Source organism: Sorangium sp. So ce131 (assembly GCF_051519095.1).
Taxonomy (GTDB): Bacteria; Myxococcota_A; Polyangia; order Polyangiales; family Polyangiaceae; genus Sorangium.
Genome location: NZ_CP150455.1, coordinates 3,280,936 through 3,337,716 on the forward strand (window position 1 = coordinate 3,280,936; position 56,781 = coordinate 3,337,716).

54 protein-coding genes and 2 pseudogenes (2 of these 56 cut by a window edge) are annotated in these 56,781 nt (G+C 71.9%); 31 read left to right on the plus strand and 25 right to left on the minus strand.

Features of this window, described 5'->3' with window-relative positions; all coding sequences use genetic code 11:
- The 4 genes from WMF43_RS12165 to WMF43_RS12180 form a co-directional block, all read right to left on the minus strand.
- Window positions 1–21, minus strand: the start of a protein-coding gene (locus WMF43_RS12165) for a hypothetical protein (RefSeq protein WP_437679954.1). Its footprint begins 495 nt before the window's first position; 21 of the gene's 516 nt are visible here — the first part of the coding sequence; its start codon is at window positions 19–21; its stop codon lies off the left edge, out of view.
- Between the two features lie 17 nt (window positions 22–38).
- Window positions 39–590, minus strand: coding sequence for a hypothetical protein (locus WMF43_RS12170; RefSeq protein WP_437679955.1), 552 nt, complete (start codon window positions 588–590; stop codon window positions 39–41).
- Entirely contained in the window at window positions 587–1,018 is a 432-nt protein-coding gene (locus tag WMF43_RS12175) for a hypothetical protein (RefSeq protein WP_437679957.1), read from the minus strand. The genes WMF43_RS12170 and WMF43_RS12175 overlap by 4 nt, the downstream gene beginning before the upstream one ends.
- A 103-nt stretch (window positions 1,019–1,121) precedes the next feature.
- On the minus strand, window positions 1,122–1,430 hold the full coding sequence (locus WMF43_RS12180; protein WP_437679958.1) for a hypothetical protein: 309 nt from the start codon (window positions 1,428–1,430) through the stop codon (window positions 1,122–1,124).
- A gap of 250 nt (window positions 1,431–1,680) precedes the next feature.
- Between WMF43_RS12180 and WMF43_RS12185 the strand changes: the two genes are divergently transcribed.
- The 6 genes and pseudogenes from WMF43_RS12185 to WMF43_RS12210 all read left to right on the plus strand — a co-directional run bounded on the left by WMF43_RS12185 (window position 1,681) and on the right by WMF43_RS12210 (window position 6,354).
- Entirely contained in the window at window positions 1,681–1,965 is a 285-nt protein-coding gene (locus WMF43_RS12185) for a helix-turn-helix transcriptional regulator (protein ID WP_437679960.1), read from the plus strand.
- Window positions 1,962–2,549, plus strand: coding sequence for a hypothetical protein (locus WMF43_RS12190; RefSeq protein WP_437679962.1), 588 nt, complete (start codon window positions 1,962–1,964; stop codon window positions 2,547–2,549). Before WMF43_RS12185 ends, WMF43_RS12190 begins: the two co-directional genes overlap by 4 nt.
- Window positions 2,539–5,025: a ParB/RepB/Spo0J family partition protein gene (locus tag WMF43_RS12195; RefSeq protein WP_437679964.1), complete on the plus strand. Its 2,487-nt coding sequence runs from the start codon at window positions 2,539–2,541 to the stop codon at window positions 5,023–5,025. The genes WMF43_RS12190 and WMF43_RS12195 overlap by 11 nt, the downstream gene beginning before the upstream one ends.
- A complete protein-coding gene (locus WMF43_RS12200) occupies window positions 5,001–5,339 on the plus strand; it encodes a hypothetical protein (RefSeq protein ID WP_437679966.1) in 339 nt (112 codons plus the stop codon). The genes WMF43_RS12195 and WMF43_RS12200 overlap by 25 nt, the downstream gene beginning before the upstream one ends.
- A gap of 196 nt (window positions 5,340–5,535) precedes the next feature.
- Window positions 5,536–5,661 (plus strand): annotated as a pseudogene (locus WMF43_RS12205) (helix-turn-helix domain-containing protein); the annotation flags it as partial.
- 327 nt (window positions 5,662–5,988) lie between these two features.
- Entirely contained in the window at window positions 5,989–6,354 is a 366-nt protein-coding gene (locus WMF43_RS12210) for a hypothetical protein (protein WP_437684286.1), read from the plus strand.
- A 355-nt stretch (window positions 6,355–6,709) separates the two neighbouring features.
- Here the strand turns inward: WMF43_RS12210 and WMF43_RS12215 are convergent, their stop codons facing one another.
- Window positions 6,710–7,129 carry a hypothetical protein gene (locus tag WMF43_RS12215; RefSeq protein ID WP_437679967.1) on the minus strand — a complete coding sequence of 140 codons (420 nt, stop codon included), beginning with the start codon at window positions 7,127–7,129 and terminating at the stop codon, window positions 6,710–6,712.
- Between the two features lie 435 nt (window positions 7,130–7,564).
- Between WMF43_RS12215 and WMF43_RS12220 the strand changes: the two genes are divergently transcribed.
- The 17 genes from WMF43_RS12220 to WMF43_RS12300 all read left to right on the plus strand — a co-directional run bounded on the left by WMF43_RS12220 (window position 7,565) and on the right by WMF43_RS12300 (window position 22,040).
- Window positions 7,565–8,059 carry a hypothetical protein gene (locus WMF43_RS12220; protein WP_437679969.1) on the plus strand — a complete coding sequence of 165 codons (495 nt, stop codon included), beginning with the start codon at window positions 7,565–7,567 and terminating at the stop codon, window positions 8,057–8,059.
- 93 nt (window positions 8,060–8,152) lie between these two features.
- Entirely contained in the window at window positions 8,153–9,010 is an 858-nt protein-coding gene (locus tag WMF43_RS12225) for a hypothetical protein (RefSeq protein WP_437679971.1), read from the plus strand.
- 13 nt (window positions 9,011–9,023) lie between these two features.
- Window positions 9,024–9,485: a hypothetical protein gene (locus WMF43_RS12230; RefSeq protein WP_437679972.1), complete on the plus strand. Its 462-nt coding sequence runs from the start codon at window positions 9,024–9,026 to the stop codon at window positions 9,483–9,485.
- A gap of 1 nt (window position 9,486) precedes the next feature.
- Entirely contained in the window at window positions 9,487–10,896 is a 1,410-nt protein-coding gene (locus tag WMF43_RS12235) for a hypothetical protein (RefSeq protein WP_437679974.1), read from the plus strand.
- 10 nt (window positions 10,897–10,906) lie between these two features.
- Window positions 10,907–11,506, plus strand: coding sequence for a hypothetical protein (locus WMF43_RS12240; protein ID WP_437679975.1), 600 nt, complete (start codon window positions 10,907–10,909; stop codon window positions 11,504–11,506).
- Window positions 11,503–12,186 (plus strand): hypothetical protein, encoded by a 684-nt coding sequence (locus tag WMF43_RS12245; RefSeq protein WP_437679976.1) that lies wholly within the window; start codon window positions 11,503–11,505, stop codon window positions 12,184–12,186. Before WMF43_RS12240 ends, WMF43_RS12245 begins: the two co-directional genes overlap by 4 nt.
- The gene (locus WMF43_RS12250) at window positions 12,183–12,758 is read left to right on the plus strand and encodes a hypothetical protein (protein ID WP_437679977.1); all 576 of its coding nucleotides are present in this window, start codon (window positions 12,183–12,185) and stop codon (window positions 12,756–12,758) included. Before WMF43_RS12245 ends, WMF43_RS12250 begins: the two co-directional genes overlap by 4 nt.
- An 11-nt stretch (window positions 12,759–12,769) precedes the next feature.
- Window positions 12,770–13,555, plus strand: coding sequence for a hypothetical protein (locus WMF43_RS12255; protein ID WP_437679979.1), 786 nt, complete (start codon window positions 12,770–12,772; stop codon window positions 13,553–13,555).
- Window positions 13,552–14,220, plus strand: coding sequence for a hypothetical protein (locus tag WMF43_RS12260; RefSeq protein ID WP_437679981.1), 669 nt, complete (start codon window positions 13,552–13,554; stop codon window positions 14,218–14,220). Before WMF43_RS12255 ends, WMF43_RS12260 begins: the two co-directional genes overlap by 4 nt.
- Window positions 14,221–14,223: 3 nt before the next feature.
- Window positions 14,224–16,245 carry an SGNH/GDSL hydrolase family protein gene (locus WMF43_RS12265; RefSeq protein ID WP_437679982.1) on the plus strand — a complete coding sequence of 674 codons (2,022 nt, stop codon included), beginning with the start codon at window positions 14,224–14,226 and terminating at the stop codon, window positions 16,243–16,245.
- Window positions 16,242–16,919 (plus strand): hypothetical protein, encoded by a 678-nt coding sequence (locus WMF43_RS12270; protein ID WP_437679984.1) that lies wholly within the window; start codon window positions 16,242–16,244, stop codon window positions 16,917–16,919. Before WMF43_RS12265 ends, WMF43_RS12270 begins: the two co-directional genes overlap by 4 nt.
- The gene (locus WMF43_RS12275) at window positions 16,909–17,100 is read left to right on the plus strand and encodes a hypothetical protein (protein ID WP_437679986.1); all 192 of its coding nucleotides are present in this window, start codon (window positions 16,909–16,911) and stop codon (window positions 17,098–17,100) included. The genes WMF43_RS12270 and WMF43_RS12275 overlap by 11 nt, the downstream gene beginning before the upstream one ends.
- 12 nt (window positions 17,101–17,112) lie before the next feature.
- On the plus strand, window positions 17,113–17,319 hold the full coding sequence (locus WMF43_RS12280) for a hypothetical protein (protein WP_437679988.1): 207 nt from the start codon (window positions 17,113–17,115) through the stop codon (window positions 17,317–17,319).
- 19 nt (window positions 17,320–17,338) lie between these two features.
- On the plus strand, window positions 17,339–17,794 hold the full coding sequence (locus tag WMF43_RS12285; protein ID WP_437679989.1) for a hypothetical protein: 456 nt from the start codon (window positions 17,339–17,341) through the stop codon (window positions 17,792–17,794).
- Window positions 17,795–18,183: 389 nt separating this feature from the next.
- Window positions 18,184–18,522 carry a hypothetical protein gene (locus tag WMF43_RS12290; RefSeq protein ID WP_437679991.1) on the plus strand — a complete coding sequence of 113 codons (339 nt, stop codon included), beginning with the start codon at window positions 18,184–18,186 and terminating at the stop codon, window positions 18,520–18,522.
- A gap of 146 nt (window positions 18,523–18,668) precedes the next feature.
- Window positions 18,669–18,884 carry a hypothetical protein gene (locus tag WMF43_RS12295; protein WP_437679993.1) on the plus strand — a complete coding sequence of 72 codons (216 nt, stop codon included), beginning with the start codon at window positions 18,669–18,671 and terminating at the stop codon, window positions 18,882–18,884.
- Window positions 18,885–19,856: 972 nt separating this feature from the next.
- Window positions 19,857–22,040: a protein kinase domain-containing protein gene (locus WMF43_RS12300; RefSeq protein WP_437679995.1), complete on the plus strand. Its 2,184-nt coding sequence runs from the start codon at window positions 19,857–19,859 to the stop codon at window positions 22,038–22,040.
- Window positions 22,041–22,239: 199 nt separating this feature from the next.
- Here WMF43_RS12300 and WMF43_RS12305 read toward each other — a convergent pair whose 3' ends face one another.
- Window positions 22,240–22,977: a class I SAM-dependent methyltransferase gene (locus WMF43_RS12305; RefSeq protein ID WP_437679996.1), complete on the minus strand. Its 738-nt coding sequence runs from the start codon at window positions 22,975–22,977 to the stop codon at window positions 22,240–22,242.
- A gap of 229 nt (window positions 22,978–23,206) precedes the next feature.
- Complete coding sequence (locus WMF43_RS12310; protein ID WP_437679998.1) at window positions 23,207–24,049, minus strand: PfkB family carbohydrate kinase; 843 nt, start codon at window positions 24,047–24,049, stop codon at window positions 23,207–23,209.
- A 197-nt stretch (window positions 24,050–24,246) separates the two neighbouring features.
- Here WMF43_RS12310 and WMF43_RS12315 point away from each other — a divergent pair, with 197 nt between their 5' ends.
- The 3 genes from WMF43_RS12315 to WMF43_RS12325 all read left to right on the plus strand — a co-directional run bounded on the left by WMF43_RS12315 (window position 24,247) and on the right by WMF43_RS12325 (window position 28,572).
- Complete coding sequence (locus WMF43_RS12315) at window positions 24,247–25,665, plus strand: sugar porter family MFS transporter (protein WP_437680000.1); 1,419 nt, start codon at window positions 24,247–24,249, stop codon at window positions 25,663–25,665.
- Between the two features lie 203 nt (window positions 25,666–25,868).
- Window positions 25,869–27,761 (plus strand): glycosyl hydrolase, encoded by a 1,893-nt coding sequence (locus WMF43_RS12320; RefSeq protein WP_437680001.1) that lies wholly within the window; start codon window positions 25,869–25,871, stop codon window positions 27,759–27,761.
- A 256-nt stretch (window positions 27,762–28,017) separates the two neighbouring features.
- Complete coding sequence (locus tag WMF43_RS12325) at window positions 28,018–28,572, plus strand: hypothetical protein (RefSeq protein WP_437680003.1); 555 nt, start codon at window positions 28,018–28,020, stop codon at window positions 28,570–28,572.
- Between the two features lie 97 nt (window positions 28,573–28,669).
- On the opposite strand, the gene WMF43_RS12330 is transcribed toward WMF43_RS12325, so the two are convergent.
- From WMF43_RS12330 to WMF43_RS12380, 11 genes are all read right to left on the minus strand, one after another.
- Window positions 28,670–29,089, minus strand: coding sequence for a peptidase inhibitor family I36 protein (locus tag WMF43_RS12330; protein ID WP_437680005.1), 420 nt, complete (start codon window positions 29,087–29,089; stop codon window positions 28,670–28,672).
- Between the two features lie 320 nt (window positions 29,090–29,409).
- Window positions 29,410–31,371 (minus strand): RiPP maturation radical SAM C-methyltransferase, encoded by a 1,962-nt coding sequence (locus tag WMF43_RS12335; protein WP_437680007.1) that lies wholly within the window; start codon window positions 31,369–31,371, stop codon window positions 29,410–29,412.
- A gap of 58 nt (window positions 31,372–31,429) precedes the next feature.
- On the minus strand, window positions 31,430–32,341 hold the full coding sequence (locus WMF43_RS12340) for an aKG-HExxH-type peptide beta-hydroxylase (protein WP_437680008.1): 912 nt from the start codon (window positions 32,339–32,341) through the stop codon (window positions 31,430–31,432).
- A 67-nt stretch (window positions 32,342–32,408) separates the two neighbouring features.
- The gene (locus tag WMF43_RS12345; RefSeq protein WP_437680010.1) at window positions 32,409–33,326 is read right to left on the minus strand and encodes an aKG-HExxH-type peptide beta-hydroxylase; all 918 of its coding nucleotides are present in this window, start codon (window positions 33,324–33,326) and stop codon (window positions 32,409–32,411) included.
- Window positions 33,327–33,373: 47 nt separating this feature from the next.
- Window positions 33,374–34,741, minus strand: a complete 1,368-nt coding sequence (locus tag WMF43_RS12350; protein ID WP_437680012.1) for a hypothetical protein — start codon at window positions 34,739–34,741, stop codon at window positions 33,374–33,376.
- Entirely contained in the window at window positions 34,675–35,619 is a 945-nt protein-coding gene (locus WMF43_RS12355) for a methyltransferase domain-containing protein (protein WP_437680014.1), read from the minus strand. The genes WMF43_RS12350 and WMF43_RS12355 overlap by 67 nt, the downstream gene beginning before the upstream one ends.
- A gap of 262 nt (window positions 35,620–35,881) precedes the next feature.
- The gene (locus WMF43_RS12360) at window positions 35,882–36,820 is read right to left on the minus strand and encodes a class I SAM-dependent methyltransferase (protein ID WP_437680016.1); all 939 of its coding nucleotides are present in this window, start codon (window positions 36,818–36,820) and stop codon (window positions 35,882–35,884) included.
- A 158-nt stretch (window positions 36,821–36,978) separates the two neighbouring features.
- On the minus strand, window positions 36,979–38,907 hold the full coding sequence (locus WMF43_RS12365) for a S41 family peptidase (RefSeq protein WP_437680017.1): 1,929 nt from the start codon (window positions 38,905–38,907) through the stop codon (window positions 36,979–36,981).
- Between the two features lie 8 nt (window positions 38,908–38,915).
- Window positions 38,916–39,740, minus strand: a complete 825-nt coding sequence (locus WMF43_RS12370; protein WP_437680019.1) for an alpha/beta fold hydrolase — start codon at window positions 39,738–39,740, stop codon at window positions 38,916–38,918.
- A gap of 193 nt (window positions 39,741–39,933) precedes the next feature.
- Window positions 39,934–41,031 (minus strand): hypothetical protein, encoded by a 1,098-nt coding sequence (locus tag WMF43_RS12375; RefSeq protein WP_437680021.1) that lies wholly within the window; start codon window positions 41,029–41,031, stop codon window positions 39,934–39,936.
- Window positions 41,032–41,173: 142 nt separating this feature from the next.
- Window positions 41,174–42,679 carry a lysyl oxidase family protein gene (locus WMF43_RS12380; RefSeq protein ID WP_437680023.1) on the minus strand — a complete coding sequence of 502 codons (1,506 nt, stop codon included), beginning with the start codon at window positions 42,677–42,679 and terminating at the stop codon, window positions 41,174–41,176.
- 359 nt (window positions 42,680–43,038) lie between these two features.
- On the opposite strand from WMF43_RS12380, the gene WMF43_RS12385 reads away from it, so the two are divergent.
- On the plus strand, window positions 43,039–43,515 hold the full coding sequence (locus WMF43_RS12385) for a helix-turn-helix domain-containing protein (RefSeq protein ID WP_437680024.1): 477 nt from the start codon (window positions 43,039–43,041) through the stop codon (window positions 43,513–43,515).
- A complete protein-coding gene (locus tag WMF43_RS12390) occupies window positions 43,512–46,112 on the plus strand; it encodes a VIT domain-containing protein (RefSeq protein ID WP_437680026.1) in 2,601 nt (866 codons plus the stop codon). Before WMF43_RS12385 ends, WMF43_RS12390 begins: the two co-directional genes overlap by 4 nt.
- A gap of 188 nt (window positions 46,113–46,300) precedes the next feature.
- Here the strand turns inward: WMF43_RS12390 and WMF43_RS12395 are convergent, their stop codons facing one another.
- From WMF43_RS12395 to WMF43_RS12410, 4 genes are all read right to left on the minus strand, one after another.
- Complete coding sequence (locus WMF43_RS12395) at window positions 46,301–47,386, minus strand: OmpA/MotB family protein (RefSeq protein ID WP_437680028.1); 1,086 nt, start codon at window positions 47,384–47,386, stop codon at window positions 46,301–46,303.
- Between the two features lie 114 nt (window positions 47,387–47,500).
- Window positions 47,501–48,619 (minus strand): NAD(P)/FAD-dependent oxidoreductase, encoded by a 1,119-nt coding sequence (locus WMF43_RS12400; protein ID WP_437680030.1) that lies wholly within the window; start codon window positions 48,617–48,619, stop codon window positions 47,501–47,503.
- The gene (locus WMF43_RS12405; RefSeq protein WP_437680032.1) at window positions 48,616–49,212 is read right to left on the minus strand and encodes an isoprenylcysteine carboxyl methyltransferase family protein; all 597 of its coding nucleotides are present in this window, start codon (window positions 49,210–49,212) and stop codon (window positions 48,616–48,618) included. Before WMF43_RS12405 ends, WMF43_RS12400 begins: the two co-directional genes overlap by 4 nt.
- On the minus strand, window positions 49,206–50,354 hold the full coding sequence (locus WMF43_RS12410; protein WP_437680034.1) for a type III polyketide synthase: 1,149 nt from the start codon (window positions 50,352–50,354) through the stop codon (window positions 49,206–49,208). The genes WMF43_RS12405 and WMF43_RS12410 overlap by 7 nt, the downstream gene beginning before the upstream one ends.
- Window positions 50,355–50,710: 356 nt before the next feature.
- On the opposite strand from WMF43_RS12410, the gene WMF43_RS12415 reads away from it, so the two are divergent.
- Both WMF43_RS12415 and WMF43_RS12420 read left to right on the plus strand, forming a co-directional pair.
- The gene (locus tag WMF43_RS12415) at window positions 50,711–51,082 is read left to right on the plus strand and encodes a DMT family transporter (RefSeq protein WP_437680035.1); all 372 of its coding nucleotides are present in this window, start codon (window positions 50,711–50,713) and stop codon (window positions 51,080–51,082) included.
- Window positions 51,083–51,470: 388 nt separating this feature from the next.
- On the plus strand, window positions 51,471–52,895 hold the full coding sequence (locus WMF43_RS12420; protein WP_437680037.1) for a proteinase inhibitor: 1,425 nt from the start codon (window positions 51,471–51,473) through the stop codon (window positions 52,893–52,895).
- 45 nt (window positions 52,896–52,940) lie between these two features.
- On the opposite strand, the gene WMF43_RS12425 is transcribed toward WMF43_RS12420, so the two are convergent.
- The gene (locus WMF43_RS12425) at window positions 52,941–53,846 is read right to left on the minus strand and encodes a LysR family transcriptional regulator (protein ID WP_437680039.1); all 906 of its coding nucleotides are present in this window, start codon (window positions 53,844–53,846) and stop codon (window positions 52,941–52,943) included.
- A 145-nt stretch (window positions 53,847–53,991) separates the two neighbouring features.
- Here WMF43_RS12425 and WMF43_RS12430 point away from each other — a divergent pair.
- A pseudogene (locus WMF43_RS12430) lies at window positions 53,992–54,414 on the plus strand (NAD(P)H-dependent oxidoreductase); the annotation flags it as partial.
- 469 nt (window positions 54,415–54,883) lie between these two features.
- Here WMF43_RS12430 and istB read toward each other — a convergent pair.
- The gene (istB, locus tag WMF43_RS12435; RefSeq protein WP_437671251.1) at window positions 54,884–55,672 is read right to left on the minus strand and encodes an IS21-like element helper ATPase IstB; all 789 of its coding nucleotides are present in this window, start codon (window positions 55,670–55,672) and stop codon (window positions 54,884–54,886) included.
- Window positions 55,669–56,781: the 3' portion of an IS21 family transposase gene (istA, locus tag WMF43_RS12440; protein ID WP_437668776.1), read on the minus strand. 375 nt of this gene lie beyond the right edge of the window; the window shows 1,113 of its 1,488 coding nt (coding positions 376–1,488); its start codon lies off the right edge, out of view — the gene reads right to left on this strand; the stop codon is at window positions 55,669–55,671. The genes istB and istA overlap by 4 nt, the downstream gene beginning before the upstream one ends.

Genomic DNA, 56,781 nt, shown 5'->3' on the forward strand with positions numbered 1-56,781 from the left:
GGTGAGCACGTCGGACAGCATTCCTTCCTCCTCGCCGGTCAGGCCGGCAGCGACAGCAAGACCAACCCCGAGGCCTCCGCGTCGGGAGGCCCGATCTCTTCCGGCGGCGGCGCGGGCTCCGTCGCGGGGTGCGCCTCGTCTTCCGCAGGCGGCGTAGGCGCGAGCTCTCCGCGCGCGATCGCGCGCCCAGCCACCCCCTCGTCGGCGAGGCGCCGTCGGAGCTCGTGCGCGAGCAGCTCCCCGAGCTGTGCCCACTCCGCCGCGCTGAGCTCCTCGCTCCAGGGCGCGACGTCGCCGCCGGCGCGCAGCTCCGTCACGTCGAGGCACGCCTCCACCCGCCGCCACCCGCGACGCCAGACGAGCAACGAGGCCTTCGCGTACGGCGGCGGTGGCCACTCGCCCTCGTCGCCGCGTCGACGCCCGCAGGCCAGCAGCCCGACCAGGTCGGCCCACTCCGCCGCGCTGAGGTCCTCACGCCACGCCCCGACGTCTCCCCAGCGCTGGAGCTCCGTCAGGTCACACGCGACCCCGAGAGGGCACCAGCGTCCGTCGCGACGGACGTCGAGGATGCAGGCCAGCGCGGAGATCACGGCGACTCCCCGCGCAGCAGGTAGCTCGCCACCTGCGACCACTCGTCCTGCCGCACCGGTCCGACGACGCCCTCGAGCTCGGCACGGATGGCCGCGACCGCGGCGGTACGGGCGTGGTCCGGCAGCGCGCTCACGGAGCGCAACGGGAGCGCGCAGCGGAAGCGCGCGCCGCGCTCCGCGCTCGTGCGCTCCAGCAGGTCGAGAGCGAGGAGCAGCACGTCCTCGAGGCGCTGCGCGACCTCGAACTCCGCCAGCGCCGCGACCGCCAGCGCCTGCTCGGCCGACGGCTCGACGTCGACGGCGCACGTCTTGCGGCGCTCGAGAGCGGCGTCGGCCGCCGCTTCGAGGCGTCCAAGCCACGCCGCGAGCCACTTCGCCGTGGCGATCGCCTCGGTCAGGTTTCGCGGTGCAGCTAGCTCGACTTCCACTCGCCCAATTATCGCTATAGTGATTGAAGAGTCAACGGCCGTTTTACACTTTTGCGATTGAAACGAGCGCGACCGTTCGCCGGGTCGCGTCTGTAGGACGCTGTCAGGAGCCCGGGACCTTGCGGCGGACGCCCGTGTTCTTCGGGGTCGCCTCTTCGGGCGAGTCCAGCAGCTCTCGCTCCCGCAGCTTCATGCGGTTCGCCCACCACAGCGTCGAACGCGCCGCCACCGCGTCGGTCACCTCCTCCTCGAGGACGCTGTTGATGGCGGCGTCGTGCACGCCGTCCTCCCGGGCGAGCTCGGCCGCGGCCGCCCGGCGGCGCTGGGGATCACCGGGCAGCTCCCGCGTCCGCCCCACGATGGCGTCGATCGGCTGCTGCGAGTAGCGCGCGACGTGCTCGAGCAGCTTCATTCCCGCCCCGCGAGTGCCCCCCAAGAACTCGTGGAGTAGCGACTGAGACAAGCCCAACCGCCGCGCAGCAGCCGTGACGTTCCCCTTGAAGTCGCGCTCCACGAGGTCGCGCACGAAGCGCCGAGCGGCTTCGTTGCGCTCGGGCTCCAGAGCTTTGTTGCGCATCTCCTCGCACACTACGCGCCGAGGGCACCACTATCGCGAAGCTGAGCTTGACCTCCACGATCACTATCGCTATAGCGTTTGATGCGTGACGAAGGAACCTCCGGAAGCCGCTGAGCGACGCGCTCCTGAGCTGCTCTACGAGTGGCGGCTCCGGGCTGGCTTAACGCAGGCGGACGCCGGCAACCGCGTCGACGTGGCTCAGTCGACGTGGTCAGACTGGGAGGCTGGGCGGAAGTCGCCGGGGGTCGCTCAGGCAGTGGCCCTCGAGCGGCTCACCGAGGGGCACGTGCCCGTTGCGACGTGGCCAGCTCGCCCGCGGCGGAGATCCCGAAGAGCGGGCGCCGCGGCGAAGCGGGGGCGCGATCGGTGAGCGCTGCGCGCCCAACGCGGAAGAAGCGCTGGAGCGAGGAGGCGCGCTGCCTCGCGTACGCGCTCGCGAAGCACGCGGCCACCAACGCAAGCTTCTGGAGCTACCTGGCGGCGGAGTCGCTGGCACGTGTCCAGGAGACGCCCCACGTCGCCCTCGCCGCGTGCGAGGTGAGCTCGGGGTGGTGGGAGGACTACCGGCGCTACAAGGCGCTGGCGAACGAGTGGGACGCGCTCGCCGTGGCGGTGAACGGGCTGCTCGCTGACCGAGGGGCTCCGCCTGGAGCCGAGGACGTCGACGTGTTTGCGCTCTGGCGGGAGCTCCAGGAGCGCTCGTCGGCGCGGCGCGCGGAGCAGATGGAGGCCGCGCGTGGCGCGGAGAACGTGTCCGGCAGCTCGGAGGGCGGCCAGGCGCCGCCGCAGCCCGGTCCCGAGGAGAGGAGCCGGCAGGCCTGCGAGCCGGCGGGCGCTGCGCGCGGGCCGCGCGGCGCCTCAGGGCCCCCGGATGAACAACGGCCCGGGGGTGCAGCACCACCGCCCGGGCCTGAGGTCACACCCTTGGACAGGAGCGACGCTGATGACGACTAGCATCGTTTCCGCGGCGGAGGCACTGGCAGAGCCTTCCGACCGCCAGATTTTCAACTTGCCGTGCGCGCGCATCCGGCCGTCGCCCACGCAGCCGCGCACCGTAGGGCGCGACGGCGCGGACCTGGTCGACTCGATCCGAGAGCGCGGCGTCCTCGAGCCGATCTGCGTGCGGACGCTCGAGGGCGGGTGGTTCGAGCTCGTCTACGGCGAGCGGCGCTGGCGCGCTTCGATGGCCGCCGGGCGCGACACCGTGCCCGGCGAGATCCGGGACGACCTGAGAAACGACGAGGTCGTGTACGATCAGAACATCGAGAACGCGAAGCGGCTGGACGTGGGGCCGCTCGACGAGGCGCGCTCGTACGCGCTGTTGCGTACGCGGTTCGGCCTCGCGTCCGACGTGATCGCGCGGCGCGTGCACAAGAGCGAGCGCCACGTCCTCCAACGGCTGCAGCTCCTGCGGTTGCCGTCCCCGGCGCAGGAGGCGCTCACGGAGGGCAAGCTCCACCTCACCCCGGCGCTCGCGATCGCGGGCCTGGAGAGCGAGGCGGACAGGCTCGCGGCGTTCGCGTTCGTGCTGCCCGAGGGCGCGGACGAGAGCCCGTACCCGCCGCGCGCCGCGCGGCGCGCGGTGGAGACGCGCTTCCACCTCCGGCTCAGCGAGGTGCAGTGGAACCGCGACGACGCCACGCTTCTGCCCGACGCCGGCAGCTGCACGCGCTGCCCCAAGCGGTCGGGGAACCAGATCGCTCTCTGGGCTGAGGGCGACGAGGCAGATCGGTGCACGGACCGGACGTGTTTCGAGGCGAAGGGCGCGGCCCACTGGCAACGCGAAAGGGCGGCGGCGGAGCAGCGCGGCCAGGAGGTCCTCGAGGGCGCCGCTGCGAAGGAGCTGTACCCCTACGGCCACTGGCTGAGCGGGAAGGCGTCGCGCCGCTACGTCGAGCTCGACGAGCCCTGCCACGAGCTCGCCCTGGGCGAGCTCGATCAGCAGGCCGCGGCGCCGGGCGGCGGTGACCTGATCGACGACCTGGAGGAGCTCGGCCGAGGTGCGGCGCAGGGCCCGGCGCCGACGTGGCGCGCGGTGCTGGGCGACAACGCGCCGGCGACGACGGTGGTCCGCGACGCCGTGGGGAAGGTCCACCACCTCGTCGATCGCCAGGCCGCGCTCGCGCGGCTCCGGGGGCCGAAGGAGGTCCCGGCGAGCTCGCCACCGACCCCACCACCGCCAGAGCCACCGCAGGCGCCGGCGCAAAGGCGCGGAGGCGCCGAGACGGAGATCTGGCGGTCCGCGGACCGTAAGGCCTGGCTGGCGGCGCTCGCCGCGTTCGCTGACGCTGCCGCGCGCGGGCGCGCGGGAGCTGCCTTCTGGCGCTTCTGCGCCGCGCTGCTCTTGAAGATCCTCGACCCGCCGGACCTAGACGTCGTGTGCGAACGGCGCGGGCTCCCCGTGTCGGGGGCCGTGGGGCAGGAGCGCCAAGAGGCGATGGCGGCGGCGCTGCTCGGGGACGTCGGCGCGATGACGGAGGGAGCGGCGCGCGGCCTCGCCGTCGAGCTGCTCGCCCTTGGGCACTGGACCGCGGGGAGCGCGGGGTTGCGCGACCCGGAGTCACCGGCGCGCGACATCGCGCGGTTCTACAACGTCGACCTCGAGCAGCTGCAAGAGGCCGCGCTGCAAGAGGCCCAGGCGGAGGCAACGGCCACCGCGGCCCCGCGTCGGCGCAAGCGGAAGCGCGCGCAGGACCACGTCGAGGCGCCGCCGGCCGACCCGTCGCCACCGCGCGCGTGTGCTGGCGGGTGCTGCGGCGCCGCCGCCCTGGCCAGGGAGCTGCCGGGCTGCGAGGTGTGCGGCTGCCGCGCCGAGCCGGGGACGTGCTCCGTCTGCGCCGACGTCGTCGACGTCGTCTTGGAGGTCGTCTCCAGCGCGGAGTACCCGATAGAGGGCGAGGTGCTCGCCACCGTTGAGCACCTGGGTGCCGACCCCCGGATCGCCGCGCTCGCTCTGCCGGTGCTCGTTGCACGGCAGCGGCTGCGGCTGGGCGGCGACGGCCGTTACGAGCTCGTGCGGAGCTCGTCGGCCTGCGCCAACGGCTGCTGCACCTCCGCTGCTGTCGCCGTGCCCGCCGGAGAGGCCTGCGAGCTGTGCGGCTGCTGGGACGAGCCGGAGCGGTGCGACACCTGCGCCAGCTTCGTCGAGATCGTGGTGGGGCTGCTCTCGCACGCGCGGCTCGACCCCGAGGAGCTCGCGGTGCAAGCCGTGGGGGAGGGCGCGACCTCGGAGTGGCTGGCGCGCGCGCTCCCGGTGCTCGTCGCGCGGCGTGAGGTGCGCGCCGCCGCCGACGGGCGGTACGAGCTCGTGCAGCCTCCGTTGCTCGACACGCGCGCCCCGACGAGGACGGAGTCTGGTCTGCCCTGCGCTCGGCTGATCGCGGGCCTGGAGGGCGAGGCCGATCGGTGCGCGCTCGCGGGGTCGCCGTGACGGGCGCGCTGGAGCCGCGGCGGCCGCTGGCCGACGACCTTGGCCCTCGCGAGGCGATCCTCGCGCTGGCCAAGGGGGCCGCGAACCCCGACGAGGAAGAGCTGCTCACGGCGTGGGCCGACAAGGTCGAGGCGGATCCGGCGGTGGTGTCGTGCGCCGCGGCGGTCTCCGGCTTGTACTGGCACGCGCAGGGACCGGACTACGCGGAGCGCGAGCAGCGGTGTCGCGACGCTGCCCTGATCGCGCAGGTCGCGGCCGACGCCCACCGCGTGCAGCGCGCTCTCCTCGCGCGAGGAGCGATCGGGTGCGGGTGAGGGCGGAGTGAGCGCGAACACGGCAGCTCTGAGGCGCCGGATCGTGGCGGGCGCGCTCGCTGTCACGGCAGCGGCGGCGCCTGCGCCGGTCGGTCGCTGGGAGTTCGAGCGCGCGCTGGATCGCTGTCCGACCGTGCCCGGCTGGACGGCTCAAGCCGAGGTCCTTACCGCGCTGACCTTCACGCAGCGCTCGCTGGTGCGCGCCGTCGCGAGCTTCGCCGACTCCCGCACGGGCAGTTGCTTTCCCGGCTTCGATCGGGTGGCCGAGAGAGCCGGGTGCTCCAGGACGACCGTCATTCGTTCCGTCGCCGTCCTGGAGGCGCTCGGGTTCCTACAGGTCACCCGCCACTCCCAGGAGCACCGCTCCAACGTCTACCAGCTGGCGGTTCCAGCTTGGCTTGGGGCCGTCGGAGCCACCGGGGGCGTCCAGCCACCACCGCGCCTGGAGCCGCCGGCGGCGCCCGCTCCCGCCCCGTCGCCGCCCGCGCCGAGGCCGGCCGTTGCTCAACCGCCGCCCGCCCCGTCGCCGCCCCCGACGACCGTACCGGGCCTTCGGGCCGCCGCCAGCAGCGCCCCTGCGGCTCCTCCGCCGGCCACCTCGGCACAGGACCGCAGCAAAGTCCCGCCTGCCGTCGCGGTACACCGCACGTTGGTCGAGCTCGAGGCCGAGCTCGGGCCGATTTCGTCTCAGGAGCTCGCCGGCGACCTGTGGAAGGTCGGCCAGCGGTACAGGAAGCCGCTCGCCGCCGTGTTGGCGGCCCTGCACGAGGGCGCGGAGCTCCTCGGGCCCCAGCGCCGCGTCCGCGTGGTGCCCCCGGAGGAGGTCGTCGACCGTCTGCTGCGGTACGTGCGGAAGGTCGACGCGTCGGCGACGCCGCCAGCAAAGGCGGTTGAGCCGCCCCCTGCTGCGGAGGGGGCAACGCCGCGGGCCACCTACTCTCAGGAGGACCACGTCGCCCACGCTCGGCGGGCGCTGGACTTCGTGCGACGCCTGCCTGGCGCCGACACGAGCTAGCGCCGCCCGGGCTGCGGCGGGGACGGCAACGCAGAGGGGGGACCAAGGCCGACGTGCGCCCGCACGCCGGCCTTTCGCGCTCAACGCGGTGAGGTCTCTCACACCCGGCCGCCGCAGCGTGCCACTTTGGCGACCCGCGCCCGCCCGGACGTCCAAATCCCACGGCCGGAGGGTAGCCCGAGGACTCTGGAGCTCCGCGCAGGAGCCCCCGGCTCTCACGCCAGTGGCCCGAGGCCCACAGTTCAGTGGCCCGCCGCCCCGCTAACACTCAGGAAGTTCCAAGGTCAGCGAGAGCGGCCAGCCGCTCACACGCGCCCGGTTGTGGTCTCCTCTCAGGAAGAGTTCGCCCGGCGCCCTACGCGGCCGCCGTGGCCTGCTGAAGCAGCGGCCGCGGCGGGGCCGCCGCCACTACGGAGATCGCTGCGAGCTCGCTTTGCGCCGGCACGGCGCTGTCGCTGCCACCCCGTCGGCGGCGGCGCCGCGTCGACCCGCCGCCCGACAAGCGCGCCGCCTCGAGGACCTGCGCGAGCTCGCCGCGCACCGCGCCGAGGGCGATGAACTGGCGCGCGCCCAGGTGCATCGCGGCGAGGCGCGCGTTGGGCAGGAGGGCCTTCCACGCACGGGCGAGGTTGTCCGCTCCCACCTTGTGGTTCGACCCGCACACACAGTGCTCCGGAAAAAGGGTGTCGAGCTGACCCGCTGTGAGCTTGCTGATGGCCTCACCGCGCGTCGCCGCCGTGCCGTCGAAGCAGGCGGCCACGGCCTCCATCGACAACGCAGTGCGACCTTTGACGCACGGCCGGCGGGACGACCAGAAGAACCCGTCCCGGCAGACAACGTGCGGGTCGGACGGGGCTTCACCAGGAAACGAGCGACACGGCATACGCGACCTCAACAAGCATAGTACCAGAGCCCACGCAACTCTCACTGATTTTCGCGCGCGAGCTCTCACCGGTGAGGCCGCGGAGCGGTGAGAGGTGAGTTTGTTTCCAGTCGGATCCGCTCTGGCGGTGGCGGTGCCGGCGTGGCTATTTCGGGAGGCGAGCGACGGCGCGAGGTCGACAGGGACGACGCGGCGCCCGTCAAGCGATCTCGCGCCGTCGCCACGACGGCGCGCAGCCGTTCATTACAACGTCACCAGGGGAGCGCTATGCCGGGATCAACGGCTCTCACGCGTGGTTCTACTTCGATCGTCCGCTCTGGCGGCGGCGTGGGCCGGGGCCTCGCCCGCGCGGCGCGCGGGCTGGCCACCGCCGGGGGCGCGTTCCGGAGCAAGGTGAAGAACGCCGGCGCGCTGCTCCGGCAGAACACGGCGCTGCGCTCCGCGTTGGTGAGCGCGGACCCGCAGACGATCCCGAAGGTGATGGCGCAGGCCGCCCCCAGCATCGGTACGGCGCTGGTGCTCAGCGCGGCCGACGCGTCGGAGACCGGCCAGGCGATCGAGGACGTGATCAAGGTCTCTCCGAGCGCGGCCGCGCTCGCCCTGACGCTCGGCGGCGCCATGCTGGTCCGGCGCGGTCGCTTCCGGCGAGGCCTCATCAAGACGGCGGTCGGGGCGGCGCACGCCCTGGCGTGCCGCGTCGGCTCCCGGGTTCCCGCCGCGGTGACCGCGGCGCTCCACGAGGCACCGAAGACGAGCGGCGTCGAGAGCCACGACCACGAACACCAACACGAGCACGGCGCGCCGCAAGACGGCGGGACCTGAGCTCGACAGCGTCGATCGGACTCCTGGGTTCACGCGCGCCCCGTCGGCGCGAGAGGGTTACGTGCGCCCGCTGGGCGAGAAGGGGTTAAACAAGTGAACGAGAAGCACAGTGTCGAGGTCGGGGCCGTCGTCCAGCTGGGGGCGGCGTTCGATGAGGTCGCGGAGTTGCTCGCGGGCGTCGGCGTGGGCGCCATCCCCAAAAGCAAGTCCGCGCTGTCGAACCTGCTGAAGAAGGTCAACGCGGCCCAGACGAAGATCCAAGCGGTGGAGCGGAGGGCCACGGCCAACCCGCAGCTGCGGTTCGCGCTCCCGGCGATCAAGGTGGCGAAGCAGGGCACGAGCGCGCTCGCAGCGGCGATGAACGCGTCGACGGCGCTGCGGGTGCGGCAGACGGCCGACTACCTCCGCCAGCCGACGCACGTGATCCCGGTCTGCATCGACGCGCTGGCGACCGCCACCGAGTCGGCGCTCATCACCATCTCCGCGCCGCACTCCGGCCAGAGCTGGAGGCTGGTCGGGATCGGCGTCACGAACACCGCGACGGGAGGCGTGAGCCCCCTGCGCTTCACCAGCTTCAAGATGGCCGGCGTCGAGCACGTCGTCACCAGCAACGTGGCCTTCGCTTCCGGCGCTCCCACGTCGCCGGGTATCGACATCAGCGTCTTCAACTACCAGAACTTCGCTCACGCTTCGCTGCCGGAGTTCCGTTACCGCCCCTGGGCAATGAAGAATGGCGCGCTCCGCTCGGACGCGAAGATCGAGTTCAAGATCTACAACCCGCACACCGCGGGGCAGAGCGGCAACCTCTCGTTCTTCGTCCAGAGCAACCCGTGCGGGGACGACAGCCAGTACTCGACCGACCGCGGCGGCTTCCTGGAGTTCAACTCGACGCAGCACAAGAGCTTCCTCAAGAGCCTCATGAACGGCTCCCTGTTCAAGCGGGTCGCCTGAGAGGGGGGGCGCCGTGCTCGTCGAGGTCGACACGAGCCTCCGAGGCGTCTGTGAGCTGCTCGCCGCGCTCTGCAGGCTGAACCTGCTGGACGCGCGGCGCGACGAGCGGATCGCCGCGGAGCTCGTGCGCCGGTGCACGGCCGCCCCCGGCGAGGGGTTCCGGTACCGGCTGGACCGGGGGTCTGACGTGTGGAGCACGTTCGCAGTGCTGCTCCAGCGCACCGCCCCGGGGAAGCCGGTCATCTCCGATTGCGAGGACCAGACCGCGGCGTACGGCGCGGCGATTCTCCTGCTGGAACCCAGGGCCGAGGTCGAGGCGGCCATCACACAGCCTCGACCCGGGCAGATGGCGCACGCCTATCTGTTCGTGCAGGGCGAGGTGTGGGACCCGAGCGTGCACAACGGCATGAAGGCCCCCCCCGACCACTTCTATTCGAGCGGTGAGACGGTGAGGGTGCCAGTCGCTACGAGGTGAGGTGACCGTGCTCGGTAAGATCTTGGCTGGCCCGCTGGGCAAAGTGGTGCTGGGTGGCCTCGTGACGGGGGTGGCGGGCGCGATCGCGGAGCCGCTCGTGCAGCGCGGTCGCCGGTTCGTCGGGGAGCTCGGCGGCTTCTCGGGAGGGGGAGTCGGGCGCGTGTCGCCGCGGACGCTCAGCGACGCCAGCCGCGTCGCCGAGGCGGTCGCCAAGGGGGCGGCGCAGGGCGCTCTGGCCCTCGTGGCGCCGGCGGCGGCGCTGGCGACGCACGCGGTGAAGGCGAGGCCCGCTCCCGCCGCGCCGCCGGAGGAGCAGAAGGCGTGCGCGTGCCAGACCGGCGGCGCGAAGACAGGTGGCTGCGCGTGCCAGACCGGCGGCGCGGAGACCGGTTGGTTCGGCGACGAGGCGAGGCGGCAGCGGGATCAGGGCCGGCGAGAGAAGCACCTCGCGCAGCTGCGCGAGAAGAACGCGAAGAAGCAGGCCGACCGCGCCCGCGAAGAGGCGAAGCAGGCGAAAGCCGAAGCGGCCGCGCTGAAGGACGCTGAGGCGCGCCGGCTCGCTGACCAGCGCCTGAAGGACATGGAAGCTCGCATCCGCGCGAGCGCGAAGCGTGCGGAGGGGAGCCTGCGCCGAGAGCTGGCGAAGCGCGCGGAGACGACGGAGGCGCTGCGACGTCGGCTCGATGAGGTCAGCGCGGAGCAGGTCAAGAAGGTCGCGACGGAGCCGCCGGAGTGGCTCAACACAGTGCTCGAGAAGATCAGCCAGAAGGAGGGCGCGAGCCCGGGCGCGGCCGCGGTGATGCCCGCGGCGCCGCCGCCGTTCTGGTACGCGCCGCCCTACCCGTCGCCCTACGCGCCGCCGCCCGCGTCGCCGTACCCGTGGCCGTCTCCGCAGGCTGCCGCCCCGGTCCAGCAGGCCGCGGCCGACGACGAGGAGATCGACCCGATGGCGCTCGCGGACCTGTTCGCCGCCGACGCGATGGCCGGCATCGACGAGGACGTGGAGGAGCTCTCGCGCGGCGGGACCGGAGGTGCCGCCTCGGAGGAAGAGCTGGACGAGTTCGCAACCGACGCCACCGGCGAGTACGAGGGCGACGACGACGAGGAGGACCTCGCCGGCGAGTACGAGGGCGACGACGACGAGGAGGACCTCGCCGGCGAGTACGAGGGCGACGACGACGAGGAGGACCTCGCCGGCGAGTACGAGGGCGACGACGACGAGGAGGACCTCGCCGGCGAGTACGAGGGCGACGACGACGAGGAGGACCTCGCCGGCGAGTACGAGGGCGACGACGACGAGGAGGACCTCGCCGGCGAGTACGAGGGCGACGACGACGAGGAGGACCTCGCCGGCGAGTACGAGGGCGACGACGACGTGGGCGGCGCGCCTGGGTGCGCCTGCAATCTGTGAGGGAGGCGCCGTGCGAGCCTTCATCCGCTTTTGCAGCGCGCTCGCGGGCCTCGAGCCGCCGGTTCAGGTCGGCTTCCGCTCGGTCCACCCGGAGGCCGGCGGCTGGAACCCGTTCGGGCCCAGCGACGACGCTGAGCGTCGGTACGCGGAGCTGCTGAGCGCCTGGGCGGAGCTCGAGCAAGCCGGAGTGCCGGACCGCTACCCGCACCTGCGTCGCCAGAGGGAGTTCTGGGTCGACTTCAAGGCCCGTTGGGAGGCCGGCGATCCGGACGTCACGCAGCTGACCGCCGCGGAGGCCGACGCGCGCACCGCGCGGGCGTACGTGCGGGAGCACCGGCCCGACGACCCGCGCTTCGCGCAAGCGCGCGACCCTCGCGGGGGCGACATCGAGGACGCCAGAGCCTCGCTGCGCGCCGCGGCCGCCGTCGACCGCGGGGCGAAGAACGCGCGGGACTTCGCAGCGGACGCGGCGAGAGCGGGCTGGGAAGCGATCCCCTGGTGGGTGAAGGCCGGGACCGCCGCCGCCGTGGTCGGCGCCGGCTACGTCGCAAGCCGCGTCGGCTCAGCCTACCTCGACCTCTACACGGGGCGACGGAGGGTCTACCGGTGAACCGAGTGATTTCGATCGGTGTGGTCCGAAAGCGCGCCCGCAAGGCCGTGGACACCCTGCGCGTCGCCAACCTCGATCCGGACGAGTTCACCCGGTTCTCGTGGGCCCCCGGGGCTAGTGAGCCGCTGCGCGAGATCTCCGAGGACGAGTTTTTCCAGGAGGACGCCCCCGCGGGCGTCTACACGTTCGAGCTCCTCGACGAGGAGGGGAATGCGCGAGAGAAGATTTCAGGCGCCAAGCTCGAGCTGCGCGCGGAGGATGCTGAGCAGCGGCCGCATTCGCTGGCTGACGTCGCGCGCTCGGCGAGCATCCTCGTCAACAACGCCGCGGCGGAAGCCGAGAGAGCCGCTCGGCGGCTGAAAGACGAGGAAGAGCGCGTCGACAAACTGCGGGAGCTGCTCGGGCTGAAGGACGACCGGATTCGAGAGCTCGAGTCGGAGAACGCGGAGCAGGCGCGGCGTATCGAAGAGCTGGAGTCGGACGACGACCTGGGCGAGCTCGGCGAGGTCCTGCGGGAGGTCCTCGTCCAGTGGCTCGGCGAAGCGCCGACCGACCAGCACGCGCAGGCGCTCGAGGTGGTCCTCGAGGTGATCCGCCGGTCCGCGGACGTCCAGCGCGCCCTCCAGCTCGCCGGAGCGGGCGAGTCGCTCAGGCTCCTCGGGATCGGGGGGCCGTCGTGATCCGCGGGTGGACGTCGGCGACGGTCTCGGACGTCGGGATCACGGTGTGCCGAGGGGACCTCGTCACGCCCAGGATCTCCGGGATCGTCGGAGAGGACGAGAAGGTCGAGGCCCGCCCCGTCCACGTGCGTTACGAGCCGCACGAGGGGGGCGGGTCCGCGCCGGCCCACAACGTCGGCGGCGAGACGGACCCGAACAACGACCCCGTCTACTACGAGCTCGACCTGGCGCCCTTCTGGTGCCCCTTCCCGGGCGCGGTGCGGCTCGCCGGTGGCGGCGGGCAGGCGCAGTACACCGTCCGTTTCGAGCGGGTCCGCTGCGTGCCCGAGTCGCGAGCCGGTGAGCACACCATGACCTTGCGCGACGTCGACGCGGCCGTGGCCCTGCCGCGCGGGACGTGGGCAGTCCAGGCACTGGCCGAGTCCGACGCCACCTTTCGGTTCGCCGGGGAGCAGGCGCACCTTGCGTTGCCTGCGGGGCTCGTGGTGCCGCTCGGAGGGCTGTCCCTGGGCACCGTGGAGGCCACGAGCCTCTCGATCCGGATGCTGATCTGCCACCTGAGGATCGGGTGAACCCGCTCAGCGTGGCCGTGCTCGCGCTGGCCGGCGGTGGCGCGTTCGCGCTCTGGCGCCGGCGCGCGCTGTTCAGCGCGCGCAGCGAGCGCGCGCGCCAGATCGCGCGCACGACGCCGGCGCCACCGCTCCCTCCCGGCTGGGAGGGCTGGGCCGGCGCGCGCCCCGAGCCGGGCGGGTGGCCCCAGGACACGATCCTCGCGCTCCCGGGCCTGGAGCGCCTCACCCCCTCCGCCAGGGCCGCCCTCGTGGATCTCTGCGCCGAGCTCCGGATCCCCGTCGACTCGATGGCGGTGGTCATAAGCCGGGAGTCCGGGTTCCGGGCCGACGCCCTCAACCCGCTGCCGGCAGCGGGGCTGATCCAGCTCACCACGGGAGCCCGGCTCCCGGGGTTCGACTCCGAGACCCGTATTCGCGAGATCACGACGTGGAGCGCTGAGCGTCAGGTGCGCTGGGTTGTCGGCCCGTTCTACCGGCGCCTGGCGCGCCGTGCAGCGGGCGCCAACCCGGCGGAGCTGTACATGCTCAACTTCCTTCCCGGCGACGCCGGGAAGCCCTTGGACTTCCGGCTGGGTGACCGTGAGTCGGAGGAGTCTTTTCGTCGGAAGGTCTACGAGTGGAACAGCGGTTTCGACAAGTCGCAGCCGAAGCGCGGCTACTTCACTGTCGCTGATGTCCACCAGGCGGTGCGCCGCAGCGCCGCAGGCGCCGGCGGGAAGCGCATGACCCTGGACGGCACCGTGATCACCATTTCTCGTTCCGCGGTCCCGGAGACCAGACAGGAGAGCGTAGCATGAGCCTGAGCGCGATTACCATTGACGTGCCGACCTCGGCTGGGGGCACCGGCGCCGCCGCGGACGCCTCCGAGCTCGGCCAGGCGCGGGAGTTCGTGATCACCGGCGGAGCGGAGGGACACACCGTGCTCCTCCAGGGCAGCAACGACGGCGTGAACTGGGCGGACCTGGGCCGCTACCGTGTGAGCTCCGGCGCAGCCGGCACGAAGTACCAGGTCAACGACGGCTCACCCTACTACCGCGCGAAGCGGGAGACCGGCTCCACGGCAATCGTCTTCTCCGTGAGCGCCGCCGAGCTGGCCGCGAGCTCCAACGCGTCGGGCAGCTCCAGCGTGTCGGGCAGCGTCGCCACGAGCGACGCGACGCCCACCGCTGTCGCGAGCTACACGCCGTCGCAGGACGGCTCCTACGGCCTGACGGGGATGTTGATCGGGCGGAGAGTCTCCGACGGCGCGACCTTCGTCCAGCACTTCGTTGCGGCCGCAAAGCGAGTGGGCGGCACCGTTACCGCAGTCGGCGCCACCACGTCGGCCTCGCCCGCGGACAGCAGCTTCAGCCCGGCGGGCGTGACCCTGGCCGTCTCCGGCGGCGCCGTGCTGGTCCGCGCGACGGGCGTCGCCGCAACGTCAATCCAGTGGCAACTCCACGCCACCGTCGGGAGGGCCTAGCACGTGCCGAACAAGGCTCTCTACCCGGTGCCCCTGTCCGATCACGCCGCCAGCGGGGCGGGGGTCGTCCTCGCCTGGTTGGGCGACAGCAACGGCGTGGGCTACCCAGCCTCTCAGGAGGCAGCGACGGGCTCTCGCGTCGTCGTCCAACGCGCCCTGATCGCGCACGGCATCCCATTTCGGATGGTGGGCCGGGGTTTCGGCGCGCTGAACGGCACCGGCCAGCAGTGGGGGCGGTACCCGCTCACCGAGGACCTCCACGACAGCCCCGCGACCGGGCTGTGGGACTGGAGACACAACTGCTACACGGGCCGCCGCCTGGTGAAGACGACGACCGTTACGGGCGTGAACACCTCGACCGGGACCATCACCGCGCCAGGGCACACGCTCCTGGTCGGCGACCCGTTCTACCTGACATCGACCGGCGCAACACCCACCTACGCCGTCGCGCAACAGCTCGTGTACGCGGCGACGGTGAACGGCAACGACATCCAGCCGGCGCAGTACGAGGGGGGGTCGGCGATCGGTGTCCTGACCGCCGGGTCCGGGACCATCACGCTGTGCGAGGGCCTCGCGGACATGCTCCCGGCCATCGTCGCGTCGTGGGACGCGACCCCAACGGACGTCATCGTCATGGGTGGAACGAACGACGTCATCGCCTTGATTGACGCCGGGTCGAGCGAGGCTGACGCGCTCGCTGCGTGCAAGACGCGAGAGCTCACGTACGAAGCTCTCTTGGACAACTACTGTCCTGGCGCGAGGAAGTACAGGTGGTCGGTCATGCCCGTGACGTCGGGCGTCACCAACCAGGCCGCGAAGGAGAGCGTTCGATCCCAGCTGAACACGTGGCTCGCCAGCGAGGCCGTTCCCGCGCGCGGCGGCCTGTGGACCTTCGTCCACGCGACCGCACGGATCGGCGCGCCCCAGATGCAGGGTGACGGGCTGCACCCTTACCGAGCCGGCTACCAGCTGATGGGTCAGGACGGCGCGCGTCCGATCATCACAGCGGTGGGTCAGGGGCCCGTGGACGAGCGTTTTCCTCAGCCGTTCGTGCGCCGCCAGCCACAGGCGTGTGTGGAGCTGCGCGCACCGACTGACCGCATCGCCTTCCCAGCTCAGCCCGGGCTCAACCCCGGTGCCAACGCGTTCTTTCTGCGCGTTGACTTCATGCCGTTCGAGGTATCCTCGGGCACGAGGGTAATAGCGCAGCTCGAGAGCCCGTACAGCAACGGCATGCTCCTCGCGGCGCGCAACTCGAACGTCGTCTTGTACTGGAAGAGCGCGTCGCCGTGCATCCCGGTGTCGAACTTCACTCCGGGGCTCCAGCGCTTCAGGCACTCGCGACTCTTCCTCTTTTGCGATCCCGCTGGGCACGCGGCGGTCTTCGCGAACGGCCAGTTGCTTCAGCGCGTCCAGACCACAGCGGCTGCGATTACATCTTCTGCCGGGCTCTACCTCGGCGGTGTCGGCGGTCTGGACTGCGCCCCCGGGCTATATCAGAGCCTCATCTTCGGCCACGGGGCCGGCCTCACGATCGAGGCCGCGGCGCGCATGGCGTGGAGGGACTACGTACTTGGTGAGGACCCGACTGGAACCACGGCCAAGTTCGATGTCTCGGAGGGCACGGGTACCGCCATCGGCGGGAAGGTGGTCGGCTCCACGGCGGCCACGCTGACCGTTTCTACGGGTGGCTGGGTCGCCGGCGGTCGATACAAGCGGCCGTGGGATGAGGGCTACGTGCGCCCCGCGATGGACCAGCAGCTGCGGACCATCACCGGGGCGTACCAAGTGGCCCGTGACGAGTACGTGAAGTACTCCGCCGGCTCGTACAACCTGATCCTCCCGGACGCCCAGGGGAACACCGGCGCTCGGGTGATCCTGGCGGAGGTGGGGAACAGCAGCACTCCGACCACGATTCTTGCGAAGGGCGGTGAGACGGTCGAAGGCGGTGCGTCTCTGGTCGTCAGCACCCCGCTCGCGCGGACGCGGCTCATTTGCGACGGTCTCAACTGGAGCACCTGGTGACGCGTCCCGCTGCCGTGCCTGACCTGTGGTTCCCGGCCGCGATCGCGGCGGCGGGCGCGCTCTGGTGGTGGTTCCGGCGGCCGGTGGCGCTGCCACGCCCCGGCCTCTCACTGCGACAAGAGGCGGTGAGCCTCGTCCGCCGGTTCGTGCCGTCCGACACGGGAGACGCGGCGTTCGAAGAGATCGCCAAAGACTACGGCGGCAAGGGCACGACGTGCGGGTACATCTGTCACTGGCTGCTTTGGCGGATCGGCTGTCGAGACGCGACGGTCGTAAACCGCAACGAGCCAGGCGACGGGCTCACGTACCGGCCCGCGCGGAACATCAGCATGCTTCGATGGAACACCTATTTTCGAGTCGCGAGCCGCGACGCGCGGCCTGAGCCGGGCGACATCTACCTGGTCAGCGACGGCCCGCCGCCGACGGAGCACGTGGGCGTGGTCTTGGACGTCGCCGGCGACGTGTGGACGACCGCCGACGCCGGCCAGCCGAATGTGCGCGGCGAGCAGTGCGCGCGCCTCGTCAAGCGGCGGCTGCGCGCGGACGGGGCGCTCGAGCGCCTCGACGGTGCCTCGCCGCCGCGACGTCTCCAAGGCTGGCTCGACCTCGAGCGCGTCCCGCGCTCCGCGCCCGCTCGGCTCGACGGTCCACGGGAGGTGCACCATGTCTCGTGAACCGGTCGACGACCCCGAGGATCTGCCCGCCGAGGACGGCGCGCCCGCGTCGCCAGCGCCGGCGGCCACGCCACCGGCGCCGGCGCGTCCGCCGCCCGAGGTGCCGGACATGGTGATCCTCGTGACGAGCCCGGCGCGCCGGCTCGGCTCGGCGCTGCACTGGACTCCGTTGGTCATCTAGCGAGGACGACGAATGAAGCGAAGAACGGTGCTAGGGGCGAAGCGGCTGGTGGATCTCGCTCAACAAGAGGGCTTGTTGCGGGGCCGAGAGGCGCGCGCGGTGTCGCGCCTGGCCGAGGTGGCAGCGCGCGCGGTCGCGCTGGACGTCTACCTCCTGGCGGTCGCCAACGGCCGCGCGCAGCTGAAGGACGCGGCGATCCGGGTGCTCGTCAGGGACTAGCCGGAAAAGGGAGAGCGCGATGGATGAGAGAGAGTCGGTTTTCTGCGAGACGGTGCGACTCGTGCTCGAGACGGTGGGCCGGTGCGTCGACGTCGACGAGGTCACACGGTGGTCGGCTGACGAGCGCCGAGAAGCGTTCGACTGGGCGTTGGAGCTGCGCCCGGTCCCGATCTTCCCGGTCCCCATGAACGAGCCGGCGCGAGTCCGCGCCCTGGACCGCAACGCCCTGGTGCAGGTCGAGTGCGTGGTGGAGATCCTGCGGGACTGCGTTCCAAGGGTCCGGGCCGTGCACCCTGACGCCGGCGAGTGCCTGGAGGCGTTCCTGGAGGGCGCTCGGGAAGGCCTGGCGGCGTTCAGGTTCTGGGCGGCGCTGTTCCGGCAGCCGCGAGCCGCCGCGGTGGGCCGGAGCTGCTGTGAGCGGCGCCCCTGCGGCGTCGAGGCCTCGGCGGCCGCGCCGGCGTCGAGGCCCGCGTGAGGCGCGAGGGCCCGGCGGACTGGGTGCGCGTTATTCCCGTAGACCGACGAGGGCCGCGCGCGTCAGCTGGGTGGACGGTGCGCGAGGCCTGGATGTTCGGGGGCGGGATCGTCGCAGGGTCGGTCGTCGCCGCGGTAACCCGCGCGGTGGTGACGGCCTACCGCGCCCGGTCGGGCGCCTCGGCGACCCGAGCCCGCGCCGATCGCGTGGACGTACCGCCGACGCCCGCCAGGGCGCCGGCAGCGTCGCCGGCGTGTTGCAAAGGGGGCCGGTGAGGCTCCCGACGAACGCGGTCCGCGCGCTCGCCGGTGGCGCGCTGCTGGCGAGCTGCGTGATCCCCGACAAGGACCGGAGACAGCGGCGCGCCGCCGCTGTGTAGGAGGAAGACCATGAACGTCGAACTAGCCACGTTGATCGTGCTGTCATTCGGGGGCGACCCGGGGAGCTGGACCTACGAGTGCTTCGCGCGCGCGGCCGCGCTCTTCGCCGAGACGATGACGGCGGACGAGGTTCGCGCCGCGATCGCCGCGTACGCCGGCTTGGGCGTCGAGCAGCTCGCCGGCGCCCCCGGCAGCGCGGAGCGGTACGCGCTCGAGCGAGCGGAGGCCCACCTGCAGGAGACGATGACCCTCGACCAGGTGGTCCTCACGCTCGCCGACTACGCCGGCATCCCGCTCGAGTTCGCGGCCGCCGAGATCGCGCGGCTCAGCGCCCCGCCCGAAGGCTGAGCCGCACCAGCGCTCGCCGAACCGCCCCTCCCCACAACTAGCCCGCCGGGCGCCGGCCTGGACGTCCAGTACCTCGCCCAGGAGCCGGGAACGCCTGCTACGCTGCGCCCGTGCCGACGCGACGAGTCCCCCCGGATGCAGTTTGGTTGGGGCGTGCCCTCGGGCTAGACCTCACAGACCCTCTTATCGCAGCGTGCTTCTTCGACGGCGTGCGCGCCGCCGACGAGTTCGCCGCGGAAGAGGAGGAGCGCGCCGCGGCGCGCAGCGAGCCACCGGGCTGCGCGATCGTGCAGAACGAGCGCCCCCTGTTGAGCGGCGCGTTGCTCTCCGAGCGAGGGGAGAAACCACGGTACCTGCCGTGATCAGCGCGCCGTAGCTCGCCCGCGAGCGCCACCACGTCGACGGACCTCAAGCGGCACCCTCGTCGGCCGGCTCGCCACCCGCGGCGGTGTCGAGCGCCCGCCCGGCGCGCACGAGCTCGGCGAGCGCGTCCTCTACGACGCGCCACGCCCCCGGCCCGCCTGCAGCCACGGCCCGGAGAGCCTCGACGCCCCGCCGGGACAGGCCCACGATCGTCCCACGCAAGGCGCTAACGTCCGGAGACTCTTGCGGTTGCGCAGGCCTTCCTAAACCGTTGGTCGGACGTTCGAGTCGTCTCGGGGGCGCCAAGGATCTCGCGGAGGTGAGACCAGCCAGGAACCGCTGGTCGCCGCCGTGGCGAAAGCCCGCTGCGCTTCGTGGTGCTCTCGCGTCGGCGAGCCGCGCGCCGAAAGTCCTCGGGATTTTTGAACGCTGCATCGCGCCGGCAAGCGCGGCCCCAGGCTCGCTTTGTAGAGCCTCCGCCCAGAGCCCGCGTCCGCTTGGCAGCCGTCTCGCCCTGGCCGACCGGGGCGCGCCGTGATGCGCGCGAGGGAGCCGGCCGTTGTCGACCCTCCCGCGTACCGATGAACACCAACATCCGGTCAAGTTGCCGCGTCGAGCGCGTAGGCGCGGTAACCAGTGCCTACCTGCCGAGCTGAACCGCCGCACGCACGACTCGCCGCGGCCATGCTGGTTGCCCACCCCCGGCTCTGTGAGCGAGCCACCCACCGACCCGTTCGCGCAGCCTGGTGATGTGCGCGAAACCTGGGTCGACGGCCTGACTCATGGCCGCTCCAAGCGCGCCGAGACCGTTCCGGACAGTTACGGAGACAGCGCCATGGCGCGGGCGGTTCGAACCCTACGAGGGCTCGGTAGACATGCCTGCATGGTCGTGGCACGAGAGCGGGAGCGAGCGCCCTATACATCCATTCAGATCCCCACTATACTCTTCCCCGATTCTAACATTGAGCACCATGCCAGCACCTCTCAATGTATTTTACTCGTATTCATCGGAAGACTCCGCGCTCTTCCGAAGGCTAGAATCCCACATCATCGGCCTGGAGCGCGAGGGGCTGATCCGAGGCTGGCACGCCGGCCTCGTCGGGGCGGGTGAAGATGGGAGGGCTGCTGCTGCCGAGCACCTCGACAACGCGGACATCATCCTGCTCCTGGTCACCGCCGAGTATCTTGCCAGCCGTGCTTGTGCGCGCGAGGCAGAACGCGCCCTCGAGCGAAGACGGGCCGCTGGCGCTCGCGTCGTGCCAGTCCTCGTCCGCGCGTGTGATTGGTCTGGAGCGCCGTTCCGGGCGCTGAGCCCCCTGCCGAGCAATCAGGTGCCCGTCACCAGCTGGAGCAACCCGGACGAGGCATGGACCGACGTGGCGCGCGGCTTGCGCACGCTCCTCTCGCGCGCCATCCCGACCGAACCCGAGCCGAATTATCCGGACGCTCACACGCGTGTGCTCAGCGAGCAGATCGCACGCGTACGTGCCCGGAAAGCCGCCCTCCGGGAACACGGCGCCGATACGAGCGCCTTGGATCGTGAGATAGCCGACCTTCGCCGCCAGCTCAGGGAGGGAGGGCTTCGTGAGGGCGACACCCTGGGCGACGAACGCTACCTGCTCCTGAACAGGCTGGGTCATGGGGGGTTCGCGGTCGTATGGAACGCCTACGATCGCGTGCGTAAGGAGCGGGTCGCGATCAAGGTGCTGCACAGCCACCTCGCCGGCGATACGCTGCGCCGGGAGCGCTTCTTTCGCGGCGCACAGAAGATGGCGGAGCTCGTGCACAAGAGCATCGTGCGCGTGATTGAGACGCGCGGCGAGGAGGGCGGGCATCACTACTTCGTGATGGAGCTCGTCGAAGGAGAGGACCTTCGGCAAGCCGTGCTCAAGCAGGCGCTTGGCCGCGAGGCCATCATCCCCATCGTCCTCCAGGTTGCAGATGCGCTCGGCCACGCTCACGCGAAGGGAATGATTCATCGAGATGTGAAGCCGGCGAACATACTGATCGGTAAGACGGGTATCCCGAAGCTGACCGATTTTGATCTGGTGGCTGACGCGGACACCACCGGCGGTACCAGGACGGGAGTGCTCGGGAGCGTGATCTATACGGCGCCGGAAGTCCTGGAGAAACCCCAAGACGCCGATCCGAGGTCCGACGTCTATAGCCTGGCCGTGACGGCCGCGTTCGCGCTCCATGGCGGCGATCTGCCTCTCACGGCGGTGGCCCGCGTCGGACGGTATATAGATAAGATGGACTGCGATGAGCCGATCAAGCGCGTGCTGAAGATCGCGGCCGCATTGGACAAGAATGAGCGGTACAAGGACGCGGCGTCATTGTACAGAGCCCTCAAGCAGGCCATGGAGCCTGCTGCGGCGCAAGGAGGCGTTTCGCGGCCCTGCGGACCTCACGCGACGATCAACACCACGCGGAGCGTGGACGCCGGTCGCACCAGCGGAGAAGATGCGCTCGCAGGATGGGCTGGAGTGTACGAGTATATCGAAGGAATGCCGGCTTTCGTATGGTGCCATAGCGTCGAGATAGCGTGCTCTCAGGGGGGCGATTACATCGCTCGTGTCGAGGAGTCTGGTTATCAGAGCTGTGCTCGATTTGTCGGCGCTGTGCGGCTCATCGGACCGGATCGTGTGCGGATCGAGTTCGTGGGTTATGGGGAGGGCAGCATCAGTCATCCCACCCTGGAGCGCGGAGCGTCGCTTCTGGAGCTCGAACGTGATGCGGATGGGTCGGTCGACTTCATATGGGGTGCTCTTAAGCCCAGCATCCCTCCACCCCTCTCTTATGTCGGTTCCCCGTCAAGTGACTTTCTTGCGGACCGGGAGATCGGAAGGCGACTTCGCTACCTGCTCGAAGATGACTACGAGCGGCTCGTCGATTGCGACCACTTCGTCGAGCCGATAGGCAGGGATGGCCCATGGCTCGTCCTCGGGGGCCAATGTCATCACCGGGCCGGAGAACGTCGATATTACGCCCTCTACGACATGAAGAGCGACAAGATGCACCTGCTCCTCTATGATGGGACTGAACACCGAATTGACGTCTGGAGCGAGAGCTGGTGCACGCTCCCGTCTCAGCTCTCGGTTCACCTGGAAAACATCAATGTCGAGTCGAAGCTGCCGGTGAACTGGCACCGTTGACGCTGCCGCTCGTGCGTAAGACACGCGCGCTGAGCTCCGGCTCGGGCGCGACGTGGTGCCGCGCTGCGACGATGTTCTGCCCTAGTCGACAAGCTGGGCATCGACTCGTTGACGCCCTCCACGTCCTGCGCGTCGGACGCGGGCCGCCACGACGGCCACCCGCGCGAGCCGACCGGGGCTGGCGTCTTCTGCCTCAGCGCTACTTCTGGCACTCGATCAGGATGACCGGCGGGTGCTCGATCAGGTCGATCCAGAACTCCTTGCCATCCCTCGCCTCGATCTCGGGCGGCACGACCAGGCCGTGCCACGTCACGGCGCGGAACCCGGCGGCCTTGAGCGCCCGCTCGTACGTCCCCTGAAAGAAGGTGCGGAACGTGATCTCAACCCACGACCGCTCGTCGCTCCGCAGCTCGAGGCTGACCGGATCGCCGTCGCCCACCGGCAGGGACGCCTTGAAACCGATGCCGTATTTGCGATACCTCCCGACGTGGGAGGCCCACTTGCCGCAGCTCTCGTTGATCGTGACGAAGCGCTGGCCAGGTTTGAGGTTCTCGTAGATGACCTGACACATCCTCACGAGCTCGTCCCACGACTCGGCGTAGTTCAGGAGGAAGACGGCGGTCACCAGATCGAACTCGCCGAGCTTTCCAAGCTGCTTCACGTCGCTGCAGACGTACTCGATCCCGAGCGGTCGCCGCGCCTCCTGGTCGCGGGCCAGGCGGATCATCTCTTCCGAGATGTCCACCCCCACGGTGCGCCCCGCGCCGAGCTGCTTCAGCTTCCGAGTATTGAAGCCCTCTCCGCACGCGAGGTCGAGGACAGACATCCCGTCCAGGGCGCCGAGCCGGCAGAGCAGCGTGTGCTCGAACACGTCGAATATCGCGAGTCGCTTGGCCCTCTGGTAGTCTTCAGCAATGGCATCGTATTGGGTCGACATCGAAGGTCCTTGAAGAGCTTGAAGGTGAAGAGCGCCGCATGCGCTGCATTGTCGCGCCGCGCGCCGGCATCTTACGCGCTGTCGCGGCATGAAGCCACGGCCGTAACAGCCCTCTCAGCTGCGCGATCCGCACGCGTCACGGTGCTGGCGGGGATCAAAGACCGACGAAATCGTTCAGGCGGGACGAACGCGCAACTCCAACCCCCGACCGGTCACGCCATTCCCGCGCTCAGGGAGCGATGAGCGCCGTCTGTGTCTCGCTGGGATCGATCCCACGCAGCACCGCCGCCCCGTATGGCCCTGCGCGCCGGCACCCTTCCTCGACCGAGAGCCCGTGGGCCAGAAAGAAGGTGAGCGCCCCGGCGAAGCTGTCGCCGGCGCCGTAGTCGCCGACCACCCTGTCGGGCGCCGGCGGCGCATCGATCTGCGCGGCGCCTTCTCGCCGGAAGACGCGGACAGGCCGCGGCCCATCGGTGAGCACCAGCGCTCCAGGGCGGGGATCATACGTGTCCAGCGCCGCGTTCTCGCGCGGATCTGCGACGCTCCCGAGGATCACGTCCGGCGCCACCGCCGCGGCCCGGAGCGCCGCGCTGCGGCGGGCCGTGACCACGAGCCGGCGCGCGGCGCGCGCGAGGCGCAGGCTCTCGGGGTCGGCGCCGGTGAAGTACACGGCGTCGCAATCGGCGAGGATCGACCACGGCAGCGGATCCGTCGCCGCCGGCTGGAGCGGGCTCTCGGTGACGACAATCGTGCGGCGGCCCTCCGCGTCGACGAAGATCACGACGCGCGGATGATCCACGGCGCGCACCGCGGCGTGGACGTGCACGCGCCCCGGCGCGACCCGGATGCGCGCCTCGACGGCCCGCGCCGCCTCGTCGCGCCCGAGCGCCGTGAACAGGTGGATCTCGGCGTCGCTCCGGCAGAGCTGCGCGAAGGCGAGGCCGCCGCCCCCGCCCGCCAGGAAGCGCGCCTCGCGCAGGTGGAGGATGTCTCCGGGTCGCGGGATGCCCTCGACCCGTCCGAGCGTCACGTGCTCGACGTGGCCGACGACGGCGATGCGCGGCGCTGCCATGCCGCGCGACATACCACGGCCGGGCCTCGCCGGGCGCGTGCCCGCCGGGCGCGTGCCCCAGCCGAGCGCGTGCCCGCCGGGCGCATGCCCTCCGAGCGCGTGCCCCAGCCAGGCGCGTGCCCCAGCCGGGCGCGCCCTGCCGGGGACGCCGATGAGGCGCCCGCCGGCCCCGGCATGCTTCGTGGTTGGCCGAACGCATGGGAGAGCCCGCCGTGCACCCGGGAGACGGCCCCGGCGAGAAGCACACACCCACCACCCGGGTCGCGCTGCTCGCGTCCGTCGCCGCGCTCGGCGGCTTCCTGTTCGGGTTCGACACCGCCGTGATCAACGGCGCCGTCGGCGCGCTGGAGAAGGTGTTCACGGCGCACGCGGCCGCGGTCGGCCTCGCCGTGTCCTCGGCGCTGCTCGGCGCGGCCGCCGGCGCGGTGATCGCCGGCAGGCTGGCCGACCGCTTCGGCCGGACGCGGACCATGCTGGCGACCGCGCTGCTCTTCGTCGGCAGCGCGGCCGGCTCGGGGGCGGCGATGTCGCCCTGGGGCTTCAGCGCGTGGCGGGCGCTCGGCGGCGTCGCCATCGGCGCGGCCAGCGTCGTCGCCCCGGCGTACATCGCCGAGATCGCGCCGGCTCACCTGCGCGGCCGCCTCGGCTCGCTCCAGCAGCTCGCGATCGTCGTCGGCATCTTCGTCGCCCTGCTCGGCGACTACGCCATCGCGAGCGCCGCGGGCTCGGCGGCGAGCCCGTTCTGGCTCGGCGCGAGCGCGTGGCGCTGGATGTTCTGGAGCGCGATCCCGCCGGCGTTGCTCTACGGGATCGGCGCGCTCCTGATCCCCGAATCCCCGCGCTACCTCGCGGCGAAGGGGCGCATGGACGAGGCGCTCGCCGTGCTCCGCGGCCTGCTCGGCGCCGGGGCCGCCCGCGCGAAGCTCCGCGACGTCCAGCGGACGCTCTCGTCCGAGCGCCGCCCCAGGCTCGCGGACCTGCGCGGCCGCCATGGAGTGTTGCCCATCGTCTGGATCGGCGTCGGCCTCTCGGCGTTCCAGCAGCTCGTCGGCATCAACGTCATCTTCTATTACTCGAGCGTCCTCTGGCAGGCGGTCGGGTTCTCCGAGCGGAGCTCCCTCGCCATCACGGTGATCACCGGCGTCACGAACATCGCGACCACCCTCGTCGCCATCGCGACCGTCGACCGCGTCGGGCGCAGGCCGCTGCTCCTCGCGGGCTCCGTCGGCATGACGCTCACGCTCGGCGCCATGACGGCCGTGTTCGGCACGGCGGGCGTCGACGCCGCGGGCAACCCCGTCCTGAGGGGCGCCGCCGGCACGGCTGCGCTGCTCGCGGCGAACCTCTATGTCTTCTGCTTCGGGGCCTCCTGGGGGCCGGTGACGTGGGTGCTGCTCGGCGAGATGTTCAACAACCGCATCCGCGCCCTCGCCCTCTCGATCGCGGCCGCCGCGCAGTGGCTGGCGAACTTCCTCGTGAGCGCGACGTTCCCCGCGCTGAAGCAGGCCGGCCTCGGCGTCGCCTACGGGCTCTACACCGCCGCCGCCGCGGCCTCGCTGGCGTTCGTCGTGGCCTTCATCCCCGAGACGAAGGGCAAGGAGCTCGAGGACATGTGATGTGCCCCGGCGCGGCGCGAGGCGGGGATCCCCCGAGCGCCCCGCCCGCTCGCGCGCGGGATGGCTGGCATCTCGCCTTTTTACTTGGCTATTGACACTGAACCGATTAAGCTGTTCACTTGGTTCTGTTCCTTGCACGTCCACAGGGCCGGGGCCCTGGCGATGATTCCCTGCCGGCCCGGACCCGCCGCAGGAAAGAACCTATGAAGTCTATCCAGCTCACTTCGCGCTTCTATGCCGCATTGATCATGTGCTTGGCCGCCGCGTGCGGCGGCTCCTCGGACGATGACCGCCCGCAGGGCGAAGACACGCCGCCGGGAGACACGCCGCCCGGGGACACGCCGCCGGGAGACACGCCGCCGGGAGACACGCCGCCGGGGGATGAGGATCCGCCGCCGCAGGATGAGGATCCGCCGCCGGCCACGCCGAGGACCGAGCTGCTCGACGATCTCCGCAACGCGTCGAAGGCCGGCAAATTCCGGTTCGGGCAGGAGAACGGCATCCTCTGGGGGATGTACGATCCGGACACGATGAAGCTCGTGGGTACGGACTCCTGGTTCTGGAGCTTCGCGTCCCCGGCCAGCAATGGCGACCGGCCCTGGACGTCGGACGCCGCGGCCGTCGTGGGGAAGAACCCCGGGCTGCTCGGCCTCTCCCTCGACGCGATGGTCTTCGACCCGGTCCCCTGGAATCGCCGGGCGATCTTCGCGAAGTCGGCGGTCTATACCCTGGAGCAGCCGGGCGGCATCGTGACCATGGACTGGCACACGCCCTCGTGCGACTACGACATCACCCGCTCCGATTTCGCGGCCGACATCGCGACGCCGCTCGCGACCGTGTCGGTCGACGGCGTCGACGTCCCGATCCACGCCGCGGGCGGCGGCAATCCGTTCTATGCCGAGGCGGGCTACTCGCGCCCCATCGGCTCCCGCGCGGACATCCCGGAGGGCCTGACGTGCATCTGCAAGATTGCGAATGATCTGCCGATCGAGAACGGGACGCACGCCGGGCTCTCGGCGCGCACCTGGCTCGTGGCCCACGCGAAATACGTCGCCCAGTTCTTCCGCGAGAACGGGCTCGCCGGCAAGCCGATCATCCTGAGGCCGTTCCACGAGCACACCGGCGGCTGGTTCTGGTGGGGGCAGCCCTACTGGAACTGCGAGGGCTTGCTCGGCGGCCAGCCGGCCGTCACCGGGCCCGACGCGTACCGCGCCGCGTACCGCACCTTCGCCGAGACCATCCGGAAAGAACCGGGGATGGAGAACATCCTCTTCGCGTACTCGACCGACAAGCTGCGGCCGCTGACCGACAGGACGGTATCGGCCGCCGAGAAGAAGATCAGGGATCCGGAAGGGTTCGCCCGCGACCTGCTCCGCGCCCGCCTCGTCGAGGAGCTCTCCGCGATCGACGCGGCGTACGAGAGCCCGCCCGCCAAGGCCATCCTCGACCACAACGGCGCGCCGCCGTCCAGCCTGCTCGAGGCGTATTACCTCGAGGCGTATCCCGGCGACGATCTGATCGACCTCGTCGGCGTCGATCTCTATTATCCGGTCGAGCGCGCGGCGACATCGACCGATCTCGAGGACATGAAGTCGTTCGCCGGCGCCGTCGCGGCGGTCGCCGAGGCCCACGACAAGGTCCACGCGCTCACGGAGACGGGCACCTACCGGATGAACCTCCTCCACCGGGTGGGCCAGTGGACGTCGGGCGGCTCGCTCGCGCTGTACCCGGCGGCCTACGTGAGCGAGTGGCACGACAAGCTGCTCGATCAGCGCCTGAAGACGGAGTTCCTGTCGAACTACGGCCTCGGCTCGGCCTCCGCCGTCGCGCTCTCCGCCGCCGAGGTCACGAGCATGTTCCCGACCGCGGGGCAGGGCAAGGTCACGGAGGACTGGTACAACGAGCACCTCCTCGAGATCGCGAAGAGCAGCGGCGTCTCGTACGTGTTGACGTGGCAGACCTACTTCCACGGCGAGGGCGCCGACGCCAAGCCCTCCTACTACTACGTTCCGTTCCCGGGCCACCCCGAGGAAGAGAACTTCCGCCGCTTCGCGGAGGACACCGCGGTCTGCTTCGACGGCACCACCTGCGAGTAGGCGCCGCATCGACGGCGGCGCGCGCCCCGCGCTGGCGGATCTGGCGGCGCGCGTGGCGGCCGCCAGATCCCGGGACCCGGAGAGGGGCACGAGATCCGGCAAAAAAGCCGTCGGCACGCCGCTCGCAAAGAGTGCCTGCGACACGCCGCGAGGTCCGACCTCGCGCTGCCCTCGCCGTTGCGGGGCAGCGCGAAGGCCCGGGAGCGGCGTGATACCTCGAGCCGACGCCGCGCGTCGCGCTCGGATGGAGGCACCCATGTTGGTTCATCGCTCCCTGTCCATGTTTCTTCCCTTCCTCGCGCTCGCCTGCTCCGCCGCGCACGGCGCCGCCGAGCCGCTCCCGGAGAGCGCCGCTCCGCAGCAGGACGGCGCGGGGGCTCCGGCCGGCTCGACCGGCGCGACGAGCTTCATCGACGCCGGGTCGTACTTCACGAGCGCGGCCGAGATCGACGCCTGGTACGGGCTGCTTCGCGTCCTCGACGACGACTTCGACGCCGTGTGCGGCGACACCTTCTGCGAAGGCGATTACAGCAACTACACGCCGCTGCGATTCCGTTGCTCCGTCGAGGAGCACACCGGGACGATAGGCAGCTGCGTGTGGGTCCTCGCCGCGAGCAGCGAGGAGATCCTGCCTTCCACGGGAGAGGTGGAGGTGGACGGCAGGATCTTCCTCTGCGAGATGCCCGTCGCCCCGGGGACGGCCGCGGCCGACCTCGTGGAGGCGCTCTCGGCGCCGCTGGATCGGGCGATCGACGCCGCGCTCCCCGGAACCGACCTGTCGCTGTACGACGGCCTGGCCGAGTGCCTCTGACAGCCCGCCGGCGTCGGCCGGCGTGACCGCGCACCGCCCCTCCCGGGCGCGTCAGGCGATGGCCGCGATGCCCATCGCCTGACGCCCCCTCATGGCGTCAGAAGACGTAGACGCTCTTGGGGACGAACGGCAGCGGGCTCAGGCCGCTCTCCCCGAAGACGGGATACGGGTAGCCGATGCAGTTCTCGTTCTGGAAAATCGCGGCGGCGGCGCCGTTGGTGTTGTAGGCGGAGTGGGCCCTTCCCTCCCAGCCGTGCTCCGGAAGGTTGACGCACGTGCCCACCTGCGGGTTCAGCGCCCGGACGTTGAAGATCTCCCCGCCGTAGCCCTCCTCCTCGAAGAGGCAGAGGACGCCGTCGAACGGGCAGGGAACGGGATCCTCCTCCTGCGCCGAGGCCACCTCGGGGAGCAGCAGGCCTGCCCCCGCGAGGAGGCCGACGCCCACCAGGGCGCGCAGGCCCAGGGAGCGGGACGGAGCGAAGCGACGGAGGTTCCGAACGTGATCGAGCCAGTGCATGTGTATTCCTCCTCCTGCCCACCCATGGGCAGGTACTGCGGAGGCACCAAGCACCGGGGGCCACGCACGCATTCCCGGCCTCGGCTGTTGTTTACAAAACGTGACATAAACAGCACGAAGGCTCGCGTGTCCCTGGAAATCTCTCATCCTCCCGGATGGCGGCCTCATCGATATGCACCCTCTCTGCAAGGACTCATCACGTGGACCGGAAGGGGCGGCGTGGTGGGCCTCTGTAGGCGCACCCGCCTCACCAGCCGCACGAAAACCCGCAGGGGGAAGCGCAACACATCATGATTCGAGGATGTCAAGAGCGGATGGTCTCAGGCGCGCCAGGCGGCGGCCGCCTCGTCCGTCGAGCAGAGCGGATGGCTGCGCAGGAGCTCGCGGGCGCGCTCGTGTTTGATGCGGCGGAACGGGGGCTCGTCGGGGTCGGGCAACACGTAGTCTCGCCAGCGCAGCGCGACGGTGACGGTGTGCTCCCCTTCGCGGAACACCAGGCCGAGGGCGTCGAGCAGGGCGAGCTCCGCGTCCAGAGCGGCCTTGTCGCAGGGCGACGAGGCGCTCGACACCCGCCTCAGGAGCGCCGCTCCGGTGCGCGGCTCGGCGCACGCCGCCAGGATCGCGAACGAGAGCGGCGAGAGCGTGTAGGCGCAGGGCGGGCCCGACCCGCGGTGATCGACGCAGAGCGCCCCGTCCGGGTGGTCGGCGTAGAAGACGAAGCTGTCCTGGTAACGAGCGCGCCACGTCTTCAGCGCAGCGACGATCGCCCGGACGTCCTCAGGCGGGCGAACGTGGTCGCGGTACTCGAAGGAGAAGTAGTACGCGAGGCGCGAGACGGCCTCTCGAGGGAGCGGGTAGATGTAGTCGTGCGCCGGCGTCGGCCGCAAGCCCGTGAGCCCGTACTCCTCCGGCCGCTGGAAGTGGGGGCTGAACCGGTTGATCTGGAGCGGGGTCAGGCAGGAAGGCGGCTGGAGGTGGGCGAGGCGCGGGAAGAGCGCCATCGTCGCCTCGAGATCCTCCTCCGTCTCCTCCGGGAAGCCGGAGATCAGGAGCCAGAAGGGGCTCACGCCGTACGTCTCGAGGGACGCGAGGAGCGAGATGTTCTGCGCCGCGGTGACGCCCTTGTCCATCCGGGCGAGGGTGCGGCTGCTCAGGCTCTCGATGCCGGGCTGCACGGTGCGGACACCGGCGCTCCGCAAGCGCTGGATCTGCGCGGGCCGCGTGTTCGCCTTCATCTCGTAGAAGATGCTCAGCCGCTCCGGCCGGCGCGCGAGCCCCGGCATCACCTCGTCGAAGTACCGGGTGTCGAGGATGTTGTCCATCGCGGCCATCTCCAGGCCGGGGTGCGCCGCGGCGAGGGCGTCTATCTCCTCGATCGCGCGCGCGGCCGACTTGCTCCGGTAGGCCATGAGGTCGGGGTTCAGCCCGCAGAAGACGCAGTGGTGCTTCTGACCCCACCAGCAGCCGCGCGAGGTCTCGAAGGGTACGATCGGCCTCGGCGCCCCCCGCGGGAGGCTCGTGTACTGGGCGAAGAACCCGTCGAAGTCCGGGTGAGGCAGCGCGTCCATCGCGTGGACGCGCGGCGCCTCGGCCGGCGGTCCGGAGAGCATGCGGCGCGCGGCGGCCGGGGTGAAGACGCCGGGGACGCGGGAGATGTCGCGCCCCTCGAGCAGGCGGCCGATGAGGTCGACGATGATCTCGTCGGCCTCGCCGCTCACGACGGCGTCGAGGAACGGGAAGCTCCGCGCCGTCTCGAAGCCCGTCTCCCCTTCGCAGTTGGCGCCGCCGAGGAGCAGGCGCAGCTCGGGGCGCTCGCGCCGCAGCCGCCGGGCCAGCGCGAGCGACGGGACGTGCTGCTGGAACAGGCTCGTGAACCCGACGACGGCGGGGCCGAGGTCGAGGATGCGGCGCGCGGCGCCGGCGAGGAAGTCGGCCGCGGCGCGCCGCGCGCAGAGCGCCGCCTCCACGAGCCGGGGCTTGCCCTGAGGCGCGAGCTGGTCGCGGACGAACTCGGCGTCCTTCAGGCTGTCGCCGAAGAGCTCGGCGCTGAACACCCACTCGCCGGGCATCACGCCGGGACCGCCGTCCTCGCTGAGGAGCTGATAGGCCTCGACGCCGAGGAGCTGCGCGAAGTCGAGGTGCAGGTGGAGCGTCCGGGCCGGGATGCCGGCGCGGCGCAGCTGCGCCTGGAGGAGGGCGAGGCCTAGCGAGGGGAACTGGAGGATGCCGAACGGCATGCCGACGAAGACGACCGTGGGAGCGCTCTCTTGCGTGATGGGCATGGTGGCCTCCAGCTCTCTCCGCCGGCGCCTCCGCCGGCCGCGCAACCGCGTCACCCGATCACGAGGCCATCGCCTGGGCCTCCGCCCGGGCGGCCCGCGCGTACGCCTCGAGGGCGCCGAGGCGCTCCTCGGCCGCGTCGAGCAGGAGGCGGCCTCGCGGCGTGAACAGGGTCTCCCACGCGGGGATCGCCCGGATGGACTCGAGGGTATCCCGGCTGCTCGACCAGAGCGACAGGCTCGGCGGATGAAACCGGGGCGCCGCCGGCTCGCCCGTCCAGCCGCGGCGCAGCGAGAGGACCTCGATCGAGACGAGCAGGCTGTCGAACACGCACGGCACCGGGCGCGGCACCTTGCGGATCGCGGAGACCGCCGCCGATACCGGGGCGCTTGCGCGCGGCGTGGTGTGCCCGTGGAGGCGATCGTCGAGGAAGATCACGTGGTGCGTCATCTCGTGGACGAGGAACTCGACCATGTCGCCTACGGTCGCCGTCTCCGGCGTGTTCACCCAGACGACGCCGATGGCGCGGGCGGTGGAGCCCCCGAGGTTGCGCGGGACGTTCACGCAGACGTAGCGGTGGACGGTGAGGTCGAGCAGCCGGCCCCAGTCCGGCTCCACGGCGTACAGGCCGGCTCGGCCGCGCTCGATCTGGCGGTGCCTGAGCGCGACGTACCGCTCGTCGCGCGCCGCGCAGGCGGCGCGGATCACGTCCTCGGTGAGCGGCTCCAGGATGTCGTTGGGCACGGCGGGCTCGACGAAGGGATCCATGAGCGCGAGCTCGATCGCCGGGTCCTCCACGAGCTCGGGCAGCAGGCCGGAGCCGCAGGTGACGGGGGGCTGAAAGCCCAGCAGGAAGCGCTGGTATCCGTCCTTCAACGCCGCGTAGTCGCAGGGCCCGGGCGCGAGGCCCGCTCGCAGGCCGGCGTCGTGGAGGTTGCGGAAGCAGGCCGATGATCCCAGCAGGTTGTACATGAGCTGTCTCCTACGACGGCGGCGAGGGCGGCGGCCGGGGCGGGCGCGCTCGGCGGTGGCACGGGCGTCAGGCGTGGAGCGGGGCTTCCCGCGCCGCGCTCGGATGAGGGCCGCTGCGCAGCCTGGAGACGGCGGCGTGACAGCGCTCCATGAGGTCGAAGGCCCGGGGCGCGAGGAGGCGATCCCGGTTCGGGAGATCGAGCATGCTCCGGATCGTGAGGAGCACGTTGGTTACCAGCTCGGGGGTCCTCGGGTGGATCACGGTGTCCGCGTCGTGGCCGAGGACCAGGTCGCGGTGCAGGAGCACCTCGGTGGCGACGACCATGCTGTGCAGCACCTTGTCCAGCGGGCGCTGCATCCCCGTGACCGTCGCGCGCGCCCAGTTCTCGGGCAGCGGCATGAGCCGCTCGTCTCCGTAGTGGGGGCGGGAGCGCTCGTCGAGGAACATCGCCGTGTGCGTGAACTCGTGGACGAGGATCTCGTAGAGATCGCGCAGCGAGTAGGTGCGCGTGCGGCTGAGGTAGAGCACGCCGATGCAGTCGGAGCCCGAACCGCCGCGGGAGTAGCGCGACACCGGGCAGAGGACGAAGTTGACGAAGAGGTCGAACGCCGCCCAGAAGCCCGGGTCGAGCTGCCCGAATTTCCTCATCGATTCGCATAGATGGCGCACGTCTTCGGCGATCTGGGGCCGCGCCGCGGGCCCGTTCTCGAAGAAGGTGCGGTCGCGGTACCGAGGCAGGTCGTCGAGCGGCGACTCCTTCATGAAGGCCTCGAGGAAGACGTCCTCGAGCGCGGGGTCGTCGACGTAGACCGGCCCGGCCGGGGAGCCGCTGGGCAGGTAGGGCTGGATCCACTTCACGTACCGCTGGTAGGCGCGCTTCCAGCCCATGAACCCGGGATCGACGTCGTCAGGGCCTTCGAGGTAGGGCCGAGCCAGCGATTTCAGGACGTCATGACAGGTCTCTTGGCCGAGCAGATGGTACATAGCAGGCTCCCTACGTCCCTGGTCACGCACGACACGGGCTCACGCGATCAGCCCCCTTGAGGTCCGCCCTGGCCTGAGGCCGGGCCCTCCGGCTGCGCCTTCACCTCGGCGTTCGGCGGGCTCGCCGCCTCGAGCGCGCCGACGTCGGCCATGCGGCGCCCGGCGGCGGCGATTTCGCCGACGTCGGCCATGCGGCGCCCGGCGGCAGCGATTTCGCCGACGTCGGCCATGCGGCGCCCGGCGGCGGCGATTTCGCCGACATCGGCCATGCGGCGTCCGGCGGCGGCGATCTCGCCGACGTCGGCCATGCGGCGTCCGGCGGCGGCGATCTCGCCGACGTCGGCCATGCGGCGTCCGGCGGCGGCGATGTCTCCGAGGTCGGCCATACGTCGCCCGGCAGCCGCGATATCGCCGAGGTCGGCCATCCTCCGCCCGGCCGCCGTGATACCTGCGACCGGTCCACTGCCACCCGTGGTCAGCGCCTCGATATCCGCCATTCTCCGCCCCGCGGCGGCGATGTCTCCGAGATCGGCCATTCTTCGTCCCGCGGCGGCGATGTCTCCGAGATCGGCCATTCTTCGTCCCGCAGCGGCGATCTCGCCGACGTCCGCCATTCTCCGCCCCGCGGCGGCGATCTCGCCGATGTCCGCCATTCTCCGCCCCGCGGCGGCGAGGCCCGCGCTCGGACCAAACCCTCCGGTCACCAGATCTTCGGCGTTCGCCCCAGGGGGACGGGCCGCCGTCACGTCGCCGGGGCTCGCCGCGGTACGGCCGGAGGCGGCGAGGGCGCTGACGAAGCCCGCGGCCTCGCCGGGCGACTTGGGTAGGAGCGCGCCCAGCTGGTACAGGAAGCCCGGATCCCGGTGCACGGCCGTATCCAGCCCGCGCGAGCCGAGCGTCGCGCGGACCTCCCGCGACAGGTGGACACCATCGATCATGTGCTCGGTCACGCCGACGAGCAGCCGCTCCTCACCGCCGGCCGCCGCGGCGAGGGACCGCTGCACCACGATGCGCCCCTCGGTGGAGAGAGACAGCGTCCACCCGCCCCTCAGGCGCGCTCCCGCGTGGAGGAGCTCCTCGGCGAACTCCCGGATGACGGCACGGCCGAGCGCGGGCGTGATCGGGAAATCCAGGCCGACCTGGATCCACCCGTCCCGCCACTCCTCGTAGGTCACCTGCGAGGTCAAGAACGCGTCACAGACGAGGTACCGCCGCAGGACGACGCCGCCGTTCGCGCGGAAGGTCTCGAGCACGGAGGGAGCGCTCTCCACCTCGCGGAAAGGGCCGAACGCGCCGATGCGGTACTGGATCTGAGGCAGCAGAGCAGAGACCATCGAGACTCTCCTTGTTAGCAGCGGACAGGTGCGAACTGCGCTGACGTGGATCGACGCGCGGCGGTGGCCGAGGCCCGCCACTCGGAGCACAACGCGGACGTCTCGACGGCGACATGAACGCGGTCGCCCGGTCGCACGTCGAGCGGAGACGCCACTGGCACGAAGATCTGGCCCCAGTGCGTGGCCGGGGCCGTGGGCGCGGTGCAGACGCGCGTGTGCTCGTCGAAATGGATGATGAACCAGCCCAGCACGCCCTCGAGCGCGCCGGCCCGCGAGATCACGAAATCGGCCGCGAGCTCGCCCGGCCGCGGCGCGGGGGCGTACGCGTCCAGCGCGGCCGTCCAGCCGGGCTCCGCGAGCGCGCCGTCGTCTCCGCGCCAGTGGACCACCGTCGACCTCAGCCTGCTCCGGACCAGGCTCCGCTCGACCTCCATGAAGCTCGACAGGTCGAGCCCGTACCGCGGCTCGGCCCAGAAGCCCGCCTCGACCGGGTCGGGCAGCGCGACCGGCGCGAGGAAGAGATCCACCCGGGAGGGGAGGATGCGCCCGCCCGGGGCGAGCTGCCGCGCGCCGATGCGCGCGAGGATCGCCGCGGCGTTCTCCTCCCAGAGAAACCCGCCGATCAGATCGTGCGTGATGAGATCGTACCGCGCGGCGTCCTCCCACTCCCGCAGATCCGCGCGCACGAACGTCATCCGCGCGCCGAGCCCGCTGCGCCGCGCGGCCTCCTCCGCATACGGGACCAGCCCCGACCAGTCCACGGCCGTCACGTGCGCCGCCCCAGCCTGCGCAGCGAACATCGCGAGCAGGCCAGTGCCGGTGCCGAGGTCGAGCACACGCGTGCCGGCGGCGACGTGACGGTGAATGGCCTCCCGGTAGGCCTCGTTGCGGACACGGTCGCTCAGGAACCAGCGGTGAAGTGACAGGTCCTCCCAGTACTGCACCCGGCGCAGGTCCATCCGCAGCTCCCCCTCTGGCGCTGCGAGGCGGCACCAGCAGGACGAATAGATACCGGGCCGCCAGCTCCGTCAAGGGCGATGAGGGCGCCCGTCACGAGAGGAGCCAGCCATTCAATCGGACCCCGATAACCTCGATGTCCTTCCTGTTGCGGTGAGCAAGCGCCATGCCGCGATGCCGCGTGCGGCTGCACACGCGCGGTGGGGCCACATTCCTCGCGCGTGCGCTTCGCCCGCGGTGCCTGCATGTTCCTGGGGCGGGTGTTCAGGTGCCGTCATTCAATGCGGCGGGCGATTTCCTCCCCGAGACGATATAACCGACCGTGCCGCCCGCGCTCGAGTACGTGCCCTTCGCGATCGCCTCCGCCGTCCTGCGCGACGCCGCCATCGCCGCCGCCCAGGAGCTCTCGAACGCGTGCTCCTCGCCGCCCCCCGCGAGGAAATAACGCCGCGTGTCCGCCCGACTCCAGATCCAGAACTCGCGACGGGCGAAGTCGGAGAGCTCCTCCACGGTGGCGCGTTGCTCCGCGGATGTGTACGGAGGTAGGACCACGTTCGCCTTGTCGTTGAGGTACACCTGGATGTCGGTGAGCCCGCGCTCGGCGAAGAGCGCCGGGACGAGCTCGCCCAGCGAGTTGTGGCCCTCTCCCAGGGCGGCTTTGCCCCGCTCGCACAGGAGCTGCATGCGGACGAGCGTGAGGACCTCGTCCACGGGCGCGTGCACCATGGCGGTGTCGAGGAGGGCGCCGGCCACGTTGTTGGGCTCGGCGACGGCGACGAGCCCGCCCGGCCTCGTGACGCGGATCATGTCGGCGAGCATCGCCCCCGGGTCCGCGGCGTGGATCATCACGGTCTGGCACGTCACCAGATCGAAGCTGTCGCGCTCGAACGGCAGCCGCTCGGCGAGGCCGACCTGGTAACGGAACCGCTCGGATTCCCCGCGGGCCGCCGCGCGCTCGGCGGCCTTCTCGACCCAGAACGGGTCGCGATCGACCCCCGTGATCCGCGCCTCCCTGGGCAACACGCCGCCGAGCACACGTCCCCAGTGCCCGACGCCGCACCCGACGTCGAGCACCTCGCGGACGTGGTCGAGGCGCCATCGCCGCGCGAGCAGCGCGACGTAATCGGGATTCCACCAGCTGTCGCGTGTATCGCCGAAATACTCGGCCGAATGCGAGGTGTGCTCGACGAACTCATTTCCCATGACAACGCTCCTCTTGCAGGGCGCGGGCCTCGATGGCGCGCGCCGCGCGCGGCGGCTCGCAGGTCCTCAGTGTAGCGGAGGAGGACCCGCGCGGGCGCCCGCGCGGCGAGCCGCCGTGCCCCGCCGCGGCCGGCTCCTCGCCTCGCGCCGCCCTCTCGCTACGCCGGGACGGCGAGCCGCCTGCGCGCGACGAGCGCGCGGCCCTCGAAGCCGCGCACCTCGACCCGCTCCGGGACGGCGCCGGCGAGGAACGGCAGATCGACCTGCAGCGTCCCGTCCTCGACGTCGACGCTGCGCCGGGGCCGCTCGTCCACGTACACATCGACACGGGTGAGGCCGCACGTCGAGATCGTCAGGTGGAGCGCCCCCTCCTTCACCTCGAGCGCGGCGTCGAGCCCACGCGCCGGCAAGCTCGCCAGGATCTCCGCGGCGCGGCGGATGAGATCCTCATTCCGGTTCAGCAGGTCGTTTCGTGTGAGCTGGTGAATGTGATCCGGCAAGACGCCGAGATCTTCCAGGGGCGATCCCCCGCGGGCGCCGACGCGCGTCACCTGCCGTACGGCCACTGTGAAGGAGGCCCCCGAGGCGAGCGGCTTGAGCCCCGAGAGCGGGGACGCCGCCAGCATGTTCGTCAGCACCTCGTGTGTCCAGATGTTGCCGCCGCCGGCCCCCGTGTTCGTGTCCACGCCGAGCACAGGGCCGATGGCGTGATCCTGGAAGCCGGCCGCGAACACGTCGGCGGTGCTGTAACAGAGGCCGTCCACCACGAGGATCACCGGGCCGTGGTACTGCTGGCCGGTGCGGTTGTAGTCCCGCGAGAAGGGGAGGAACGGGCACCCGCGAGAGTAGGTCGCGCCCGTCTCGACCGACTGGGTGACCGAGTCCTCCCACGCGCAGAGCTCCAGGACGGCCGGCGCCACGCGGCAGAGCTCCGCCGCGAGCGGCGTGTTGCGGAAGTGCAGCGGCGCCGGCATGATCGGCGCGGGCGTGAGCAGCTCGAGGAGCCGCTCCCCGGCCGGGATCCGCCCTCCGGGGTTGCCGCGGATATCGAGGATGAGCCCGCGCTGCGGCAGGGTCCGCAGGATGCGGACGAACTCGCTCGCGAACGCGTCGACGAAATCGCGGATGGGCTTTCTGTGCTCGCCGCCCGTGGTGTTCTCGAAGGACCAGATCCGGACGTAGCCATAGTCGCCGTGCGGCGTGTTCACCGTCCGGAAGGAGAAGTTGTCCGGGAGCCGGCTCTGCTCGCCGAGTCGGTGCGCCGCGCCCGGCGCGCGCCCGCCGGACGCCGCCCAGAGCGTCGCCATCTGCTCGTGCTCCTCCACGGCGCCGAGCGCGTAGAGCGCCTTCCGCGCGCGGCGCACCGACTCGGCGAGCCGGTCGAGGCCGCCGGCGAGCGCCTCGGGGTTCTCGAGGGCGTCGCGCTCGTCCTCGATCCACCGCGAGGACGACGGCATGACGCGCCACGCGAACCGCGCCTCCCGGATCTCGCCGTCGAGCGCCCGGTACCGGACGTCCACCCACTCCTCGTCCGGCCACGCGGTGTTGCTCATGGGCCGGAGCGTCATCGCCGAGAGCCCGCGGGCGCGCCGGGCCGCGTCGGTGCTCCCCGGCTGGCGCTCCGCGCTGAGCTCCACGGCGCGCCGGATGGGCACGCCGCTCCAGTGGGTGATCAGCACCCCCGGCTGGAAATGCGGGTCGGCGACGCGCTCCGTCACCTTCGACACGAGGTAGCGGCGCTCCCCGCCCTCGAAGAACGCCTCGATCAGGAACGGGAGGAACACGACGCCGCTCTGGAACGGCTCGGGCAGCGTGTACAGCGTGTGGAGATCCCTGAGCTCGGTGAAGATGGATATCATCTCACGGTGGAATCCGAGCTCGGAGCCCGCCTTCAGCCGGCGGCGGAGGAGCCGGAGCCGCTGCACGGGGTCGATGGCGAACATGGCCCGCTTCAGCGGCAGGTGCGCGTAGAGCTGGTCGATGAGGAGGATGGCCTGATCGACGATCTCCTCGCGCGCCTCGACGGAGAGCCGGCCTGTCGCCTTCTCCAGGAACTCGCCCAGCGTCACCGCGCCGTCGAAGGGCATGGGAGACGTCAACCCGCGCTGAGCCAGGCCTCGAGCTGCTCGGCGAACGGCGCCGGGGCGTCGAGCATCAGCCAGTGGCTGGTCTCCGGCAGCACGGCGGTCGCCAGCGCGGGCCTGAGCACGTGGAGGCTGAACGGCCACGCGTTCGCGGGGGCGAGCAGGGCGTGGGCGCGGGCGGGGGAGGACGACGACGCGGCGAGGTACCGGTCCAGCGCGCCCACGGCTTCGAACCTGGCGATGCTCCGGGACATGCCGACCAGCCGGTCGCGCGGCGTGGCGGCGAGGCGCGCCAGCACCGTCTCCCGCGTCGCGGGCGTGCTGCCCGCGAGCGCCTGGTCGAACTGCCTGGCGACGGCGTCTCGCCAGCCGTCGGTCTCGAGCGCGGCGAGGTAGGGCGGGATCTGCTGCGCGTAGATCTCCGCCGGGAGCTGCGTGAAGTCGCCGGGCGGATCCGCGAGCACGAGGCGCGCGACCCGCTCCGGGTGGGCGGCCGCGACGGCGAGCACCACGAGCGCGCCGTAGCTGTGCCCGACGAGCGCCACGCGGGGCAGGCCGAGGGCGTCGAGCACCGCGAGCACGTCGGCCGCACACGCGGAAGGGGAGTAGTCCACGTCCGGCGGGGGCTCCGACGCGCCGTGCCCCCTGAGATCGAGGGCCACGGCGCGACGCCGGCCGGCGAGGTGGGCGAGCGGCGCGTCCCAGAAGCCGGTGTGGCCGACCATCCCGTGCACGAGCACCGCCGGGAGCGCCTCGCGCGAGGGCGCCGGGCCCGCGGCCGGATGATCGACGACGTGGAGCGCGCCCGCCGGGCCCGCGACAGTCCTGGAATGCATGTGCACCGGATACCTCGCCTTGCGGCCTGAAGGGTCGTGTCGAGCTGCGAGCGCCGAGCGTACGCAAGGCGCTCGGCCGGCGCAACGCGGCGCGCTCCGGGCCGGCGCCCGCCGCGAGCGCGGCGCCGCGCTGCGCTTCATCCCGAGCGCCGCTCGGGGCGGCGCGATCCCGCCTCGGTACGGTGCCCTCCCTTCACCCCTTCCGCGCGCGCTCGTATGCCTTCAGCCACCGCTTCGCGGTCACGTCGAGGCTCTCCCTGAGCCAGTCGTCGAGCTTGTGGAGGTCGAGCCCGGCGAACGCCTCGGCGTGCTGGCGCGCGAGGAGGCTCACCTGCGCTTCCAGCGCCGCGCGCTGGTCGCGCTTCGCGAGCTTCTCGACGTCCAGCGACGCCCGCCCCAGGCGATCGCGGAGGACATACATGCTCCGGCCGAGCGGCACCTCGACGTAATAAGGCACCTCGAGGCCCCGCCATATCGACGCTTTGACCAGCGCGAGCCGGTCCTCGTCTTCGTGGAGGTAATTGCTCCAGCTCGTCGCCGCGTGGGTCGTCTCCTTGAACTCCAGGAGGCGCAGGCGCGCGCCGTCGCCGCTCCGCTCGCGCGCGAGCAAAAGGTACCGCTCGAGCCCGCCCGAGCCGCCCGAGTCCCGGTCCCGGTGGGCGAGCTCGATCACCTCGAGCTCCGCCTGAGGCGCGATCCGGCCGAGCGCCTCGCAGAGCTTCTTCCTCGTCCGGTCGGGCACGCGCGACAGCTGGAGCGAGGGCTCGTCGAACCGGAACGCCTCGCCCTCGGTCCATTTCGCGAGCTGGCGCGCGTCCCTGGCCGCGACGTCGGGGTACAGCGCCTCGGGGAGCTCGCGCGGCGGCTCGTTGCCCTGGAGGATGTCCTCATAGAGCTCCATGAGGTGGCCGAGCGTCTTGCCGTCGTCGAGCAGCAGCCGGAGCGCGGTGAAGTACCGGAGCGCGTCCAGCGCGGCGAGGCCGGGGCCCGAGTCGTCGAGATCGTTGAACACGTAGCGCGGGCCCGCGGCGAACGTGATGACGCCGAAGTTCGCGGGGTGCGGATCGCCGAAGCAGAGGCAGCGCCCGCCGGGCACCTTGCTCCGGGGGACGTCGAGCAGATCGACGTGCCACGCCTGCGGGAAGCTCCGCATGAAGCGGAGCGGCGAGCGCGACGCCGCCTTCCATTTCTCCTCGAACTCGAGCGGCTCGACGTGAGGGTTCACCGCCCGGAAGAACGCGCGGGTGAGCGCCGCGACGGGGAGCAGATCGCGCTCTTCTATGGGTCGCATCGAGCCTCCTCTGGCCTGACAGGTGACGTGATCGCGGCGATTTCTTCGGCCATTCCGCGAGCGCGCCACCGCCCGCGCGCAGCTCCCCTAGCTACCACGCGGGCGGCCTCCGTGAGGAGGTGGCTTTCGTGAGGGGGGCGGCTTACGGCGCCGCGGCGGCCACCTCGCACGTGAACGGCGAGAACCCGTCCCACGCCCCGATGAGCACGGTGTAGACGCCGCTCTCCGGGCACACGATCCGCGCCTCGGGGCAGACGTTGCACGCGTCGTCGACCGACGTGACGGCCTCGGCCTCCGTGCACCCCGACGCCGCCGCGCCGTCGCAGATCCGGATCATCGGGTCGCCCGCGCAGACGCCGCCGGAGCAGCCGCAGCCCACGACGAGCGGCTCGCCGGGGGTGCAGGTCGCGGCCTCGAAGCCGGGCGCGATCGACCAGCCGCAGTCGCGCTCCGGGCCCTGGCCGCCGAAGCCGCAGGGCTCGAGCGGCGCGGCGGGACCCGGCGGGACGTCCTCGGGGATCGTCACGGGGACCTCGATCGTGTTGTTGTCGTAGTTGCTCTCCGGCAGCGTGCGGTTCGTGTTGACGGAGAGGCGGAGGGTGTACTCGCCGGCGGCGACGCCGGTGATGTCGACCCACTGGCAGTCGAGGCCGGCGCCGTAGATGTCGCTCCAGCCGCGCTGGATGCCCTGGAAGCCGCAGTGGTAGCGCGGCGAGGACGGAGCGCCCGGCACGCCCACGGACGAGAGGTCCATCAGGCAGAACGCCTGCTTGTGGCCCGTCGCGGCGATCGCGCCGTTCGCGTCGAGGAGCTCGTACCGGGCGTACCCCTCGAAGTGGTAGTGGTTGTGGCACGCGGAGAACTCGAAGCCGGAGGTGAGGTTCGGGTCGCCGAGGATCATGTCGGCGCCGCCGATGTTCGGCGTCTCCGTGCTGAAGTTGAGCAGGCGGCGATCGCCCGCCGCGGCCACGCAGCCCTCCACGATCGCGCAGCTGTCCGCCGGGAAGACCTCGTGGGAGATGAAGAGGCTCCCCTGCGCCGTCTCGGCTGAGATCGTCAGGTCGGGCAGCGGGCACTCCCCGCCCGGCTCCAGCTGCGTGCACATGCCCAGGAAGCCGCTGACGCAGCACGTCTCGCCCTCGCCGCAGTCGCTGTCGCTGCTGCACAGGCCGCCCTCGGTCGTCGGGTCCGTCTCCTCGACCTCGAGCACGACGTCGAACGCGCCCTGCCGGAGCTCCACGTCCTCCGCGTCGACGCGGAAGCGGAGCGCCACCTGCGTGCGCTCGTCCGGGAACACGTCGAAGTTCAGGGGGTTCGGCGAGAGGAGCTGCGCCTCCACCGGCTCGACCACGTTGTCGCGGCGCAGGCGCTCGAGCCGCCAGCCCTCCTGCAGGAAGGTGAAGTAGCTGCCGGCCGGCACGTCCGCGCTCAGCGTGGTGCGGTTCGGCTGCTCCTCGGTCTGGAAGAAGAGGGTGTTCGCAGGCCCCTGGACCATCACCACGGCGTCGCGCAGCCGGTACACGGAGCCGGAGGCCGACGCGCCGGTCAGGCTCATCTCGACCTGCCCCGTCTCCTCCACGCGCCGCTCCTCGGCCACACACCCGATCAACGTCGCCAATCCGACAAGCCCGAGATGCGTCAGCTTCATAAAAAACTCCGACCTCCTTTTCGCCCTACCGAGAGCGTTGATGCTCCGAGGGCGGAGCATCCTTCACGCGGAGACCCGATTCTTCGCGAGCGCACGATAACGGCGTGAGCGCACGAATCCGCCGCAAGCGCCGGCGGAAACCGGCGGAATCCGGCGGAGTACGCCGCGAGCGCCCGCCGGCGCGCGAGCGCCGCCCGCCGGCGGGTCCACGCCGCGCGCCGGCTGGTCTGCTCTACGGAGGCGAGGCCCCCGGGCTTCCCCGCGACGACGAGCGCGCTCGCCGCCCGGCGACGCGCGGCGACGCGCAGCGACGCGCAGCGCAGGGTGTCTACTTGACAGTTGTAGTGTCTCGACGCAGGATGGCCCTCGTGACGACGTACAAGCTCGACGAGCTGGCGGACGAGGCGGGCGTGGCGCCGCGCACGGTGCGCTACTACGTGCAGCGCGGCCTGCTGCCGGCGCCCGAGTTCCGCGGGAAGGACACCGCCTACGGGCGCGAGCACCTCGCCCGGCTGCGCGCGATCAAGGTCCTCCAGCAGGCGCACTTGCCGCTCGAGGAGATCCAGGCGCGCCTCGCCGGGGTGAGCGTGGACGAGATCGAGCGCATCGCCTCGGGGGCGCCGCCGCGTGTGCCCGCGGCGCGCTGCCCCGGCCCGGAGGAGGCGCTCCCGCCGCCCGCGGGCGCCGGAGCGCCGCGCGGCGAGCGCTGGGAGCGCGTCGAGATCGCCGAGGGCGTGGAGCTCCACGTGCGGAGCGACGCGCCGGAGCGCTCGCGGCGCATCGCCCTCGATATCGAGTCTCGCTACTCCACCCTTGCCCCGAGAGGCGCGCGATGAACCCGACCACCGCAGCATTGCACTTGCCGTCGTGTCTACGCTCCGTGGAGGGCCGCCCGGTCCCGCTGCTCGGCGTCTCGCTCTCGGGGGAGGTCCTCGGCGGCGCGGCGCGGCTCGTGGTGCGGCAGCGCTACCGGAACGAGGAGCGGAGGCCGATCGAGGCCATCTATACGTTCCCGCTCCCGAGCGACGCGACCATCGCGGGCTTCGCCATGGAGTGCGCCGGCCGCCGGCTGGACGGGGAGGTCAAGGAGCGGGAGGAGGCGTTTCTGGCCTACGACGAGGCCGTCGCCGCCGGCCACGGCGCGGCGCTGCTCGACGAGGAGCGGCCCAACGTGTTCACGGCCAGCGTGGGCAACCTCCTGCCCGGGGAGGAGACGGTCGTGGAGGTCGCGTTCGTGCAGGCGCTTCGGGTCGACGACGGGGCGCTGCGGCTCATGATCCCGACCCTCGTCGCGCCCCGGTACATCCCGGGCGCGCCGCGGGGGGACCGCACCGCGCACGGCGCCGCCGCGCCGACGGATCTCGTGCCCGACGCCGACCGCATCTCTCCCGAGATCGCGCCGGTCGATTACGGCATCACCCTGGATATCGCCTTCGATCTGGGGCGCGACGTCGCGATCGAGAGCCCCTCGCACGCGCTCGCGGTGCGCCGGGAGGAGGGGTATCGGCGGCGCGTCTCCTTCCGGAGCGACGAGGCGGCGCTCGATCGGGACATCGTGCTGCTCGCCGCGGGCGCGCCCGGCGTGCAGGCGGGCGTCGTGTGCGACAGGCGCCCGGGCCAGGAAGGGACCTTCGCGATCACCGTCGTGCCGGACCTGTTCGACGGCAAGCGCGCGCCCGCCCGGCGCGACGTGGTGTTCGTCGTCGACGTGTCGGGGTCGATGCAGGGCGCGTCGATCGAGCAGGCGAAGCGCGCGCTCCGCCTGTGCCTCCGGCACCTCGCCGAGGGCGACCGGTTCGGGGTGATCGCCTTCTCGAGCGACTTCCGCGCGCTCTCGCCGGCGCTCGTGCCGTTCACGCAGGGGACCCTCGATCGCGCGGACGGGTTCGTCGCGGGCCTCGAGGCGGACGGGGGCACGGAGATGATGCAGCCGCTGGTCGCGGCCGTGGACATGCTCGACGACGCGGGCCGGGATCGCGTGATCGTGCTGCTGACGGACGGCCAGGTGGGCAACGAGGACGCGATCGTCGACCGCGTCGTCGGGCTCGGCAAAGGGGTGCGGGTCTACACGTTCGGCATCGGGACGAACGTGAGCGATCTGCTCGTGAACGAGCTCGCGCGGCGGACGGAGGGCGCCGCGGAGCTCATCCACCCGGGCGAGCGCATCGACGAGAAGGTCACGGCGCAGTTCGCGCGGGCGACGGCGGCCCGGGTCACCGGGATCGAGGCGCGCTTCGAGGGCATCGACGCCGGCGAGCTCGCGCCGGCCGAGCCGCCCGCGCTCGTCGACGGCGAGCCGTGGGTGCTTTACGGCCGCTACGGCGCGCCGGGCATGGGGCGGCTGCACCTCCGCGGGAAGCTGCGCGGGGAGGCCTTCCACTGCGAGGTGCCGGTCGAGCTCGCCGCGGAGGCGTCCCGGCCGGCGCTCCCGGCGCTGTGGGCGGGCGCGCGGGTGCGGGAGCTCGAGGCGTCGGAACGAGCGCTGTCGGGCAGGCGCGCCGAGGCGATGCGCAAGCGCATCGTCGACCTCGCGGTGCGGCACCGGGTGGCGTCGAGGCACGCGTCGTTCGTGGTGATCGAGCGGCGCACGGGCGATCGGCGGGCCCACGGTCAGCCGGAAGCGCGGCCCGTGCCGGTGCACGCTCCGGCGGGGTGGGGGATGTCCAGCCATCGCGGCCCCGTGGCGGCGGCGGCCGCGTTCGCCGCGGGGGCGTTCGGTGGGGCTGGCTCTCTCGTGTTCAGGCGCAGCCCCCTGCAGGTCTCCGCCTCCGCGGCGCCGGTCGCGGCTGCGCCGGCGCTCGGGGCGCCGGCGGCCAGCGGCGGTCTGCTGGCGCGCGCCAAGCAGCTCTTCCAGCCGGCCGCGGCGCCGGCGCCGGCGCACGGCTCAGCGGGCTCGGCGCGCGGCGCCGCTCGCTCGGGCGGCGCCGCCCCGCCGAGCGGATTCGCGGAGTCGAAGCGCCGGCTCGAGACGGGCTCGCCGCCTGCGCCTGCGCATGCGCCGGGCGCCGCTCCCGGAGGGCCGATGTCGCCCGGGGTCGACGTGGGGCGCATGTTCGAGGAGCAGCGCGCGTCGGGGCTGTGGGAGAGGGGAGAGGCGAACGATCGCGGGCGGCTCACCAGCACGGCGCTGTGCCTCTCCGCGTGTCGTGAGCAGGGCGTCGATTCGGCCCATCCCGTCTACGGTGCCCAGGTGGCCAAGGCCGTCGAGGCGCTCTGCGCGCTGGCGACGTCGCTCCTCGAAGGCGGCGGCGCCGACGACGAGGTGGCCGCGGCGCTCGCGGCGGCCTACCTCGTCGCGAGCGGACGGCGGCTGCGGGCGCGGGTCCAGGAGGTCGCGGCGACCGCCGCGTCGGGGGCGGTGCGCGCGCTCGCGGGCGAGCTGGGGGATGCAGGGGCGCTCAAGAGGAGGGTCGAAGCGCTGCGCGGCGCGTGAGGGGCTCGCCGGGGGCGCCCGGCGATCGCGCGCGGCGTCCCAGCGGATCCGAAGCACGCGTCCGGCGGTGGTGCGGGAATCGCCGCAGGCAGCGTGCCGGAAGATTCAAACGCCAAGGCGCCAAGGTCGCCAAGTACGCCAATTTATTAAATTTTCTTGGCGTCGGCCGCGCGAGCCGCGGATCACGTTCAGGGATAGGTATCTTCCTGGGTCCGGGTGCCGGTGGCCGGGGTGCCGGTGGCCGGGGCGCTCGTCGCCGGGGTGCCGGTGGCCGGGGCGCCCGTCGCCGGGGCGCCGGTGGCCGGGGTGCCGGTGGCCGGGGCGCCCGTCGCCGGGCGGACCCCGCCGGTCGCGCTCGGCGCGATCTGAGCTGTCTCATCCACCACGATCTCGATCCGCGGATCCGGCGGCTGCGCGGGGGCGCCGCCGCTCGCGTCGGCGGGCGCCAGGTCGGCGTACGCCGCCAGGCTGAGCTGGGCGAGGGGCAGGCCGGCCTCCTTGGCCTGCGCCAGGAACAACATCACGGCGCGCGCCTGCGCGACCGTCACGTCCCAGCCGTTGCGCCACGCCACCGTCGGCGCGCCGCTCGCCGTCGGCGCGCCGCTCGCCGTATGGCCGACGACCTGGTAGCCGAACGCCCTGAGCGGCTCGCTCCCGCGGATGATCGCGGAAAGGTCCCGCAGCGTCTTCTCTCCCGCCGGGGAGAGCGCGTCGCGGTTCCCCTTGAACAGGACCCTGCTCGGGATCGAGATGACCACGCTGCCGTCGCGCGGCGCGACCGTGATCTCGCCCGCGGCGAGCGGGGCGAACGCCTGCAGCACGGCGCTGTCCGGCGAGGCCGCCGCGCGCCCGCCCGCGGCGCCGCCGCGCTGCGCCCCCGCGCCCGGGGCGGGGCCCTCCATGCCGAGGAGGTCGTCCGCGACCGGCGTCGGCGCCGCGGCCCCGGCGCGCGCGCCTTGCTGCTCCAGCTCGCGGATGCGCAGCTCGCTGCTCTGCAGGTCGCGCTGGAGGCGCGCGACCTTGTCCTGCTGCACCTGCCACTCGAACTCGGTGTAGCCGCACCCGGCGAGCAGCGCGGGCGCGAGCAGCGCCAGGAGGCGCACGGGAGCGCTGCGCCAGCCGTCCGCGCTCGGCCGCCGGCCGGCGCGCGCCCCGAGCGGGGAGCCCCGACGCGCAGCGCTGCTCACGAGGCGCTCGGACGCGGAGAGGGAACGGGAGACCTCGGCGCTCCCCTTCGCGCTCCCCTCTGCGACAACCAAAGCAGGCAATTGCACGTAACAGGCTCCTTCCTCGCCGGATTCGACCGGATCGCTCCTCGAGAGCGCCGGCGCCTCGAGGGCGCGGGAGCCTATCCGAGCGGCCCTGGTCCGACAAGGCGCGGGCCGGGCTCAGCGCGGGCGCAGCACCGCGGCGACCGCGCCGCGGAGGAGCCCCGGCGCCACCGCGAACGTCGACAGGAGCCCGTCGCGCAGGCGCGGGCGCCGCGCCACGAAGAGCACCGCGCGTGTCGCCACCGCGTAGCGGAGGAAGGCCCGCCGGAACACGCGCTCGTACTCCGCGAGCGGGGCGCGCGGATCGGCGCCGCCGCCGCCGAGCGCCGCGTCGAGCGCGACCGACAGCGCCGCCGCGCCCACCAGCGCGAGCGAGATGCCCTCGCCGGTGATCGCGTCGATGTAGCCGGCCGCGTCGCCGACCAGCACGAAGCGGTCGTCGTAGAGCCGCGACGAGGCGCGCTCGAGCGGGCCGCTGCCCCGCGGCGTCGAGTCCGCCGGCGCCCCCTCGACCCGGGCGGCGAGCGCCGGGAAGCGGCGCACGAGGCGCTCGGCCGACACGCGGCCCTCCAGGCGATCGCCGTCCCACAGGAACGCGACCCCGACGCGCCCCGGCCCCGCGGGCGTCACGTAGGCCTCGACGCCGTCGCCGAGGTGCACCTCGACGAACGAGGACCAGGGCGCGCACCGGAAATGCTGGCGCAGCCCGAGCCGACGCGCCCCCGACGGCGGCGCGTCCCAGCCGAGCGAGCGGCGCACCCGCGAGCCGAGCCCGTCCGCGCCGACCACGTACCGCGCCTCCACCACGCGCCGCCGCGTGACCAGCCGCGCGCAGCCCTCCGCCCGCTCGACGCGCAGCGCCGGCTCGTCGCCAGAGAGCCGCGCGCCCGCGGCCCGCGCCCGCTCCGAGAGCGCCGCCGACAGCGCCGTGCGGCGGACCGCCATCCCGCCGGGCGCCGGCAGCGGCGCCTCGACGCAGAGGCCGTCCGCGCGCAGGTACCGGATGCCCTCGAGCGGCGCCCGCTCGGCCGGATCGATCGCGGAGAGCACCCCGAGCTCCGCGAGCGCCCGGCACCCCTCGGGCATCACCCCCTCGCCGCACGCCTTGTCGATCGGCCACGCGGCCTGATCCAGCACGACCACCTCGCGGCCTCGCTGCGCGCAGCCGATCGCGACCGCGAGGCCCGCCGGCCCGCCGCCCACCACCGCGACGTCGCACCTCGTCGTCGCGCTCACGGCCCGCCGCGCTGCTCCGGCGCGGGCGCGCGGCGGCCCGGCACGAGCCGCGGCAGGGCGCCCATCTCCGCGGCGTACGCGGGCCCGAGCGCCTCTTCCTCGGCGCGGATGCGCACCGCGAGCACCGCGGCGTTCAGCGCGCTGAAGACGAGCGCCGTCAGCCACGCGCCGTGGATCAGCGGGAGCGCGGCCATCTCGACGATCACGGCCGCGTAGTTCGGGTGGCGCAGGTACCGGTACGGCCCGCCGGAGACCGGCCGCGCGCCCGGCACCACGATGATCCGCACGTTCCACTGCTCGCCGAGCGTGGCGATGACCCAGTACCGGAGCGCCTGCGCGAGCAGCGCGAGCGCGAGCGCCGCGAACCCGAGCAGGCCGGGGAACGGCCGGTCGAGCGCGTCGACCTCGAGCACACACGCGGCGAGAAAGGCGCTGTGCATCAGCGCCATCACCCGGAAGTGCGCCTGCCCGACCTCGACCCCGCCCCGCGCGAAGGCGCGCCGCGCGTTGCGCCGCGAGACGACGAGCTCGGCCAGCCGCTCGACCGCGACGGCGCCCACGAAGGCGATGTAGAGCAGCTCCGAGCTCACCATCGGAGCAGCGCGATCTCCGAGCAGAACCCGGGGCCGAACGCCATCATCACGCCGTAATCCCCGGGCCGGGCGCCCGGCTCGTCCAGGAAGTCGCGCAGCACGAACAGCACCGACGCGGAGGACACGTTGCCGATCTCGCGCAGCGAGCGCCACGACCGGTCGAGCGCGTGCTCCGGCAGCTCGAGCGTCTCGGCGACCGCCTCGAGCACCTTGGGCCCGCCGGTGTGGACGATCCAGTGGCGCACGTCGCCGCGCGACAGGCCGTGCCGCGCGAGGAACCCGTCGACGTCCCGCCGCACGTGCTCGCGCACGAGCGCCGGCACGCCCGCGGACAGGACGACCCGGAAGCCGCTGTCCACGACGTCCCAGCCCATCATGCGCTCGGTGTCCGGGTAGAAGACGGCCTGCGTCGCGAGCACCGCCGCGCCGCCCGCCCCTGCCCGGGCGCCGCGCGCGCCGCCCCGCGCGTCGTTCCACGCGTCGTTCCACGCGACCTGCGCGCCGCGCACCACGACGGCCGCCGCGCCGTCCGCGAAGAGCTGCGCGGCGATCACGTTCGCGGCCGAGGTGTCGTCGCGCTGCAGCGTGAGCGAGCAGAGCTCGACCGACAGGAGCAGCGCCGTGTGCGCCGGGTACGCGCGCAGGACGTCGGCGACGCGCGCGATCCCGGCCACGCCCGCCACGCACCCGAGCCCGAAGATGGGCGTGCGCTTGATGTCGCGCCGGAAGCCGAGCCGCCCGACGAGCCGCGCGTCCAGGCTCGGCGCCGAGATGCCCGTGACCGAGACGAACACGATGTGATCGACGTCCTCGGCGGCGATCCCCGCCCGCTCGAGCGCCGCCCGGCAGGCGGCCTCCCCGAGCTCGATCGCGCACGTATTCCAGCGGCGGTTCTGCTCGGCGAACGTCGACGCGTCATAGTAGGCCTCGATCGGCAGCGCGAGGTGCCGCCCCCGGACCTCGATCGACCGCTGCACCCGCTCCACGAGCGCGAGCGCGTCCCCCTTGCCGGCCCAGAGGCGGCGCAGCCCCGCGCACGTCTCCTCCCGCGTCGCATAGTGCGGCGGCACGGCGGTGCCCACGGCCGCGATCGCCGGGGCGAACGGCCTTTCAAATGGTGTTTCCGAAGGTTCAAGGCTCATGGCGTGCGGCAGTCTCTCATCAGCTCCTGCGGCGGGCCATCGCGATTTCTCATGATCTCGCGCGAAATCGCGCTGGCGCGCGCGGCGAAGTCTCACCAAAGCCTCTACGCGGCAGGTCTCCTCCGCTGCGACGTCCACTTCGCGCCCGCCGGCTCGCGGGCGGCGGATAAGGTCGATAATCTACGAGAACATCCAGAGGAGCGTAGGGGACCTCCCGAGCGCGCTGTGACATCCCGAACCCGGACTTTGTTGTTCACGTCGTCGTCCCGGATCTGGTACTGCTCCGTGCTGCTGCGCCGGAGGTCTCCCGGGAATGGGTGAGCTCCCCGGGCTCCGGCGCTCGGTGCACTGCAGCCATGGCCCAAGGTTACCTCTTCCTGATCATCGCCCTCGTCTTCAACGCGACCGCGAACATCCTGATGAAGCTGGCGTCGCGCCGCGTCACCTCGATGGAGGGGATGTCCCTCGTCCAGAAGGGCCTCGCGCTCGCGACGAACTACCACCTCGTGCTCGGGCTCGTGCTGTTCGCGTCGAACATCCTGTTCTATGTCCTGGCGCTGAAGCGCATCAACCTGTCGATCGCGTACCCGATCATGACGTCGGGCGGCTTTCTCATCATCTCGGTCTTCTCGGTCTATTACCTGCGCGAGCCCCTCACGACGATGCAGATCGGCGGCATCGTCATGATCGCAGCCGGGATCGCGCTGCTCGCGTACAACGTCAGCTAGCACTCCGCCTCTCGACAGGCGGATCGGCCGCGCCGAACCGCTGTTGTCCATCGGCTTCGCCGCGCTTGCGGCAGGCGTGATGACGGCCCGCATCGGCCGCCTCGACCCGCGCTGACGAGCCCCCGAACCACTCCCCCCACCCTGGCCTTCGTGCAGCTCCGTCGCCGCTCGCGCGACGTCCGGGGTGGGCCAGATCACGTTTTCGCCGAGCCATGACGCGTCGCGCCGTTGGTGTGGAGGTGTTCGATTTCGCTGTTCCTCCACAAAATGTTTGTACGAAGATTGAACAGTCATGAACAAACGCTATAGACCAGGGCGTTCGCTGGGCACACAGTGAGCTAAACTACAATCGCCTTTCGTCTGAAGGCCACGTTCAGGAGATTCGACCGTGAAGCAAGAGCTCCTCCGTTCACCGCACGTGATGCTGGGCGCAGCGCTCCTCGTCTCGGCCCTCGGAGGGCTGGGCGCCTGCCAGGAGACCGAGGGCAAGGCCACATCGGAGTCTCCAGAGGACTTCGTGTCGCCGGGCCGTTGCGTCTATACGAGCCCCTTCAGCCAGGCCGAGGAGTGCCGGGAGTACACCGGCGCAGGCTGGAGCGCGGAGGCCGCGCAGAACGACTGCGAGGCGCTCCAGGGCTCGACCTTCACCGCGGCCGAGCGCTGCGCCTATCCGCAGACGCTCGGCCGATGTGTGATCGGCGGCGGCACCGAGGACGAATACAGCCTTGTCCTCCCCGGCGACGACACGAGCCAGTGCGCCTCGACCCAGCGCGGCTGCGAGCTCTTCGGAGGCGGCCAGTTCGATCCGGACGCTTGTGACGGCGCGAGCGACGAGCCCGGCCCAGGCATCGGCACGGCCGGCGCGGTCTTTCAATGGCCCGTGCAGGCCTGCGTCGACCCGAAGGCCGGCGAGCCGGCGGGGCAGAGCGACGGCAAGGTCTGCACGTTCGGCGCGATCTCGGGCTGCACCGAGCCCGGCCGCCGTTTCACCGATTATGCGTCGTGCGAGCCGGTCGTCACGCAACGCCCGTACTGGCCCGCGCCTCCCTCCGATTTCAAGACCCCGAGCGACGATCCACGCCTGTCCGACCCGGAATGGCTCGGCGAGCTCGCCTGGGTCACGGAGCAGGCCGAGGCGTGCGGGTGCGTGTGTTGCCACTCGGAGAAGGCCGCGCCGGCCGCGGGGCCGTCGAACTGGTACATCGAGGCCGGCCCGATCTGGACCGACAGCTTCTATCCGACGGGGCTCGCGCTGGCCGCCGGCTGGGTCTCCTCGGCGTCGCTCGGCGCGTATCCGCCGGACCAGAACAACGGCTTTTCGCGCGACGTCGCCGGCCTGCCCACCACGGACCCGGCGCGTATGATCGCGTTCTTCGAGGGCGAGCTCCAGCGGCGCGGGTTCACGAAGGAGGACTTCGCGGACGAGACCCCGTTCGGCGGGCCCCTGTACCAGCAGAGCCTCTACGTGCCGACGGAGTGCACGGCGGGGGAGGGCGTGGACGCCGGAGGCACGATCACCTGGGCCGGCGGCGCCGCCCGCTACGTCTTCATCCTGGAGGCGGACGCCGAGAACCCGGGCGCTCCGCCCAACCTCGACCTGCCCGAGGGGACGATCTGGCGGCTCGACGTGCCCTCGAGCGCCGAGCCCGTGAAGAGCGGTATCACCTACGGCGAGGTCCTGCCGAATACGAAGCAGGGGTATCCCGCCGAGGGGAGCCCAGAGCAGCTGGCCCCGGGCACGAAATACTACCTGTACGTGTGGGCGGACGTCGGCCTCCCGATCACGCGGTGTCTGTTCGAGGTCTCGCCCTGAGAGGGAGCCTCGACGTCGTCCCGGCCTCCCGCGCGAGCGCGGCCTTCATCCGACGTCCCCCGAGAGCGATCGCACCCGGTCCCGCAGCCAGGTGAGCGCCGGGTGGCTGGCTGTCCTGGGGTGCCACACCATGGCAATGGCGAAGCCCGGGACGGCGACGGGGGGCTCCAGGAGCTCCAGCCGGTCGGCGCGATCGCGCGCCACACGTTCGGGGACGAGCGCCGCCATGTCCGAGCGCGCCACGATCTCCGGCACCATGAGGAACGAGGGCACGGACAGGACCACGCGCCGCTCACGTCCGTGCGCGGCGAGCGCGGCGTCGGTCGCGCCCGTGAAGCCGCCGCCGCGCGGGCTCACCACCACATGGTCGAGCGCGCAGAACTGGTCGAGGCTGATGGTGCGCGACACCAGCGGGTGCTTGCGACGGACGATGACGACATAACGCTCGTCGAGCACCTTCCTGCGCTGCAGGTGCTCGGGCGCGGTCTCGGGCGTGATGAAGGCGAGGTCCACCTCGCCGCGCTCCGCCTGGTCCGCGAGCTGCGCGCCGTCGAGGGCTCGCCACGCGAGCCGCATGCCCGGCGCCTCGCGCCGGAGCTGGAACGCGAGCGGCATCAGCAGCGCATACTGCACGTAGTCGGACGCAGCGATGGCGACCGTCATCTCGGCGGTCGCGGGGTCGAAGCCGGCGCCCGCGGCGAGCACCGCGCGCACGTGCTCCAGCGCCTCGTGCAGCGGCGCTTGCAGCTCGAGCGCGCGCCTCGTGGGCGTCATGCCGCGCTGCGCGGGGAGCAGCAGCGGGTCGCCGAGCAGGTCGCGCAGCCGCTGGAGCTGGGCAGACAGCGCCGGCTGGCTGAGGTTCAAGCGCCGGGCGGCTTTCGTCACGTTGCGCTCGGCGAGCAACGCGTCGAGCGCGACGAGCAGGTTCAGATCGAGGCGGCTGCTATCCACCGAGGCGATAGCAGCACAGAAGATCCGCGACTTCAACGATGCCGGGGCGGGGCGTAGCTTTCGACGCGTCAGCCCGGCCGCGACCGGGCACGTGTGGAGATCCACCAGACGAGGAGACGAGCTCGCTCCTCGGAAAGGACATGCCATGAACCTCCTCATCGTCTACGCGCATCCCGAGCCGCGCTCCTTGAACGGCGCGCTCCGAGACCGGATGGTCGCGACGCTCACCGCCGCCGGGCACGAGGTGCTCGTCTCCGACCTCTACGCGCAAGGGTGGAAGGCAGCGCTCGATCGCGCCGATTTCCCGGCCGAGCCCGAGGGCGCACCCCTCGGCGTCATCGACGCCTCCCACCGCGCGTTCGCCCACGGCACGCAGACGCCGGACGTGGCCGAGGAGCAGCGGCGCCTCCTCTGGGCCGATGCCGTCATCCTCCAGTTCCCGCTCTGGTGGTTCTCCATGCCGGCGATCTTGAAGGGCTGGGTCGAGCGCGTCTTCGCGCACGGCTTCGCCTACGGCGTCGGCGAGCACTCGGACCGGCGCTGGGGCGACCGCTACGGCGAGGGGGTGATCGACGTCAACTACTCTTGCCGGTCAGCGACAACTATTTTTGCCGGCCGCAGCCAGGTCCTTCCTCTCGTCGCCGTCCCACTTCGCCCCCCTCGCTCTCGTTCGTGTAGTTGTCGTCACCTCCGCCGTAGTTGTCGTCGCGTTCCCCGCCCTGCTCCCGCCGCTTCCTCGCGCACTTCCTCCTCGTGTAGTTGTCGTTCCGTCGGCCTCACATTCCCTCGCGCCCACGCCATCGAGGCCTCGGCCGCGCGCCCGCAGTGGCGACGCGGTGCCCCGACGCGCCCCCGCGCCCCCACCGCCGTCCCAGCGCGCCACGGCCATTCCGTTCATCCGCCCTCCTTTGCCACTCGCATCGCTCGTCCTCCCGCGCCCACGCCATCGAAACCTCGGCCGTGCGCCCCCCGTGGCGGCACGGTGCCCGACGCGCCCCGCGCCCCCACCCCGTCGCAGCGCATCGCCGCGGTCTCTCTCATCCCTCGTCCTCGCTGTTCCTCTTGCCTGCGTTGCGCTTCTTCGCCTCCTCTGCCCGCACGCTCTTTCGCTCGATCTCGATGATCGTCGCGTGGTGCACGATCCTGTCGACCGCCGCCGCGGTCGCCATCGGCGTCTTGAAGATCCGGTCCCACTCGCTGAAGACCAGGTTGCTCGTGATGATCAAGCTTCGGCGCTCGTACCTCTCGGCCATCAGCGTGAAGAGCACCTCCGCCTCCTCCGCCGTCTGCTGCACGTACCCCAGGTCGTCGAGCAAGATCGCGTCGAAGACGTCCAGCGCCCGCAGCGCGCGCGGCAAGCTCAAGTCGCGCCGGGCTGCCAGAAGGTGCTGCACCAGCTGGTAGGTCGGCGTAAACAGCACGCTCCTGCCCGTATCGATGAGCGCGTGGCCGAGCGCGCAGGCCAGATGGCTCTTGCCCACGCCGGGCATCCCGAAGAGCAGCACGTTGCCGGCGTGGTCCACGAAGTCGCCTCGCGACAGCTCCTGCACCCGCAGCAGCGCCGACTGCGGCACGCGCGTCTTGTCGAGCGTGTCGAAGGTCTTGCCCGGCGGCAGCTTCGAGGCGCGTCGCAGCCTGTCGGTGCGCCGCTCCTTGCGCCCTGCGGCCTCGAGCTCCAGCACCTCGGCGACCACCCCGAGCGCCTCACCGTGGCCGCCGGCCACAAGCCGCCGCACCAGCTCGCCGGCCGCCGTCGGCAGCTTCCACTCCGACAGCAGCGCCGTGATCCGAGCCCCCATCTCGGGCGTGTACGTCAGGGCGCTCATGACGCGCCTCCGGCCGCGAGCAGCGCGTCGTACTGACCGAGGTCGGGCGCGCCGATGCGCAGCGCGGGCACCGCCGGTGTCTCCGGCTGCGCCAGCGCCTTGACCGCAGCGTAGTCAAACGCTTCGCCCCGCTCAAGCAGCGCCGAGAGCGCCTGTTCCACCGCCCGCTCCCCCGTGCTCGCAGCCAGGTGCAGCACGCGCACATACTCCACGTCGGCGCGGTCGCCACGCCGCTCGCGAAGCGCGTCGTAGGCCCGCCGGAACACGAGCGACGGGAACAGGTCCTCGCGGTAGCGATACGCCGCGAAGGCGCCGGGCTTGCGCACCAGCGACCAGATCACGTGCCGGTAGTCGATGCGATGGCCGTACTCGCCGCGCAGCCGCGGCATCGTCTCGACCAGCTTGCCGGCGTACCGGACCTCGACGACATCGGCGAACAGCCGCGCCTCGACCTCGTGCCCGATGAGCCGCGAGGGCACCGAGTAGATCCGACCCGCGACCGGGATGGTGCTCCACTTGCGCACTGCGACGACTACCCGCGTGTACTCGGGCACGCGGCTGGAGGGCAGTGGCCTGAGCGCCGCACGCTCCTCGGCCAGCCGCGCCTCACGGCCTCGGTGAAACTTCTCCTCGACGACGCGCCCGACAAATGCCATGTACGCCTCGACGGTCAGGAAGTCGCGGCTGCCACGTAACAAGAGCGCCTGCTCCAGCGCGCTCTTGAGCAGGTGGTGCGCCTTCTCCACGACTCCATTCTCATGCGACTCGCCGGGCTGGATGCGCGAGGCCTGAAGGCCGTAGTGCTCGACCACCTCGGCGAACCGCCGTGTCAACGTGCGACCACCCGTCTTCACCAGCTCGTGCGTCGCCGCCGAGAGGTTGTCCAGACGAACCCTCTCGGGCACTCCGCCGAGCGCCCACAGCCCGCCCTGCAGGCCCTTCACGAGCGCCTCGAACGTCTCGCCGAACGCGAGCTCGACGAAGCGCCAGCCGCTGTAGGCGAGCACGAGCTGGAAGAACAGGTGCACGAACAGCTCGCCGGCGATGGTGACGCCGAGCTCGGTGGCGTGGGTGAAGTCCATCGATGCCATGCGCCCCGGCGTGTGCTC

Coding starts and splice junctions, on each gene's coding strand:
- WMF43_RS12180 (WP_437679958.1), bottom strand. CDS start 1,430: ATGAAGCTGCTCGAGCACGTCGCGCGCTACTCGCAGCAGCCGATCGAC.
- WMF43_RS12195 (WP_437679964.1), top strand. CDS start 2,539: ATGACGACTAGCATCGTTTCCGCGGCGGAGGCACTGGCAGAGCCTTCC.
- WMF43_RS12260 (WP_437679981.1), top strand. CDS start 13,552: ATGAGCCTGAGCGCGATTACCATTGACGTGCCGACCTCGGCTGGGGGC.
- WMF43_RS12275 (WP_437679986.1), top strand. CDS start 16,909: ATGTCTCGTGAACCGGTCGACGACCCCGAGGATCTGCCCGCCGAGGAC.
- WMF43_RS12280 (WP_437679988.1), top strand. CDS start 17,113: ATGAAGCGAAGAACGGTGCTAGGGGCGAAGCGGCTGGTGGATCTCGCT.
- WMF43_RS12285 (WP_437679989.1), top strand. CDS start 17,339: ATGGATGAGAGAGAGTCGGTTTTCTGCGAGACGGTGCGACTCGTGCTC.
- WMF43_RS12290 (WP_437679991.1), top strand. CDS start 18,184: ATGAACGTCGAACTAGCCACGTTGATCGTGCTGTCATTCGGGGGCGAC.
- WMF43_RS12300 (WP_437679995.1), top strand. CDS start 19,857: ATGCCAGCACCTCTCAATGTATTTTACTCGTATTCATCGGAAGACTCC.
- WMF43_RS12305 (WP_437679996.1), bottom strand. CDS start 22,977: ATGTCGACCCAATACGATGCCATTGCTGAAGACTACCAGAGGGCCAAG.
- WMF43_RS12310 (WP_437679998.1), bottom strand. CDS start 24,049: ATGGCAGCGCCGCGCATCGCCGTCGTCGGCCACGTCGAGCACGTGACG.
- WMF43_RS12315 (WP_437680000.1), top strand. CDS start 24,247: ATGGGAGAGCCCGCCGTGCACCCGGGAGACGGCCCCGGCGAGAAGCAC.
- WMF43_RS12320 (WP_437680001.1), top strand. CDS start 25,869: ATGAAGTCTATCCAGCTCACTTCGCGCTTCTATGCCGCATTGATCATG.
- WMF43_RS12325 (WP_437680003.1), top strand. CDS start 28,018: ATGTTGGTTCATCGCTCCCTGTCCATGTTTCTTCCCTTCCTCGCGCTC.
- WMF43_RS12330 (WP_437680005.1), bottom strand. CDS start 29,089: ATGCACTGGCTCGATCACGTTCGGAACCTCCGTCGCTTCGCTCCGTCC.
- WMF43_RS12335 (WP_437680007.1), bottom strand. CDS start 31,371: ATGCCCATCACGCAAGAGAGCGCTCCCACGGTCGTCTTCGTCGGCATG.
- WMF43_RS12340 (WP_437680008.1), bottom strand. CDS start 32,341: ATGTACAACCTGCTGGGATCATCGGCCTGCTTCCGCAACCTCCACGAC.
- WMF43_RS12345 (WP_437680010.1), bottom strand. CDS start 33,326: ATGTACCATCTGCTCGGCCAAGAGACCTGTCATGACGTCCTGAAATCG.
- WMF43_RS12355 (WP_437680014.1), bottom strand. CDS start 35,619: ATGGACCTGCGCCGGGTGCAGTACTGGGAGGACCTGTCACTTCACCGC.
- WMF43_RS12360 (WP_437680016.1), bottom strand. CDS start 36,820: ATGGGAAATGAGTTCGTCGAGCACACCTCGCATTCGGCCGAGTATTTC.
- WMF43_RS12365 (WP_437680017.1), bottom strand. CDS start 38,907: ATGCCCTTCGACGGCGCGGTGACGCTGGGCGAGTTCCTGGAGAAGGCG.
- WMF43_RS12370 (WP_437680019.1), bottom strand. CDS start 39,740: ATGCATTCCAGGACTGTCGCGGGCCCGGCGGGCGCGCTCCACGTCGTC.
- WMF43_RS12375 (WP_437680021.1), bottom strand. CDS start 41,031: ATGCGACCCATAGAAGAGCGCGATCTGCTCCCCGTCGCGGCGCTCACC.
- WMF43_RS12380 (WP_437680023.1), bottom strand. CDS start 42,679: ATGAAGCTGACGCATCTCGGGCTTGTCGGATTGGCGACGTTGATCGGG.
- WMF43_RS12385 (WP_437680024.1), top strand. CDS start 43,039: ATGGCCCTCGTGACGACGTACAAGCTCGACGAGCTGGCGGACGAGGCG.
- WMF43_RS12390 (WP_437680026.1), top strand. CDS start 43,512: ATGAACCCGACCACCGCAGCATTGCACTTGCCGTCGTGTCTACGCTCC.
- WMF43_RS12405 (WP_437680032.1), bottom strand. CDS start 49,212: ATGGTGAGCTCGGAGCTGCTCTACATCGCCTTCGTGGGCGCCGTCGCG.
- WMF43_RS12410 (WP_437680034.1), bottom strand. CDS start 50,354: ATGAGCCTTGAACCTTCGGAAACACCATTTGAAAGGCCGTTCGCCCCG.
- WMF43_RS12415 (WP_437680035.1), top strand. CDS start 50,711: ATGGCCCAAGGTTACCTCTTCCTGATCATCGCCCTCGTCTTCAACGCG.
- istB (WP_437671251.1), bottom strand. CDS start 55,672: ATGAGCGCCCTGACGTACACGCCCGAGATGGGGGCTCGGATCACGGCG.